Origin of the sequence: Streptomyces vinaceus, from assembly GCF_008704935.1 — a bacterium.
Taxonomy (GTDB): Bacteria; Actinomycetota; Actinomycetes; order Streptomycetales; family Streptomycetaceae; genus Streptomyces; species Streptomyces vinaceus.
In genome coordinates, this window is the sequence record NZ_CP023692.1 from 3,025,396 (window position 1) to 3,083,066 (window position 57,671).

The window sequence follows — 57,671 nt, forward strand, 5'->3', positions numbered from 1 at the left end:
CGTTGGCGTTCACCGGGACCTTGGCGAGCTTCTCCGGGGTCTCCTCGGCGACCTGCTCGATGTCCATGCCGCCCGCGACCGAGGCCATGGCCAGGAAGGTGCGGTTGGTGCGGTCCAGCAGGTACGAGACGTAGTACTCCTCAAGGATCTCGGGAGCGGTCTCGGCGATCATCACCTTGTGGACCGTGTGGCCCTTGATGTCCATGCCCAGGATGTCCGTCGCGCGGGCGACGGCCTCGTCCGGGGTGGCGGCGAGCTTGACGCCGCCGGCCTTGCCGCGGCCACCGACCTTCACCTGCGCCTTGACGACCGACTTGCCGCCCAGCCGCTCGGTGGCCTCGCGAGCCGCCTCAGGCGTGTCGATGACTTCACCGGCCAGCACCGGTACACCGTGCTTGGCGAAGAGGTCCCTCGCCTGGTACTCGAACAGGTCCACGCGCGTCCGTCCCTTGTCTTCAAAGATTCGCAGTGATTCGCGGTTGTCTGCGTGGGCGTGCCGCGGAGGGCAACGTGACGGCGCTGTCACTAGGGAGGCGCACACGGTGACCGTGGACGCGGCATGTCCGTCCCGCAGGTTATCCCCGTGGGACGTGGGTCCCTAAATCGCAGATCACACCTGAGCGGTGATACCTGTCACAGATCCCCTCACGGTTGAGCTGGATATTCGTGCGATCCGCCAGGCCCGGCGGCGGGCTGCGGGGAGCGATCGCGGGCCCGCCGCGGGAGGGATCGCGCCCCCTCCCCGGCGCGGTGCGCGGGACGCGGCGGGAGGAGGTCGCGGGTCGGCCGGCGGGCGCTCAGGGGAGGGGCAGGGGACGCTTCTCCAGGGCCGCGGCCATCACCTCCGGGAACAGGTCGGGGGTGCAGGCGAAGGCCGGGACCCCAAGCGCCGCAAGGGCTGTGGCGTGCTCGCGGTCGTAGGCGGGGGCTCCCTCGTCGGACAGGGCGAGCAGGGCGACGAACTCGGTGCCGGATGCCTTCATCGCCGCGACGCGGCCCAGCATCTCGTCGCGTATGCCGCCCTCGTAGAGATCACTGATGAGGACGACGACCGTGTCGGCGGGACGGGTGATCTTGGACTGGCAGTAGGCGAGGGCGCGGTTGATGTCGGTGCCGCCACCGAGCTGCGTACCGAAGAGAACGTCCACCGGATCCGTCAGCTGATCTGTCAGGTCCACGACGGCGGTGTCGAAGACGACGAGCCGGGTCGCGATCGTCCGCATGGAGGCGAGCACCGCGCCGAAGACGGAGGCGTGGACGACGGAGGCCGCCATCGAGCCGGACTGGTCGACGCAGAGGATCACCTCCTTCTTCACCGCCTGCGCGGCGCGCCCGTATCCGACGAGCCGTTCGGGAACTACGGTGCGCTGCTCCGGAAGGTAGTTCTTCAGATTCGCCCGGATGGTCCGGTTCCAGTCGATGTCCGCGTGGCGGGGGCGGCTGGTGCGGGCGGAGCGGTCGAGGGCGCCGGTGAGGGTGGCCCGGGTGCGGGACGCGAGCCGTGCCTCCAGCCGCTCGACCACCGTGCGGACGACGGCGCGGGCCGTTTCGCGGGTGGTCTCGGGCATGGCCTTGTGGAGGGAGAGGAGGGTCCCGACGAGGTGGACGTCGGGCTCCACGGCCTCCAGCATCTCCGGCTCCAGGAGGAGGGAGGCGAGGCCGAGCCGCTCGATGGCGTCCCGCTGCATGATCTGGACGACGGAGCCGGGGAAGTACGTACGGATGTCCCCGAGCCAGCGGGCCACGTGTGGCGCGGAGCCGCCGAGCCCCGCACTCCGCTCCCCGCCCTTCGGCTCCCTCCCGCTCCTCCCGTTCCCCCCGTCCCTCCCGTAGAGCGCCGAGAGCGCGGCGTCCATCGCGGCGTCCCGCCCGGTCAGGGCGCGGCCGGTCCCGTCCTCCTCCCCGCCGAGCACCATCCGCCACCTGCGCAGCCGCTCCTGCGCGAGGGCGTCGCCCGCCGCCGCGTTCCCCGTACCCGTCATCTCCCCGTCCCTTTCCCCTGTTCGGTCCTTCCCCGGCCGGCCGCTCCGGTCCCCCGCGGCCGTCATGCCGGCGGGCCGGCGAGGAGGAGGCCGAGGACCGGCAGGACCGCGTCCGCGCGGGACGGGTCCAGTGCGGGCGCGAAGCCCGCGGGAGCGCCCCCCAGGGCCGGCTTGGGCGAACGGCCCCGGCGCACCAGCTCGCCCAGGCTCCGCCTGACGCCCGGCTCGTAGGCACCGAACGTCCGGCGCAGCAGCGGCAGTACGTCCGTGAAGGCGCTCTCCGGGACCCCGGTCAGCCAGGTGTCGATCAGTCCCAGGAGCCGCTCGTCGTGCACCAGGAGCGTGCCGTCCTGCGCGAAGCCCTCGATCCAGCCCGCCGCGTCGGGCGGCGCCGCCGCCGGGGACAGGGCCAGACCCATCAGCCGTGCCGTCTCCTCGGCCGCCAGGCGTCCCTCGTCCAGCAGCAGCCGGGCCGCCCGGCCCCGGATCAGCCCCGGCACCCGGTCCCGGCCCGCCAGCGCCCCCAGCACCGCGGACCAGCGCTCCCGCAGCCCCTCCTCGTCCAGGAGTCCGATCGCCCCGTGCACGGCGTCCACATGCCCGCGCAGCTCCGCCGCCGCCTGCGCGTCCAGGCCCGCCGCGCACGCCGGCGGCAGCGCCACGCAGATCCGCTCCGCGAGCCCGCCCGCGACCGTGGCCAGCGCGGACGCGTCCGTCCCGCGTACGTCCCCGTAGCGCAGCGAACGGGCCAGCGCGGGCAGGGCCTTGGCGAGCCGCCCCACATCGGTGTCCAGTGCCGCCCGGTCGGCGAGGGCCCGCAGTACGGCGGGCAGGGCCTGCGGCAGCCCGGCCAGCAGGCACCGCTCGGCCAGCGCCGTCACCTCGCCGAGCTCCCGCGCCCCCGCCGCCTCCGCCTCGGCCTTCGCGGTGGCGGCCGCCACGACCGTCGTGCCCCAGATCCCGGCCTCGGCGACCCGCACCGACAGCTCCGGCTCCCAGCGCAGCCGCCACGTCTCGCGGAAGGTCCCCGTACTCCCCCGCGAGGCGGCCGGGGTGCCCCAGCCGATGCCGAGCAGCCGCAGCCGGTGCAGCAGCAGCGACTTCGCCGCGTCCGTGTCCTTGCGCAGGTCGAGCTCCAGCTCTCGCTGCCGGGCCTCGGCCTTCAGCCGCAGCGAGCGCTGCTGCCGGGTCAGGTCCCGCTGCAGGGGCACCACGGGCGCCCCGTCGGGGACTTCGCCGAGCACGTCGCCGATGACGAGGCGGTCCTCGACCAGCGCGAGCGGTACGTCGGAGCCGTCGCACATCACGGCCCTGACCGCCTCCAGGGTCTCCGTCAGCCCGGCCAGCGGTCTGCCCCGCATCGCGGCCAGCGTCCCGGCCAGCCGGACCGCCTCGATGACGTGCGCCGAGGAGACCTGCCGGTCCTCCTCCCGGAGCAGCCCGGCGACCTTGGTCAGCCACCGCTCCACCGGCCGGTCCCGCGCCGCGAACAGATGCGCGTACCAGCCGGGCGAGGAGATGCCCGCTCCGTACCCGCCGGCCCGGGCGAGCCGGCGGTGGGTCCAGGGGACCCAGGCCGTCTCCACCTTGGTCCTGGGCAGCCCGGTCAGCAGCGCCTTGTCCGCGGCGGCCGTGGTCCGCGCGCCCAGCGCCGGTACGTGCCAGGCCCCGCACACCACGGCGCAGCCGTCGCCGAACTCCCGGCGGGCGGCCCGCATCCGCTGCCGCATGTACGCCTCGCGCACCCCGTCCCGGGCGTGGCCGCCGTCCCCGTACGCCTCGCGCAGGGCCCCCATGGCCTCCGCGAGCGCCTCGAACGCGGCGAGCGGATCCGCCGCCCCGTCCCCGCGGTGCTCGACCACGTCCTCCCACCAGCGCTCGGGGTCGTCGTAGCCGGCGGTCTCGGCCAGCACCGCGAGAGGATCCAGGCGTACGGAGCCGGCCTCCTCGGAGCCGGCCTCGTCGCGGTCGGCGCCGGACCGCGCCGCCAGCGTGTGCGCCGCCGGGAGGTCGATGAAGCGGACCGGAACCGGCACCTCCTGCTCCTGGGCCCAGCGGATGGCGACCCACTCCGGCGAGAACGCGGCCAGCGGCCAGAACGCGGCCCGGCCCGGATCGTCGGCGGCGTGCGCGAGCAGGGCCACGGGCGGCCGCATCCCGGGATCGGCGGCCAGCGGCAGCAGCGCGTCCCCCTCCGGCGGGCCCTCGATCAGCACGGCCGCCGGGCGGGCCGCGTCCAGGGCGGCCCGCACGGCGCGGGCCGAGCCCGGGCCGTGGTGCCGTACACCCAGCAGCAGCGGCCCCCGCCGCGCGGCGGGCGGCGCGCTCATGCCGTCACCTCCCGGCAGGCGCGGTAGAAGTCCTTCCACCCGTCCCGCTCGCGGACCACGGCCTCCAGGTACTCCTGCCAGACGACCTGGTCGGCCGCCGGGTCCCGGACCACGGCGCCGAGGATCCCGGCGGCCACGTCGGAGGGGCGCAGGACGCCGTCCCCGAAGTGGGCGGCCAGCGCGAGGCCTCCGGTGACCACCGATATGGCCTCGGCGGTGGACAACGTGCCGCTCGGCGACTTCACCTTCGTCCGGCCGTCGGCGGTGACCCCGTCGCGCAGCTCGCGGAAGACGGTGACGACGCGGCGGATCTCCTCCAGCCCCTCGGGCACGGCCGGCAGGTCGAGGGAGCGGCCCATCTGGTCGACGCGGCGGGCGACGATGTCGACCTCGGCGTCGGCGGTCGCGGGCAGCGGCAGCACGACGGTGTTGAAGCGGCGGCGCAGCGCGCTGGAGAGCTCGTTGACCCCGCGGTCGCGGTCGTTGGCGGTGGCGATGAGGTTGAAGCCGCGGACGGCCTGCACCTCCTGGCCGAGCTCCGGTATCGGCAGCGTCTTCTCGGACAGGATGGTGATGAGGCCGTCCTGGACGTCGGGCGGGATGCGGGTGAGCTCCTCGACGCGGGCGACCCGGCCCTCGGCCATGGCGCGCATGACGGGGCTCGGTACGAGGGCTTCGCGGCCGGGCCCGTGGGCGAGGAGGCGGGCGTAGTTCCAGCCGTACCGGATCGCCTCCTCGGGGGTGCCGGCGGTGCCCTGGACGAGGAGGGTGGAGTCCCCGCTGACGGCGGCGGCCAGATGCTCGGACACCCAGGTCTTGGCGGTGCCGGGGACGCCGAGCAGGAGCAGGGCGCGGTCGGTGGCGAGGGTGGTGACGGCGACCTCGACGATGCGGCGCGGGCCGACGTACTTGGGCGTGATGACGCTGCCGTCGGCGAGCGTGCCGCCGAGGAGGTAGGTCGCGACGGCCCACGGGGAGAGCTTCCAACGCGTGGGGCGGGGCCTGTCGTCGGCCGCCGCGAGGACTTTCAGTTCCTCCGCGAACGCGTCCTCGGCATGCGGTCGCAGCGCGCCTGCGCCCTGGCCGTTCCCGGGCATGGTCATGGTCCCCCTCCAATGCTCGCCAGCCGTTCCCGACTGCTGGAACAACCGTGCACCACGCCACTGACAACGCCCTTCGATCTCAACGTCGTTGCAGGTCAGAGCGATTGTCAGTGGGGGTCTCTACGGTGGGACACATGACTGAGCACAGGGTCCGCCCGACGGCGGAACAGGTACTGACTCTGGCTCCTGACGAAGCGTCACGCAAGGCGGGGGCCAAGCTGGGCGGGGCGGGTCCATGGTCACAGACCGGAGATTCCGCTTCCGGTTTGGTGTGGGGGTTGTGCAAGGGCAGCGGCAGCACGCCGTACCGGACCGTCGTGGACGTGCGGGGCCCGGCGTACTCGTGCTCCTGCCCGAGCCGGAAGTTCCCGTGCAAGCACGCGCTCGGGCTGCTGCTGCTCTGGTCGGCGGAGGGGTTCGGCGAGGCCGGCGAGGCGCCGCCCTGGGCGGCCCAGTGGTCGGCGCAGCGGGCGGCCAGAGCGGCGGCCAAGGGGGCGGACGTGCCGGGTGGGCCGGCGGACGAGGAGGGGGCGAAGCGCCGGGCCCAGCGGAGGGCGGCCCGGATCGGTGCGGGGGTCGGCGAGCTGGAGCAGCGGCTGGAGGACGTGCTGCGCGGCGGCCTGGCCGGCCAGCAACAGGCCGGGTACGGGCCCTGGGAGGAGACCGCCGCCCGGATGGTCGACGCGCAGGCGCCGGGACTGGCCGCGCGGGTCCGGGAGTTGGGGACGATACCCAGTTGCGGTCCCGGATGGCCCGCCCGGATGCTGGAGGAGGGCGCGCTGCTGCACCTGCTGAACCGGGGCTGGCTCGGTCTGGCAGGTCTGCCGCAGCCGCTCGCCGCGACGGTCCGGACCAGGGTGGGGTTCCCGGACACGGCCGCGGAGGGGGAGGTCGTACGGGACCGCTGGCTGGTGCTGGCCCAGTACGACTCGGTGTCACCGGACGGCAGGCTCACCACCCGCCGGACGTGGCTGCGGGGGCTGGGGAGCGGGCGCCCGGCCCTGGTACTGGACTTCGGACCGCCGGGGCGGCCTCCGGCCCTGTCCCTGCCCGTGGGGCTGGTGGTGGAGTCGGAAGCCCGCTTCCGGCCCGGCACGGCGGGGCTGCGCGCGGATCTCGGGGAGAGGTCCGCGGCGGCCGCACCGGGCCGGGTCCCGGCCGGGGTGGGTACGGGGGCGGCACTGGAGGCGTACGGGGCGGCGCTGCGGGAGGACCCGTGGCTCGACGCGTGGCCCGTGGTGCTGGGCCCGGTGATCCCGATACCGGGGGAACGGGGCTGGCAACTGGCCGACGCGGAGGGCACCTCCGCGCTGCCGGTCACTGCGGGCACCGCCGACAGCGGGTCGCGGTCCGGCCTGTGGCAGCTGGCCGCCCTCTCGGGCGGCGGCCCGGTCACGGTGTTCGGCGAATGCGGACACCGCGGGTTCACTCCGTTGACGGCGTGGCATCCGGGCTGCCCGGAACCGGTCGCCCTGGGGTGACCGGCCGGGGATGACGGGGCCAGGGGCCCCGTAGGGGAGGGAGCGTTGGCGCGGGGGCGCTGACGTGCACGAACGATGAAGCCGGGGGGCTTTTGTGAACGACAACCACGCAAGCTGAAAGGCCGGTCGACGGGATACGAAAGCGGCTCCGGTCCCGCGGAGGGGGCGGGACCGGAGCACTGCACGACAAGAGGGAGGGGCACGGTGACCACGACGGGAACGAAGGCCGAGGACGTGACCGCGGGCCTCGGTGACGGGGACTGGGAGGAGCTGGTCGGGGTCGCGCTGCTGGGGACCGACCGGCGGAAGGCCAGTCCGGGGGCGCTGCTGGACGCGGCCGCGGTGCAGACCGTACGGCGGCGGGCCGGGCTGCGGCCCACCGAGGCGGGGCCGCGGCCGGATCCCGCGCCGCGGGATCCGCGGCCGGCTCCGCCCGAGGCCGCCCGGCGCCGGCTCGCGCAGCTGCTGGCCGGCCGGACCGGCGCGGGCAGCGGCGGCGGGCGGCGCGGGGCCGCCCCGGATCTGACGGAGCTGCTGCCGCAGTGGCTGGCCGCCGCCGGCCGGCACGGGTACCGGGCGCCGCACGCGCTGGTGCCCGCGCTGCTGGACGCGGCCCGGGCCCGTACGGACCTGCGCGCCCCCGCCCTGGCCCTGGCCGGGGCGCGGGGGCTCTGGCTGGCCCGGCTGAATCCGGACTGGCGGTTCGCCCTGCGCGGCGGAGCGGGTGGCGCCGGGGAACTGCCCGACCCGCAGGACCGGGCCGGGGTGGAACGGCTGTGGCAGGAGGGGCTGTTCGCGGAGCGCGTGGCCCTCCTGGGCCTCGTACGCGCGCACGAACCGGCGGCTGCCGTACGGCTGCTGTCGACGACCTGGGCCACCGAACGGGCCGAGGACCGGCTGATGTTCCTCGACTCGCTGCGGGTGGGGCTCGCGGGCGGGGACGAGCCGTTCCTGGAAGCGGCCCTGGGCGACCGGAGCCGCAACGTGCGGGCGACGGCGGCCGAGTTGCTCTCGGCGCTGCCGGAGTCGGCGCTGGCCGGGCGGATGGCGGAGCGCGCCCTGGCGTGCGTGGGTCCGCAGGGGGTGACTCCGCCCGCCGCGTGCGACGCGGGGATGCTCCGCGACGGGGTGGTCGAGCGGCCGCCCGCCGGACGGGGGGAACGGGCCTGGTGGCTGGGCCAGCTGGTGGAGGCGGCGCCGCTGTCCTGCTGGCGGGAGCGGTTCGGAGGGCTCGGCCCGGCCCAGATCGTGGCGCTTCCGGTGGCCGGGGGCGAGAGCTGGCGGGAGGAGCTGCACGCGGCGTGGTGCCGGGCGGCGGTGCGCCAGCGTGATCCGCGGTGGTCGAAGGCGCTGCTCGGCGAGGCGTCCGCGCCTCCGGCCACGGCCCCCGGCACGGCTTCGCTCGCGGAGCGGGCGAAGCTCCTGTCGGTCCTGCCGGAGGGGGAACGGGCGCAGTGGGTCGCGGAGTTCATACGGGCCCACGGCCTGTCGGAGGCCTTCCAGCTGCTCGGGGTGTGCGTGGTCCCGTGGGCCGGGACGCTGGGCCGGGCGGTGGTGGACGCGCTGGACGCCGCGCGGGAGGCGGGCAGCTACCCGTGGAGCTTCAGCGGGGTGATGGGCCTGGCCGAGCGCTGCCTGGACCCCGCGGAGGCGGAGCGGCTGGAGGCGGTCGTGGCGCGGGGCTGCGGATTCGCCGACCCCGCGGAGGCCTCTTCCGGGGCGGCCGCGTACTGGGCCGAGGCCTTCCAGCGCCTGGTCGCCACCCTGCGTCTGCGCGCCGCGATGCTGTCGGAACTGGCCCCGGCCTGAGCGCCGTCAGCGTCCGCGGGGCCGCTCCGCCGGAGCCGGCCCGACGGTGGCCGGACGCCACCGCCGAGGGGAGCCGCCGGAGCTACTGGCGGACGTGGGCGCGGACCCAGTCGACGATCGAGGTGGTCGTGGCGCCCGGGGTGAAGATCTCGGCGACGCCCTTGGCCTTCAGCGGGGCGATGTCGTCCTCCGGGATGATGCCGCCGCCGAAGACCTTGATGTCCTCCGCCTCGCGCTCCTTGAGGAGTTCCAGCACACGCGCGAACAGCGTGTTGTGGGCACCCGAGAGGATCGAGAGGCCGATCGCGTCGGCGTCTTCCTGGATCGCGGTGTCCACGATCTGCTCGGGGGTCTGGTGGAGGCCCGTGTAGATGACCTCCATGCCGGCGTCCCGCAGCGCACGCGCGATCACCTTGGCCCCGCGGTCGTGGCCGTCGAGACCCGGCTTGGCCACCACCACACGGATCGGACCGGTCACACCCATCGCACTGCCTCCCGAGTGAACGAACGTTAAGTACAGCATCGCGCACACCCCCGTTTCACGGTCAACCACGAGGGGGAAATCACACGTGGGACGGCGTTGTTTCACCGCCAGGGGAGCCGCACCGGGGGCGCCGCGTCACCGTACCGACAGCCGCACGGCACGGTGGCGCGGCCGGCCGCAGTCCGCAGGACCGTTCCGCGCGCAGTCCGCTGACGCAGTCCCGGAGGGCTGAGGGGGGCCGTCGATGGGGGTGTCCATACCCGTACCCGTTTCCGGGGCCGCGCTGCGGGCGGGCGTGCTGGAGGCGGTGGTCTTCGGCGGCCACCTGCTGCTCTACCCGACCGGCATCCGGTCCGAGAAACCCGCCGGGACAGGCGGCAAGGACCTCGGGCGGCCGCCCGTGCTCCTGCTGCACGGGTTCAGCGACAACCGGTCCGTCTTCGTCCTGTTGCGCCGCACCCTCGCCGCCGACGGCCGGCGGCACGTGGAGACGTACAACTACTCCCCTTTCACCGTCGACCTGCGCGTCACCGCCCGCCACCTCGCCCGGCGCGTCGAGGAACTGTGCGAGCGCACCGGGCAGGAGCGGGTGGACCTGGTCGGGCACAGCCTGGGCGGTCTGGTCGGGCGGTACTACGTCCAGTGCCTGGGCGGCGACGCCCGCGTCCGCACGCTCGTCACGCTGGGCAGCCCGCATTCCGGTACGCGGGTCGCCCCCTTCATGGACGCCCACCCGCTGGTGCGGCAGATACGCCCCGGCTCCGCGGTGATCGCCGAGCTGCGCGCGCCCGCGCCCGGCTGCGGGACCCGATGCGTCGCGTTCTGGAGCGAGTTCGACGAGCTGATGGACCCGACCGAGACGGCCCGTATCGAGCACCCGGACCTTCACGCGGAGAACGTGCAGGTCACCGGTATCGGACACCTCGCCCTGGCCGCGCATCCCGCCGTCATGGCGGCGGTCCGGCGCACGCTCGACGGCCCCGCTCCGGCCGCCCTCCCGAGCCTCGGGGACACCGCGTCCGTCGCGTGAACACCAATCCACCGGAACTCGAACGGATTTCGAACTCAGGGCCAAGGCTCGGCCTTGCCACGACCGAAAGACGGCCGAATGCCCGGTTCCGCAAAGCTCGAAACCCCTGGAAGATTGTCGTTGCCAGTAACCGCCGGGTACAGTCACGCCACTGCTCTCCCCAAGGAACCTCCCGTTCCCTGGCCACCCAGGCCCCCACTGCCGAGGCGAAAGAGAAGTTGGTGAACGACCGCCCCTCGTCGGGCCTGTACCCCGATTCCGGGTACGACGGCCTTTCCAACACCACTTTCGCTGGTGACTCGGCCTACGTTTCCTACGAAACGCAGGGTCAGGGGTACGACTACGCCTCGACCTACCCCTCGTACGAGACCGGCGCCTACGACACCACCGCCTGGTCCGCGCAAGGCGGTTACGCGCAGGACGGCGACTACCTGTCGACGATCCCCGCCCAGGGCGGCGTCCCCCAGGACGCCGGGACCGGGCAGTGGGACGCGAACGCGTGGAACCAGCAGAGCGGCGCCACCGACTTCCAGGCCGCCGCCACCGCCCCCGGCTACGAGCAGACCGGGCAGTGGGCGATGCCGGGTTACGGCACCACCGGCACCGAGACCGGCGCGTACGACGCCACCGCCTGGAACACGGTCCCGCAGCACGAACAGCAGACCCAGACCTTCTCGTACGACCACCAGCAGTACGAGTACCAGCAGCCGCAGCAAGAGACTGCCTACGCCTACCAGGCGCCGGCCGCCGACGGCTACAGCGAGACCGCGGTCTTCGAAGTCCTCGACACCGAGGGCGCCGACACCACCGATGGCGCCGGGAACGGCGGGAGCGCCGAGAGCGCCCCGTCGGACTTCGCCTACGACCTCGACCTCGACCTCGGTCACGACCACGACCTCGCCGCCGCAGCCGTGCACGACCTGCCCACCCAGGCCATGCCCGTCACCCCGGACACCGCGTCGGCGCCCCGCGCCTCGCGCCGCGCCGGCGGCAAGACGAAGTCGGCCTCCACGGCGGCCGCCACCTCCAGGCGCCGCACCCCGGCGAAGCGTTCCGCCCTGCTGACCGTGGCCGTTCCCTCCGCGTGCGTGATGGGCGTCGCCGGCGTCGCGGCCGCCTCCGTCGGCGGACTCACCTCCGCGGACAAGCCCGCCGAGGACACCACCACGATGGCCGCGCCCGACCCGGCCTCGGTGAAGCCCGTCGCGGCGAACAGCAAGCTCGACACCCAGCTCACGGCGCTCAGTGCCGACGCGGGCGACTTCGCGGACCGCGCGAGCCGCACGCAGGAGCGCATCGACCTGCGCCAGCGCCAGGAGGACGAGAAGAAGCGGAAGGCGGAGGAGGAGGCGGCCAAGGAAGCGGCCCGCCCCAAGTTCGCGATCCCGGTCGAACAGCATGGCCTCAGCGCCAGCTTCGGCCAGGCCGGCGGCATGTGGATGTCCGTGCACACCGGCATCGACTTCCCGGTCTCGTACGGCACCCCGGTCATGGCCGCCACCGACGGCATCGTGCGCACGCAGTGGAACAGCGCGTACGGAAACATGGCCATAGTGACCTCGCCCGACGGCACGGAGACCTGGTACTGCCACCTCAGCAGCACCAAGATCCGGTCCGGCAAGGTCAAGGCGGGCGACGTCATCGCCTACTCCGGCAACTCCGGCAACTCCACCGGCCCGCACCTGCACTTCGAGGTCCGGCCCGGCGGCGGCGCGGCGATCGACCCGCTGCCGTGGCTCCGCAGCCACGGTCTGGACCCGACCTAGGCCGAGACGGCACGCGGCCCGGGACCCGACAGCGGTCCCCGGGCCCGGCCGCCCTCCGCCCTGCCCAGCCCCCCGTTACAGCTTCTGCACCGGCGCGTAGCGCAGCAGCAGCCGCTTCGGCTTGTCGTCCCCGAAGTCCACGGTGGCCTGCGCGTCCGCACCGGCGCCCCTGACCTCCATGACCGTGCCCAGCCCGAACTGGTCGTGCGTGACCCGGTCCCCGACCGCCAGCGCGATGACCGGCTTGTCGGCCGCCCGGCGCGTCGCGAACCCGGACGGGCCCGACTTCGTACGCGACGAGGACAGGAAGGCCTCCGGGGAGGTCCCGAACGTGGCCTTGCCGCCGCCCGATCCGGAGGATCCGTACCCCGAGCCCGAACTGCGCATCGGGCCCGCGGGCTTCTGCGCCGCGCCCGTCCGCTTCCACTGCAGGTACTCGGCCGGGATCTCCTCCAGGAACCGGGAGGGCGGGTTGTACGAGGGGGTGCCCCAGGCACTGCGCATGCTGGAGCGCGTCAGGTACAGCCGCTCGCGCGCCCGCGTGATGCCGACGTACGCGAGGCGGCGCTCCTCCTCCAGTTCCTTGGTCTGGCCCAGGGCCCGCATGTGCGGGAAGACCCCGTCCTCCATGCCGGTCAGGAAGACCACCGGGAATTCGAGGCCCTTGGCGGTGTGCAGGGTCATCAGCGTGATGACGCCCGAACCGTCCTCGTCCTCGTCGGGGATCTGGTCGGAGTCGGCGACGAGCGCGACCTGCTCCAGGAACTCCGCGAGCGTGCCCGGGTTGTCCTCACCACGGGCCTGCTCGAACTCCAGGGCCACGGCAGCGAGTTCCTGGAGGTTCTCGATGCGCGTCTCGTCCTGCGGGTCGGTCGAGGCCTGGAGCTCGGCCAGGTAGCCCGTACGCTCCAGCACCGCCTCCAGTACGACGGCCGGGCCGGCGCCGGAGTCGACGATGGTCCGCAGCTCCTCCATCAGCACGTTGAAGCGCTTGACGGCGTTGGTCGAGCGGGCGGCCATGCCGAACGCCTCGTCCACGCGGCGCAGCGCCTGCGGGAAGGTGATCTTCTCGCGCATCGCGAGGGCGTCGATCATCGCTTCGGCACGCTCGCCGATACCGCGCTTGGGCACGTTCAGGATGCGGCGGAGCGGGACGTTGTCCTCGGGGTTCGCGAGCACGCGCAGGTACGCGAGGACGTCGCGGACCTCCTTGCGCTCGTAGAAGCGGACGCCGCCGACGACCTTGTACGGGAGCCCGACGCGGATGAAGATCTCCTCGAACACGCGCGACTGCGCGTTCGTCCGGTAGAAGATCGCGACGTCGCCCGCCTTGGCGTCCCCCGCGTCCGTCAGCCGGTCGATCTCGTCGGCGACGAACTGCGCCTCGTCGTGCTCGGTGTCCGCGACGTAGCCGGTGATGACGGCGCCGGTGCCGGCCTGCGTCCACAGGTTCTTGGCGCGGCGGTTCTCGTTGCGCTCGATGACCGCGTTGGCGGCGGACAGGATCGTCTGCGTGGAGCGGTAGTTCTGCTCCAGCAGGATCGTCGTCGCGTCCTTGTAGTCCTCCTCGAACTGGAGGATGTTGCGGATGGTCGCGCCGCGGAAGGCGTAGATCGACTGGTCGGCGTCACCGACCACGCAGAGCTCGGCCGGCGGCAGGTCCGGGTAGCCGGTGCCCACGAGCTCGCGCACCAGCGTGTACTGGGCGTGGTTGGTGTCCTGGTACTCGTCCACCAGCACGTGCCGGAAGCGCCGCCTGTAGTGCTCGGCGACGTCCGGGAACGCCTGGAGCAGGTGGACGGTCGTCATGATGATGTCGTCGAAGTCGAGGGCGTTGGCCTCGCGCAGCCGCCCCTGGTACATCGCGTACGCCTGGGCGAGCGTCTTCTCGAATCCGTCGGCGGCCTGCCCGGCGAAGGCGTCCTCGTCGATCAGCTCGTTCTTCAGGTTCGAGATCTTGGCGTTGAAGGCCTTGGGCGGGAACTTCTTCGGGTCCAGGTCCAGGTCGCGGCAGACGAGCGCCATCAGGCGCTTCGAGTCGGCCGCGTCGTAGATCGAGAAGGACGAGGTGAAACCGAGGCGCTTGGACTCGCGGCGCAGGATGCGCACGCACGCGCTGTGGAAGGTGGACACCCACATGGCGTGGGCGCGCGGGCCGACCAGGCCCTCGACGCGCTCCTTCATCTCTCCGGCGGCCTTGTTGGTGAAGGTGATCGCCAGGATCTGGCCGGGGTGGACGTGGCGCGCGGCCAGCAGGTGGCCGATGCGATGGGTCAGCACCCGGGTCTTGCCGGAGCCGGCGCCGGCCACGATGAGCAGTGGGGAGCCGGCGTGCACGACGGCCGCCGCCTGCTGCTCGTTCAGCCCGTCCAGGAGGGCCGCCGGGTCGATGACGGGCCTGGGGGCGCCGTCCCGGTAGTAGGCGTCACCGCGCCCCTCGCCGCCGCCGGCGATGTCGAACCGGCCCCCGAAGAGGTCGTCCGCACCTTCCTCCGGCGCGGGGTGGTCCTCGGGCGGCGGAGGGACCTCGTCGGAGGGGGAGAGGTCCGCCAGGAAACTGTCGTCAAAGAGGCTGCTCATCGCTTTCCGAGTCTAGAGGTCGGGACCGACACGCCAGTACGAGTTCCAGGAGACCGGGGAAGCGCGCTTCCAGATCCTCGCGGCGCAGTGCGAGGTAGAGCCTGCGGCCCTGCGGGCGCTGGCAGATCACCCCGCCCTCGCGGAGCGTCTTGAGGTGGTGCGTGACGCTGGATCGAGGCAGGTCAGGCACCACCTCGCCGCAGAACGTCCGCTCGCCCGAGGCCAGCTTGCGGACGATGTCGAGGCGGACGGGGTGCCCCAGGGCCGCGAGCACCTCGGCCAGGTCGAGGTCCTCGGCGCGGGGGTGGGTCGGCTCGGCGGCGGCAGGCATGGCCTCACTGTACGCAGATCTCGTACGGAGGGCGCCAGACCGTTCGAAGATCTCGTACCGTCAAGCCACGGGGTGGCCGCGAACCTGGTGGGAGCGGCCGCAGGGACGTGGCCGTCGAGGAGCCGACCCCCTTCAGGGGCCGACCGGGAGCCCCCGTACGCTCGGCGCCATGGACGTACTCATCAGTGTCTTCGTGGGCCTGCACATCATCGGCATCGCCTCGCTCCTGGGCGGCTTCCTCACGCAGATGAAGGCGATGGGCGCGGGCACCGCGCGCTTCGTGCCCGCGATGCTCCACGGCGCGCTGACGATGCTCGTCACCGGCGTCCTGCTGGTCGGCTTCCGCGAGATGGACGGCGGCCACGTCAACAACATCAAGATCGGCGTGAAGCTCGCCGTCCTCTTCGTGATCCTCGCACTCGTCTACGTGAAGCGGGACGAGGAGCACGTGGACAAGGCGCTGTTCGGCGCGGTCGGCGCGCTGACCGTGATCAATATCTTCATCGCCGTCCTCTGGCACTGATCCCGGCCCGGCGCCACAACCGCCACATCCGGTCACGTCAGGTCACGTCGGAGCACTTGCGATCATCTCGTCATCCGACCGTTACCTTCCGGTCTAGCGTCCTCCTCCAAGCACCGAGCTCCCGAGCGAGGAAGGACGTGAGGCCCTCGTGGCCAGTCACCGAAAGCCCAGGCAGCGCCCGCTCCATCCGCTCTCCCGCGGAACCGTGCGGACCGCAGCGACGCTCGCCCTCGCGGGCGCTGCCACCGCGACCGCCTTCGAAGGCACCTCCCAGGCCGATCCCCAGCAGACGCCCTCCCAGGTGAAGGCGGAGGTGGACCGGCTCTACGAGGAGGCCGAGGAGAGCGCCGAGCGGTACAACGGGGCGAAGGAGAAGGCCGACGAGGCCCAGCGCGCGCTCGACGCGCTGCGCGACGAGACCGCCCGCAAGACCGACCGGCTGAACACCGCCCGCCGGGCGCTCGGTTCCCTGGCCGCCGGCCAGTACCGCACCGGCGGCCTGGGGCCGGCCATGCGGCTGGCGCTGGCCGCCGACCCGCAGGAGTACCTGGACCAGGCCTCGTTCCTCACCCGGACCGGCGACCGCAGCGCCGCCGAGGTGGCCTCCGTACGACGACAGCTCGACGAGGTCGGGCAGCTCAGGGACCGGGCCAACGGCCGCCTCGCCGACCTGCGCGCCCGCGAGGGCGAACTCGCCGGGTACAAGGCCGCGGTCGAGGCCAAGCTCGACACCGCGAAGCGGCTGCTGGCCAAGCTCACCGCAGAGGAGCGGGCCGCGTACGAGGCCGGGGCGGGTGGCGCGGCCCCGGCCGGTGCGCCGTCCGCGGCCCCGCCCGCGCCCGTGGACGGCTCGCGCGCGGCCCGCGCGGTGGCGTTCGCGTACGGGGCGATCGGCAAGCCGTACGTGTGGGGCGCGACGGGGCCGGGTTCGTTCGACTGCTCCGGCCTGACCCAGGCGGCCTGGCGCTCGGCCGGGGTCTCCCTCCCCCGGACCACCTACACCCAGATCAACGCCGGGCAGCGGGTCTCGCGCGATCAGCTGGCCCCCGGTGACCTGGTGTTCTTCTATTCCGGGGTCACCCACGTCGGCCTGTACATCGGCAACGGCCAGATGATCCACGCCCCGCGCCCCGGGTCGACGGTCCGCGTGGCCCCGATCGATTCGATGCCGTGGGCGGGCGCCTCCCGCCCGGCGTGAGGAGCCTCCCGCCCGGCGTGAGGAGCCCTTCGGGCGCCCGCCCCTAGGGCGCCTTGACCTGCGTGCTCAGCCAGCCGAAGGCCGTCGGGAGCTGCTTCGACCACGAATCGAGGTTGTGCCCGCCGGTGACCTTCTCCGCGTGCACCGCGGTCGGGCTCTGCGCGATGGCCTTGAGGTCCGTACCGGACAGGTAGCCGTCCTGCTCGGCGCCGGACATCCACAGCGAGACCGCCGGCGGCGCGGGGGCGGCCTTGAGCAGGGCCTTCAGGTTGTGGGTGCGCCGCATCTCCGGGTCCTTGGCGACGAGCGAGGTGGGCTCCTGGCCCGGGTCGTTGTAACCGGAGAGGGAGACGGCGGCGCTGTAGCGGTCGGGGTGCAGGATCGCCAGCTTGGCGGCGCAGTACGCGCCCGCCGAGTAGCCGGCCACGCCCCAGGTGCGGGCCTCGTCGGAGGCCCGGAAGTTGTCGGTGACCATCTTGCGGACGTCGACGCTGAACCAGCTGTCCGCGTTGACCTTGCCCGGGATGTTCGCGCATCCGGTGTCGCCGTTGCCCAGCAGCATCGCGCGCGGCGAGACCAGGATGAACGGCTGCACCTTGCCGCTCTTCATCAGCGGCTCCAGCACCTCGGCCGCCTTGAGCCCCTGGAACCAGGACTTGCCCGTCCCCGGTATGCCCGGGATCAGCTCGACCACCGGGAACTTCTTGTTCTTGAACGCCGGGTCGTCGTACTGCGGCGGGAGCCACACCATGACGTCGCCCTTGACCCCGGAGATCTTGCCGTCGAGCTCGGTCTTCTTGACCCGGCCGCCGAGGCCGTCGACCGGCTGGAACTCCTGGAGCACCTTCGGCTCGGACTTGACCTCCGCGGCCTTCTTGCCGCCGAGCCCGTCCGCGCCGAGGTCGGGGGCGGCCGTGACGTACTTGCCGGTCCCCAGCAGGTCACCCCAGGACGCGTAGAAGTTCTCCTCCCGGTTCACCGAGATGAACACCAGCGCGACGGCGGTGACCTGGGCGAACACCACCATCAGGGCCCGGGTCGACACGCGTACGACGGCGGGGCCGCGCACCTTGCTCCACACGGCCAGCGGCAGGAGAACGGCGATCGCCGTGAGGGCGATCGCCGTCGCGAACAGGGGAAACCCCGTCAAGCTCATCACGCCACCCAAGAGGGCGCCGGGTCGCCACCCGGTTGCCCCCGGCCGCTGCGGCGTCGGTCACACCCGCGTCACACCCGCCTCACGGCGTACGCGCACGTCACACCAGGCGGCGGGCCGTCGCCCAGCGGGTCAGCTCGTGCCGGTTGGAGAGCTGCAGCTTCCTGAGCACCGCCGAGACGTGCGATTCCACGGTCTTCACGGAGATGAAGAGCTGCTTGGCGATCTCCTTGTACGCGTACCCCCGCGCGATCAGCCGCAGCACCTCGCGCTCGCGCTGGGTGAGGCGGTCCAGGTCCTCGTCGACCGGCGGTGCGTCCGTCGAGGCGAAGGCGTCGAGCACGAAGCCCGCCAGGCGCGGGGAGAACACCGCGTCGCCCTCCTGCACCCGGAAGACCGAGTTCACCAGGTCGGTCCCGGTGATGGTCTTGGTGACGTACCCGCGCGCGCCGCCCCGGATGACCCCGATGACGTCCTCGGCGGCGTCCGACACCGACAGCGCCAGGAACCGCACCGGGTTCTCGGCGGCCGCCATCAGCGGAGCGCAGCGCCGCAGCACCTCGACCCCGCCGCCGCCGGGCAGGTGCACGTCGAGCAGGACCACCTCGGGCCGGGTGGCGGTGATGACGGTGACGGCCTGGTCCACATCGGCCGCCTCGCCGACGACCTCGACCCCGGTCCGGGCGGTCTCGCCGATCTCGGCCTGCACTCCCGTGCGGAACATCCGGTGGTCGTCGACGAGCACCACCCGCACGTGCCTGCCCACCGGCGCGGCGCCGGTCGTCTCCTCGGTCATGCTGCGTTCGCCGCCCTCTCCATCTCCAGCTCGACTTCCGTGCCGCCGTCGGGCGCGGACCGCAGCCGTGCGGTCCCGCCGTTGCGCTGCATCCGGCCGATGATCGATTCTCGTACGCCCATGCGGTCGTCCGGTACCGCGTCGATGTCGAAGCCCGGTCCCCTGTCCCGTACGGACACGAACACGGTCTGCCCCTCCACCTCGGCGTACACCTGCACCGGCCCCCCGTCGCCACCGTACTTGGCGGCGTTGACCATCGCCTCGCGCGCGGCCTGGATCTGTGCGCCGAGCCTCTCGTCGAGCGGGCAGTCGCCCACGACGACGACCTCGATCGGGACCCCGTGGTGGTCCTCCACGTCGGCGGCCGTCTTCTTGACCGCCTCCGCGAGGGTGGTGGGCTCCTCGGCCTCGTCCTTGCCGGTGCCCTCCGGCTTGTACAGCCAGTTCCGCAGCTCGCGCTCCTGCGCGCGGGCCAGGCGGCGGACCTCGCCGACGTCCTCCGCGTTGCGCTGGATCAGGGTCAGGGTGTGCAGCACCGAGTCGTGGACGTGGGCGGCGACCTCGGCGCGCTCCTGGGCGCGGATGCGCATCAGGCGCTCCTCGGAGAGGTCCTGGGTCATCCGGATCAGCCAGGGTCCGGCGAGCAGGGCTATGCCGACGAGGACGGCGAGGGCGGCGGTCAGCACGTTGCCGAGCTGCGCCGCCGAGCCGCGTACGACGATGAAGACGGTCAGGCCGACGCCGACCAGGGCGACCCCGGCGAACCCGCGGGCGATCTGGAGCAGTCGCGCGTTGCGCCCGGCGGCGGCGCCCCAGTGGGCGCGGCGGGCGTTGTCCGCCTGGCGCCAGACGAGGACCACGCCGGCGCCGACCAGCAGCGTCGGCCACACGTACCGGCCGGAGGTGCCGCCGAGCTGGACCTTGGAGATGAAGATGCCGGCGCCGATGCACAGGGCGATGAGGGCGGTGATCTGCCCCCGGTCGGGTTTGCGCAGGCGGCGGGTGCCGTCGGGGAGGGTCTCGAAGAAGGAGCGGTGGCCGGTGCGGCCGCCGACCCCCAGCGGTACGAACACCCAGAACGCGGCGTAGAGCAGCACGCCCAGCCCGTCGCCCCACATGAACAGGCCGAGGAACGCGAGCCGGACCCAGACGACCGGCAGCCCGAGGTGCCCGGCGAGACCGCGCGCGACACCGCCGAGCATCCGGCCGTCGGCGCTGCGGTAGAGCTTGCGCTGCGGCGGGTCGTCGGCGTCCGTCGGGTGCGGGGGACGGGGGGCGGTGGAGACGGGCATGCCATTGATGGTCACACGCGGGCGGCGTACGGGACATCAGGGCGGCCCCCCAGTTCTGTCGGGGGGATATCAGGGTTGTGCCAGGGTCGGACCCGGTGCCGCGCGGGGCGGCGGGTTGTCACCATGGAGCCATGACCAAGCACGACTCCCCGCCTTCGCCGGCCGGTGCCACCGCGGCGCCGCCGCCCGGTGACCGGTCCGCCGACCGGTCCGCAGACCGCGCCGCCGAGCGGCCGCCGCTGCGCCGCAGCAAGCGCGACAAGGTCCTCGCGGGCGTGTGCGGGGGCCTCGGCCGGTACTTCGACCTGGACCCGGTGATCTTCCGGATCGTGCTCGGCGTCCTCGCGGTCACCGGCGGGGTGGGCCTGATCTTCTACGGCTTCGCCTGGCTGCTGCTGCCGGTGGAGGGCGCGGAGGACAGCGAGGCGAAGAAGCTGCTGACCGGCCGGGTCGAGGGCGCCACCCTGGCCGCCGTGTTCGCGGCCCTGGTCGGCTGTGCGCTGTTCCTGTCGATGCTGGACAACGGCGGGCTGGCCGTGTTCTCCGTCCTGGTCATCCTGGCCCTCGGCGGGGCCGGGTACTGGTCGCAGCGCCGCCGCAAGACCGCGGCCCCCGAGGCCGAGCCGCAGGCGGCGCACCGTCCTGCCCCCGCCCCGCCGGAGACCCAGGCGCCGCCCGTGCCCGGCAGCCCCTCCTGGTGGCGGGATCCGCTGGTCAAGGACGGCACCACCGGCCCGGTGGGATCCAGCGGTTACCTGTGGGGGCCCGACGACTCCGCCGACGCCAACGCCGCCCGGAACATCGGGGAGGGCCGGGCCGAGGACCCCGGGCGGGCCGCGGCCCCCAGGGTCCCGCGCGGGGGCATCGGCGGCCGGGTGTTCGTCCTGGCCCTGCTGGGCGGGGGCGCCGCCACCGCGGCGGTCTGGCAGGGCAGCACCCTCTCGCACGCGTTGCAGATCGGTCTGGCCTCGGCGCTCGCCGTGTTCGGGCTGGGTCTCGCGGTCAGCTCGGTCAAGGGCCGCACCGGCTTCGGCACGATCCTGCTGGCGATGATCACGGCCGGGCTGCTGGCCGGCGCCTCCGCCCTGCCGCGCGAGATCGGCACCGACTGGAAGTCCGTGCAATGGCGGCCGGCCGCGGTGGCGGACGTCAGACCCGTCTACGCGGCGGGCACCGGGCTGGCCACACTGGACCTGAGCCGGCTGGACGTGCCGAAGGGCACGACCCTGTCCGTGCGCGCCTCCGTGGAGGCGGGCCGGCTCAAGGTGATCGTGCCCCGCGAGGTCACCGCGCAGGCCGACGTGTCGGTGAAGCTGGGCGACATCCACCTGCCCGGGGAGACCAGCCAGGACGTACGCGTCAAGAGCGGCGGGGAGACCCAGCAGGCGACCTTGAAGCCCGCCGCCGGCACCGAGGCCGGGGGAACCATCGAGCTGGACCTGAGCGCAGATTTCGGACAGGTGGAGGTGGCCCGTGCCGCGTCATGAGTTCCAGCCCGGACGGCTGCTGGCCGGCCTGATCCTGGTGGCGGCGGGCGTGCTGTACCTGCTCGACGCGACCGGGGAGGCGGATCTGCCCTGGTTCCTGGTCATCCCGATGACCATGGGCGGGCTGTGCCTGGCCGCGCTGGTGGGGATCGTGACCTACGCGATCCGGCGGGACCGGCGCGACCGGGTCCGCGCACCGCGCGACCGGATCAGCGAGTCCAGCGAGAGATAGGGCGCTCCGGCCAGGATCATCGGGATCCAGGCCATCAGGTAGACCAGGTCGTTCCCGTAGTAGTACGGGCTGACCTGCCAGGACACCGTGAGCCACAGGCTGAGCGAGATCAGCGCTCCGCCGGTGGCCGCGATCCGGGTCAGCAGGCCGGCCAGGGTCCCCAGGCCCACCAGGAGTTCGCCCACGGCCAGCGCCGTCCCGAATCCGACGGGTGAGTGCAGCGCCCAGTCCACCAGCGCGGGGATCGCGGAGGTGTCGCGCACTCCGTGCATCTGTTCGCCGATGGAGCCGGCACCGGAGGCGGACAGGAACGCGGGGTCGGTCAGCTTGTCGAGGCCCGCGTAGACGAAGGTCACGCCGAGGAAGATCCGCAGGGGCAGCAGGGCGTACCGGGCGGCCCGCTCCCGCAGCCCGCCGCGGCCGGAGGGACCAGTGGGACCGGAGGCGCCGGAGGAGTCGGCGGAAGGGACGTCAGTTCGGGTCACGTCCCATGTGTACCCCGCTTCACTCGGCCACGTCGATGGTGCAGCGGTTGGATTCCACTCCGGCGGCCGTCACCACCTGTACCTCGATGCGCCCGGGTTCCACTTCCGCCGGGACCGGCACCGTCAGCGCGGAGTCCGAGGGGTTGGTGAACCCGCCCGCGACCGGCACCAGCGGCACGTGCACGTGCACCGCCCCGACCCGGACGACCAGCCGGGCCAGCATTTCCGGGGTCTGCGCCCCGGGCGGTACGAAGCCCACCCCGCGGATCTCGATGTCGTCGCCCGGCCGGATGGCCGCGTCGAGGTCGCCCGGCTCCCGTCTGCGCACCACCGACAGGATCAGCGGACGGGTCACTTCCGCGTACTTCGCCGCGAGGTACACCGCCGCCGACAGGGCCACCAGCAGGGCCAGCGCCCACGGCAGCCGCGGCAGCCGGTCCGGGAACCGGGCCATCGACACCGCCGCGAAGGCCAGCACCACCGTGGAGACCAGCACGTACTGGGCGTCCGGGAAGCTGCCGCGGCCCGCGTCGTCCGTGAGCAGGTCCACCCCGCGCGGCCGGTCCGCCGGCAGCTTCTGCATCCTCTGGCCCATGATCCGTACGGTGACCACCCGGCGCACCAGCACCGCCACGGCCGAGGTCAGCGCGACCACGGCCAGCAGCGGCAGCGCCCGCCCGAGCGCGAGGCCCGCGTACAGGGCCTGGCGCTGCGGACCCGGCGGCGAGGCCGCCAGCCGCAGCGCGGGAAGGAGCGCGGCGAACGCCGTCAGCACCACCCAGGCGCTCGGCACCGCCTTCGAGGTGGACAGCCGGTTGTCCTCGCCGACCAGCGGGGCGAGCAGCCCGCCGCGCACGGACTGGGCGCGGGCGGCGACCGTGAGCAGCCCGGCCAGGGCCACCGCGGCCAGCAGCCCGGCGGTGCGGGCCGTGGACCAGCCGGTGCCGAGCGCGGTGCCGACCTGTACCAGCAGCAGCACTCCGGCGGCGATCCACACGGCGAGCACGGCCCGCCGCGAGAACAGGTAGAGCCAGGAGTTGCCGGCCTCGCGGCCCCGGTCGGCGACCGTGCGGGCGGACAGGGTCAGCTCGTCGGAGACCCACTGCCGGGAGGCGCCGGCGGAGCGGGCCACGGCGGCCGGCAGCCCCTGGCCCGCCGCGAACTCGTCCCGCTTCTCGGTGAACGCGGCGACGGCGCGCCGGTGGCCCTCGCGTGAGCAGTCGTCGCAGGCGCAGGCGGCGGTATGGGTACCTCGGGACATCTCTTGGACAGCCACGTGCGTGCCGCCTCTCTGAACTACGGTGCAATGCCAGCGAATTGTGCACCACTGCGGCAGTGTTCCGGATTGCGCACGATGTCAGAGCAGGTGATTAACCGTTCATGATGTTGACGTCACCCACCCGGCCCAGTGTTTTCAGGGCGCGACGCCCTGCCAGAGGGGCTGGTAGCTGACCCAGGCGGCGAGATCCGTGCCGAAACGCTCCCGCGCGGCGAGCGCGCCGCGGTGGTCGATGGCCACCGGTTTCCCGGCGGCCCGCGCGATCAGCTGCACCTGCGCCGCGCGCTCCGCCGCGATGAACCACCAGGCCGCCGCGTCCACGGAGTCACCGACCGTCAGCAGCCCGCGGTTGCGCAGGATCAGCGCCTTGTACGGGCCCAGGGCGCGGGCGACGCGCCCGCTGTCCTGCGGCCCCGCGAACCCGTCGAGGAGCGCGTGGTCCTCGTAGAAGGCGCAGGCCTCCTCGCTGATCGGGGCGAGCAGTTCACCGAGGGCGGCCAGCGCCCTGCCGTACGGGGCGTGCGCGTGCACCACCGCCACCGCGTCGGGGCGGGCCCGGTGCACGGCGGCGTGCACGGCGAAGGCCAGCTCGTTGACCCGGTGCCCGCCCCTGCGCACGCGCCCGTCACCGTCGACGAGCAGCAGGTCTTCGGCGCCGAGTGAGGACAGGGCCCGCCCGAACGGGTTCACCCAGTGGCAGTCCGCGAACTCCGGGTCCCGCACGGTGATGTGCCCGGCGACCCCGTCCTCGTACCCGAGGCGGCCGAAGAGCCGCAGCGCCCCGGCGAGCCGCTCCTTGCGGTACGCGCGCTCCTCGGCCGGGTCCGCGTGGACGGGCGGCAGCGCGAACCGCAGCCGGTCCACCGGCACGGGCGCGGGCGGGGACACCGGGGCAGGCGCGGACACCGGCGCGGGCGCGGACACCGGAGCGCGCTTCGGCTCGGGTACGGGTGCGGGTGCGGGCTGATCCGGCATGGCCCCCTCCTTCGGCTCGCCGCGCAAGGTACCGGCGACCGCCCCAAGTGGCCATACACGCGGCGAAGCCGCCGCTCCCCAGGGGGAACGGCGGCTTCGGCCACACGCGTACGGACGGTGGGGACTACTCCCACTCGATGGTGCCCGGGGGCTTGCTCGTGCAGTCGAGGACGACGCGGTTCACGTCCGGCACCTCGTTGGTGATGCGGGTGGAGATCCGCGCGAGCACCTCGTACGGCATGCGCGTCCAGTCCGCGGTCATCGCGTCCTCGGAGGAGACGGGGCGCAGCACGATCGGGTGGCCGTACGTGCGGCCGTCGCCCTGGACGCCGACGCTGCGGACGTCCGCCAGCAGGACGACCGGGCACTGCCAGATCTCGCGGTCCAGGCCGGCCGCCGTCAGCTCGTGGCGGGCGATGGCGTCGGCCTCGCGCAGCAGGTCCAGGCGCTCCTTGGTGACCTCGCCGACGATGCGGATGCCCAGGCCGGGGCCGGGGAAGGGCTGGCGCTGGACGATCTCCTCGGGGAGGCCGAGCTCCTGGCCGACCATCCGGACCTCGTCCTTGAACAGCTGGCGCAGCGGCTCGACGAGCTCGAACTCGATGTCGTCGGGCAGGCCGCCCACGTTGTGGTGGGACTTGATGTTGGCGGTACCGGTGCCGCCGCCGGACTCGACGACGTCCGGGTACAGGGTGCCCTGGACCAGGAAGGCGACCGCGGGGCCGTCCTCCTGGAGGATCTCCAGCTGGGCCTGCTCGAAGACGCGGATGAACTCGCGACCGATGATCTTGCGCTTGGTCTCCGGGTCGGAGACGCCGGCCAGCGCGGTCAGGAAGCGCTCCTGGGCGTCGACGACCTTCAGCTGCACGCCGGTGGCCGCGACGAAGTCCTTCTCGACCTGCTCGGTCTCGCCCTTGCGCATGAGGCCGTGGTCCACGTACACGCAGGTCAGCTGGGAGCCGATGGCCTTCTGGACGAGGGCCGCGGCGACCGCGGAGTCCACGCCGCCGGACAGGCCGCAGATGGCGCGCTTGTCGCCGACCTGCTCGCGGATGGCCGCGATCTGCTCCTCGACGATGTTGCCCGTGGTCCAGGTGGGCTCCAGGCCGGCGCCGCGGTAGAGGAAGTGCTCCAGCACCTGCTGGCCGTGCGTGGAGTGCATCACCTCGGGGTGGTACTGCACGCCGTACAGCTTCTTCTCGTCGTTCTCGAAGGCCGCGACCGGGACGACGTTCGTCGACGCGGTGACGGTGAAGCCCTCGGGGGCGGCGGAGCACGCGTCGCCGTGGGACATCCACACCGACTGGTTCTCGGGGGTGCCCTCGAAGAGGGTGGAGCCGGCCTTGGAGACGGCGAGCGGCGTACGGCCGTACTCGCGGGCGCCGGTGTTGTCGACGGTGCCGCCGAGGGTGGTCGCCATCAGCTGGAAGCCGTAGCACATGCCGAAGACGGGGACGCCGGACCCGAAGAGGGCGGGGGCGTCGTCCAGGCGCGGGGCACCCTCCTCGTACACGGAGGACGGGCCGCCGGAGAGGATGATCGCCTTCGGGTCCTTGGCGAGCATCTCGGCCACCGGCATCGTGCTGGGGACGATCTCGCTGTAGACCCGTGCCTCGCGGACGCGGCGGGCGATGAGCTGGGCGTACTGGGCGCCGAAGTCGACGACGAGAACCGTGTCCGGGGCGCTGTCGTGGGCGGCGGAGGGTGCTTCTGGCACGGGGCGGCCTTCCGGCGGAAGAGGGTGGCTGTTTTGTCGATTCTACCGGTGGCGCCGCCCGCCCCTTTGTCGCACCGTCCGAGGCCCACGTCTCACGATCCGGGCCGGGTTGGCCCGGGCGGGGGCCGCGGGCCATAATCCTGTCCATGCGCAAGCAGCTGAGCTTCCTCTTTACCTATGGCACCGGCCGGTCCGGTCGCCATGGGTCCGCGTGATGCTCGCTTGAGCCGCTGACTTCCCAGAGCGCCCCGGTCCGACAGGACCGGGGCGCTCTGGCGTTTCCGCTCCTGTCGCCGCAATCCACAGGAGTAAGAACATGACCGTGACCACCACCCCCGCGCAGCTGATCGCCGACTCCCGCGAGCGGATCGACGCCATCGACGACCGGATCATCGGGCTCATCCAGGAGCGGATGGCCGTCTCGACCGTCATCCAGGAGGCCCGGATCGCCTCGGGCGGCCGGCGGGTGCACCTCTCGCGCGAGATGGAGGTGCTGGCGCACTGGAGCGACGCGCTCGGCAAGCCGGGGACCACCCTCGCGATGACCCTGCTGGAGCTGTGCCGGGGCCGGGTCTGACCCCCGTTCCGCGTCCGGGCCGCCTTACGCGTGTTCGTCACTCGTCCGGACCGTGACCGGCCCCGGCGGCCTTCGTTGGTGTGGATGGCCGCGTCCGCCAGGCGCGGGACCGCAGCACCACGCGTGGCTCTTCGGGAGCGATGAGACGTACGGCCCGTCGGGAGGTGCGTCGTGGGACCTCGCTCCTTCGCGTGACCGGACGGCAGGGGACAGCAGCCCGGTCACCCCAAGAAGGACGGCCGGCCCGGGGGACGCCCCGGGCCGGCCGTTCTGCGCGTTCGCGCTTCGCGCTGTCGCGCCTCTTACGGTGTTCCCGCCGCTTACGCGTGCCCGCCCGAACGGCGGCGCACCCCCACGTACAGTGCGCCGCCGACGGCGACGGCGCCCAGCGCACCCAGCGCGACCGGGCCGACGGAGCTGCCGGTCGAGGCCAGGTTGCCGCCCGCGGCGCCGGCGGCGGACGTGCTCGGCGAGGCCGAGGCCGAGGCGGACGCCGAAGCCGAGGCGGAGGCCGACGGGGACGCGGAGGCCGAGCCGGACGGGCTCGGGCTCGTACCGCCCTTGACCTCGACCGCGAACACGGCCTGGGCGTTGGCCGCGACCGGGTCGAAGGAGAGCGGCTTGGTGCCGCCCGCGGCCGGTTCGCCGACGGTGACCGAGCCCTTGGCCTCGGCCACGGCCTTCTCGATCTTCATCGAGAACCGGCCGGTGTACGTACCCCCGAGGTCCGCGAAGATCCCGCCGTCGCAGAAGTAGCGCGGCGCGCCGAGCTGGTCCGTACGGTCGCTGCCGTCCGCGTTGACCGCGCGGCAGTTGCGGGGGACGTCCGTGACCCGCACTCCGGCGGGCACCACGATGTCGGTACGGGCCACGCTCTCGCCCGAGCGCAGGTGGCTGATCACGGCCGGGCCCTTGTTGCGGAAGCCGAGCTCGGCGACGACCGTGTCGCCGACCTTGCCGGCGGGCGAGGCGGTGACCGCCTCGAAGTCGGCCCGGGCGCCCTTCGCGGTGAATTCGAGGCTGCGCTGGTTGTCACCGGGGTTGAGGTCGGTGTTCTCGGCGTGGCCGGCGACCGCGGCGGAGCCCGTGACCGGCACCGCGGCCGAGGCCTTGACCAGCTTCAGCTGCTTGCCGGTGGCCGGCCCGCCCTCGTGCGCGTCCTTGACCTGCGCCGGGTCGGGGACGACCGCGTACCGCAGCCGGTCCTGGTAGGCCCGCTCCGTGGTCTTGAGGTGCAGCGGGGAGTCGGGGGCGAGCTGGTAGGACTCGCCCGGCAGGAACTCGCCCTCGACGAGGCAGACCGTGGTCGCGCCCATGCCGCCGTGGTCCTGTACCCGGCAGTTGTCGTACGTCTGCGCGGGCTCCAGGCCCGCCGAGGCGTCCAGCTCCAGCGCGACCGACCTGGCGGGCAGCGTGCCCCGGTTCGCGAAGGCCAGCGGGAGGTCCTGCCGTTCGCCGGCCGTCACCTCGGAGCGCAGGCCCAGCGCGCCCATGTACAGGTCGGGGCCGCCGACGGTCAGCTTGGTGGTGACCGGCGTGACGCTCGCTCCCGCCACCCGGCCGGTGACCGCGATCTCACCGCTCGCGCCGTTCCTGGTGTCCTTGGCGGCGGAGACGAGCAGGTCGAAGCCGTTGGCGTCACCCGACTCGGCGCCGGCCTTCAGGCCCTGCTGCGTGCAGACGATCGAGGTGGCGCTCGTCGTGCAGTTCGGCCTGGGCCTGGCCGGGTCCAGCCTGACGGAGGCCACCCCGGCGGCCTTGGTCAGGTCGACGGTGACGGTGAACTCGCCCGTGAAGCCGTTCCCGGGTCCCACGTAGGCCAGTTCGTAGTGGAGGCTGCGCTCCTTCGGGGAGCCCGTGTCCGGGTACGGCTGGAGCACCAGGGCGGAGGGGCCGATGAGCGGGAAGGCCGGTTCCGCGGCGAGCGCGGGGGCGGCCGCGCCGAGGCTCAGCGCCGCCAAGCCCGAAGCGGCCAAAAGGGAGATGCGCTTGTCCATGAAGATCGAGACCGACGAGCGGGGGCCCCGGTTGCCCCCTTCGAGGGGTGACGGGCATCACATGCAACCATCCTGACTGATCACCCGTCACTTATGTACGCGGCGGCGGGTTCTGCGCTCGGAGGGGGAGCGCAGAACCCGCCCCGCGACACGGGTCAGACCTTCTTCGGAACCTCCGGCACCGGCAGCAGCAACGGCAGCCGCAACGCGCCGAAGGCCTCCTTCGGGACCGCCGGACGGACCGGTTCCACCGCCGCCAGACGGGTGTAGGCCGCCCCCTGCTCCGGCCTCGGGTCCCGCTCGCCCTTGTTCGGCCAGTACGCCATCGCCCGCTCCGCCTGCGCCGTGATCGTCAGTGACGGGTTGACCCCGAGGTTCGCGGAGACCGCCGAGCCGTCCACCACCGAGATGCCCGGGTGCCCGTACAGCCGGTGGTACGGGTCCACCACGCCCTCCCGCGCCGAGGCGCCGATCGGGCAGCCGCCGAGGAAGTGCGCGGTCAGCGGGGTGCCCATCAGCTCGCCGATGTTGCTGCCGGGGAAGCCGTTGATCTCCTCGGCCAGCAGGGTCGCCGCCTGGGTGGCCTCCTTGATCTGCACCGGGTTCGGGGCGCCGTGCCCCTGGCGGGCGGTGAGCAGCCCCTTCCCGAGACCGCCGGGCTTGCGGTACGTCGTCAGCGAGTTGTCCAGCGACTGCATGACGAGCCCGATGATCGTCCGCTCCGACCAGCGCCGGTTGGACAGCGAGCGCGCCAGCTGCACCGGGTGCCGGGCGGTGCGGGCGAACCAGGCCCGGACGCGGTGCTTGCCGTACGGCACCTGGAGGACGGTCATGAACCCCATGGCGTTGGAGCCCTTGCCGTAGCGGACGGGCTCGATGTGGGTGTCGGCGTCGGGGTGCACGGACGAGGTGATCGCGACGCCGCGGGTGAAGTCCGCGCGCCGCCGCGCGCCGGGGCCGTCACCGTGGCGCCTGCGGTAGCGGCGGTCGTCGGTCTGCGCGCCGACCAGCCCCTCGGAGTTGGTCCGGGTCAGCTCGCCGAGCCGGTCCGAGATCCGCGGGAGCAGGCCGCCGTCCTTCATCGTGTGCAGCAGGGTCTGGGTCCCGTACGTGCCCGCCGCGACGACCACGTACCGGGCGCGCAGCTCTTTGGCCACGCCGCGGCGGCGCGCGTCGGTGGGGACGGTGCGGATGCGGTACCCGCCGCCGGGGTGCTCGGCGAGGGCGGTGACGGTGGTCATCGGGTGGATGACGGCTCCGGCGCGCTCGGCGAGGTGGAGGTAGTTCTCGTTCAGGGTGTTCTTCGCGCCGTGGCGGCAGCCGGTCATGCACTCGCCGCATTCGGTGCAGGCCTTGCGGGAGGGGCCGACGCCGCCGAAGTAGGGGTCGGGGACCTCCTCGCCGGGGCGGACCGTACGGGCGCCGTCGCCACCGCCGCCGTCCGCCTCGTTCCCGCCGTTTCCGCCGTTTCCGCCGTCCGCGTCCGCGCCGTCGCCGAAGAAGACGCCGACCGGGGCCATGTGGAAGGAGTCTCCGACGCCCATCTTCTCGGCGGCGGCCTTCAGGTGGACGTCGGAGGGGGTCATCGTGGGGTTCAGCCGTACGCCGAGCATCCGCTTGGCCTGGTCGTAGTACGGGGCGAGTTCCTCGCGCCAGTCGGTGATCGACGCCCACTGCCGGTCCTCGAAGAACGCGGTGGGCGGCACGTACAGGGTGTTGGCGTAGTTGAGCGAGCCGCCGCCCACCCCGGCGCCCGCGAGCACCATCACGTTGCCGAGCAGGTGGATCCGCTGGATGCCGTACAGCCCGAGGGCCGGCGCCCACAGGTAGTTGCGCAGGTCCCAGCTGTTCTTCGGCAGGCTCTCGCGGGTGAAGCGGCGTCCCGCCTCCAGGACGCCGACCCGGTAGCCCTTCTCTGTCAGCCGCAGCGCCGAGACCGATCCCCCGAAGCCCGACCCGATGACGATGACGTCGTAGTCGTACGCGTTCTCGCTGCCGTACTCGTCGGTGTTGTCCGACACTGCGGTGCCTCCCGAGCAGTGGTGCCTAACGGAATCGGAGCGTCTTCATGACCTTGAGGCTGCGGGTCATGAACGCCGCGTACTTCTCGTCGTCCATGCCCAGCGAGGGCGCCATCGGCAGCAGCCGCTGGTGGGCGACGGTCTGGGCCTCGGTGTACTTGAGGATGCCCTCGGAGCCGTGCCGGCGGCCGAGGCCGGAGTCCTTCATGCCGCCCATCGGGGCCTGGGCGCTGCCGTAGGCGGGCGCGTACCCCTCGTTGATGTTGACCGTGCCGGTGCGCAGGCGGGCGGCGACGGCGTGGCCGCGACGGGCGTCCTTGGTCCAGACGCTGGAGTTGAGCCCGTACGCGGTGGAGTTGGCCTGCGCGATCGCCTCGTCCTCGTCGGTGAACCGGTAGATCGAGACGACCGGGCCGAACGTCTCCTCGCCGCAGACCGCCATCGGCGCCTCGACCCCGTCGAGGATGGTGGGCTCGTAGAAGAGCGGGCCGATGTCGGGGCGGGCGGTGCCGCCTGCGACCAGGGTGGCGCCCTTGGCCACGGCCTCGTCCACGTGCCGCCGCACGGTCTCCAGCTGGCGCTCGCCCACCAGCGAGCCCATGTCGGCGCCGTACGCGAGGGAGGCGCCGAGCCGCATGGCCTTCGTCCGGGCGGCGAAGCGCTCGACGAACGCGTCGGCGACCGAGGCGTGGACGTACAGCCGCTCGATGGAGATGCACAGCTGGCCGGCGGAGGAGAAGCAGGCGCGGACGGCGCCCGCGGCGGCCTTCTCGACGTCGGCGTCGGCGAGGACGAGCATGGCGTTCTTGCCGCCGAGTTCGAGCGTGACGCCGACCAGCCGGGCGGCCGCGCCCTGGGCGACCTCGCGGCCGGTACGGGTGGATCCGGTGAAGGAGACGTAGTCCGCGTGCCGGACCACTTCGGGGCCGACGACCGGTCCCTCGCCGAGGACGACCTGGAAGACCTCGGCGGGCAGTCCGGCCTCGATCAGCAGGTCACGGGCCCACAGGGCGGTCAGCGCGGTCTCGGTGTCGGGCTTCATGACGAGGGCGTTGCCCGCCACGAAGGCGGGCAGCGCGTCGCCGACGGAGAGTTCGAGGGGGTAGTTCCAGGGGGCGATCTGGCCGACGACCCCGCGCGGCTGGCGCAGCTCGGTGACCTTGGTGAGGGTGGGGATGGCGCCCGTGTGGCCCTTGGGGCGCAGGTACGAGGGGGCCTTCCTGCCGTAGTGGCGGGCGGCGACGGCGACCGCCTGGACCTCCTCGTGGGCGTGCAGGCGGGCCTTGCCGGTCTCCAGCTGGATGAGGTCGAGCACCTCGGCCTGGCGGGCCAGCACCAGGTCGTGGAAGCGGAGCAGTACGGCGGCCCGCTCGCGGACGGGCACGGCGGCCCAGGCGCCCTGGGCGGCGCGGGCCCGCTCGAAGGCCTCGGCTACGTCCTCGGGGGTGGCCTCGGGCAGGTCCGCCAGCTTGGCCCCGGTGAACGGGGTGTGGTTGGCGGTCCGGCCGGAGCCGATCACTGCGCGGGTGAGCCGGGCGACCAGGTCGGGGGTCACCACGTCGGCGGCGGTACGGGCACCGGCCGGGGCGGGGGCGACCGGATTGGTGGGCTGCGGTGCGCTGCGGAGGGGGGCCGGGGCCTGCGAGTCCGTCATGGCGGTGAGCGTATTCCGCCCGGGGGGCTTTGGGTACCCGTCGGTAACCGGATTTTGCCATTTCTGCCAGCGATCGCTGGCAGGATGACGGGATCAGGGCTTCGCGGGCGGCTTCCAGCCGCTGAGCACGACGTCGAACTGCTGCTCGGTCGTGGCCCAGTCGGAGACCGGGCTGGAGATGTACACCGCGTACTCCGTGCCGTCCGGGGCGACGTACATCTGCTCCTTGGCCCGGCGCGGACCCGGGTGGGTCTGCTTCTCCGTCCAGGTGAAGTCCCAGAGCGCGGCCCGGGTGCTGTCCCGGAAGGTGTTCTGGTTGAGCCGCACCTTCTTGTAGTCCGTCCGCTTCTGGACCTGCTTCTCCAGGTCGAGCAGGTGCGCGTACGGGTCCTGGTAGTCCGGGGTGGGGTCGGAGGCGATCCGGATGAAGTGCTTCCCGTCGTCCGGGGTGTAGTCGATCTGGTCGCCGTTCGCCTTGCGCGTCCAGCCTTCGGGGACGAACAGCGTGAAGCCGGCCAGCGGGTCGACGACCTCGGTGTAGCCAGCGGGCGGGGCGTCCTCGTCGACACCGTCCTGCCGGTCGGGGGCGCTCGCGTTCTTGTCGGTGGCGCCGTCGCCCGCGTCCTCCGCGGTGAACTTCAGGACGCCGAAGACGGCGCCGCCGCCGACCAGCGCCGCCACGAGGGCCACGACGGCCGCCCGCTTGATCCAGCCGCCCGCCGGCTCGGCCGCGGGACGGGGCTGCTCGGGCAGGGCCGCGGTACGGACCTGGTCGGGGGCCGGGACCGGCGCGGGCGCCGCCTCCGGCGCCGTTTCCTCGGCGGCGTCGGCGAGTTCCTCCGACGTCACCGCGCGCGTGGGTACGTACGCCTGCGCCGCCTTGGGATGGCGGCCCTCCATGGCCTCGATCAGCATCCGCTCGGTCTCCTGCGCCGAGGGCCGCTCGCCGGGGTCCTTGCGCAGCAGGGCCGTGATGACCGGGCCCAGGGCGCCGGCCTGGCGCAGCGCCGGCGGCTCGTCGTTGACGACGGCCTGGAGGCTGGAGATGGGCGAGGTGCGGCGGAAGGGCGAGCGCGCCTCGACCGCCGTGTACAGGGTCGCGCCCAGCGACCACAGGTCGGAGGAGGTGCCGGGGGTGCCGCCGGTGACCCGTTCCGGGGCCAGGTAGTCGATGGAGCCGACGATCTCGCCGGTCCGCGTGATGGAGGAGTCGCCCTCGATCGCGGCGATCCCGAAGTCCGTGAGCAGGACCCGGCCGTCCTTGGCGAGCAGCACGTTGCCGGGCTTGACGTCCCGGTGCAGGACGCCGACCGCGTGCGCCGCGCGCAGGGCGCCCAGGACGTGCAGACCGATGCGGGCCGCCTCGGCGGGCTCGATCCGGCCGGCCGCCTTGGCCGCGTCCGCGAGGGAGGGCCCGTCGATGTACTCCATGACGATCCAGGGCCGGTCGTCGTGCTCCAGTACGTCGTGGACCACCACGACCGCCGGATGCTGGATCCGGGCCGCGGCCCGGGCCTCCTTCTGGGTCCGGGCGTGCAGCACCTCCCGGTCGGCCTGGGCCACGTACAGACCCGCCGTCAGTTCCTTGACGGCGACGGTCCTGTGCAGCAGCTCGTCATGGGCGCGCCACACCTTGCCCATGCCGCCGCTGCCGATGGGCTCCACGAGCCGGTACCGGCCTGCGAGCACCGCACCCGCACCTGTCTGCTGTTCCACGAAACCCCGCCACTCTGTGCACTTCGGGCCAGATTACGGAGCGCTCGGGGCTCCCGGTACCGTGAAGGCTCGGTTCCGGCTGCACTGTGACGCAATCGCCGTACTGAGCCCCCGTCAGCCGGCCTCAACCGCCCGATTTATAACTCCCCGTGGCCTTTTCGAAGACCTCGGTGACCTTGCCCTCACCGTCCTGCGGACCGGTGACCATGACGACGTGGTAGCTGCCTCCGAGCGCGACGACGAAATTGCGGGCGACGACGCTGCGCCCGTTGCCGTCGATCCAGGTGTACCGGCCGGTGACGCGGAGCTGGTTGCCGACCTTGGTGGTCTTGACGTCGCCGCCGCTGGCCCACGTGGAGGACCGGTACGGGGCCAGCTCCGGTTCCTTGTCCTTCTGGTACGTCGCCGGGTCGGGGTTCCCCTCGACCTTGTCCCGGCCGGGGACGACGGTCAGGACGTACTCCCCGTCGGTGTAGCGCACCTGTCCGGCCTCGTTCATCCCGCGCCGCTCCCAGCCGTTGGGGACGGCGACCTCGAAGTGCTCGGGGTCCTGCTGGGTGGTGTAGCCGGGCGGGGCGGGGGCGGGGGCGGCGGGGGTCTGGCCGGCCGAGGGCTTCGGCGACTCCTTCGACGACTCCTTCGGCGGCGCCGGGGCGGGGGTGGACGCGTCCTGCGTGGGGGTCTTGGCGACGGCCGCGGGCTCCTGCCCGGACTCCCTGGGCAGGAAGAGCAGGGCATAGGCGACGGCCCCGGCGAGCAGGACCAGGACGCCGAGGAGCAGGCTCCGGCCGAGGGAGCGGGGCTTGCGGGAGGCGGCGGGGTTGCGGTGGCGGCCGTGCAGATCACCCCGCCGGCGTACGACGGGCAGCCGTGCGGGGTCCGGCTCCGGCATCGGGAGCGCGGCGAGGCCGCCGTCCGGCTCGGGTGCGGAGCGTACGAGCGAGCGCAGCCAGCCGCGGAGCTCCTCGAAGTCGGGGCGCTCGGTGGGGTCCTGGCGCAGCAGCGACTCCACGATCGGGCGCAGCGGGCCGCACTCCTCGGCGAAGGCCGGGGACTCGGCGCAGACCATGTCGACGAGCTCGGTGACGCTGTCCTCGGGGTACGGGGCGTGCCCTTGGACGGCGCGGTACAGCAGCGCGCCGAGCCCCCAGAGGTCGGTGGCGGGGCCGATGGGCGCGGCCAGCTGCCAGGGCCCGGTGACGGACCCGGCCTGCTCGGGGGCCCACCGCTCGGTGACGGCTCCGACGACGGTCATCCGGGTCAGCCGGGCCCGCTCGGCGCCCAGCCCCCGGAGTCCGCCCCAACCCCCGTCGGCGCCCTGCACCGGCGGCTCGGGCCGGGCGGGTCCCGGGTGGGGGGCCGTGTCCGGGGCCCCGCCGCCCCCGGTGTCCGCCCGGCCGGTCGGGTACGCGCCCGTGTCCGGGGCATCGGAGCCGTCCGGCTCGGGCCGGGCGGGCTCGCCGGACGGCAGGTACGAGGCCATGCTCGGGCCCTCGGCGTCGTACGGCCGGGGCGGGCCGGGCAGCCCGTACGCGTCCGGGCCCTCGGGCCCGGGCTGCGGCCCCTGGCCGGGCCGAGGCACTGCCTGGCCGGGCTGGCCCGGGCGGAGGTAGGCGGTGGGGTCCGGGGCCTCGGCCTGGCGGTAGCCCTCGGGCAGGGCGAGTGGGGCGGGGAGCGCGGCCCGGCCCGGCGCCGGTCCGGGCCGCGGCTCCGGCTCCCGCACCGGCTCCCGTACGGGCTGCGGCTCCTGCACCGGCTCCGCCGACTCGGCCGGCTCCCCCGGCGGAAGCGCGGCCTGCCGACGCGGCGTGGCGCCGTGCCACGGGGCGTTCGCGGCGCTGTCCGGGCCCCCGTACGGGTACGAGTACCCCTGCGGGAGCTTCGACCCCTGCGGCCTCGGCTCCGGCGCGGGCTCGGAGCCGCCCTTGCGCTGCTCGGTGACGCGCGCGGCGGCCGCCTGCGCCCCCGCCCGGTACGCGGCGATGGCCCCGGCCCGGGCGGCGGCCTTGAGGTCGGGCCGCTCCCCCGTGGGCCGGGGGGTGATGTGGTCGGAGTACCGCGGGCCGGTGTCGTACCCGGGCGCCACGAGCGGCGCGTACCCGCCGGAGCCCTGCCCCGCCCCGGGCGGCACCTCCACACCCGGGACCTCACCGGTGCCGGGACCGGCGCCGGCCGCACCCGGGGCCGGCTCCACCGCGAGCTGCGCGCTCCCGGCCCGCGCGCCGCCGAGGCCCGGTGCCGTGCCCCACCCCAGGGGCGCGGCAGGCGGTTCCGGGGCGTCCCACGTCTGCGCATGGGGAGCCGACTCGCGGGGGATCGGGTCGTAGCCGCACAGGGCGTCCTCCGCGGCGCCGGCCGCCAGGCCAGTCAGGACGACCCGGCCGTCATCGCATATCAACACGGTCCGGACCGTGATGTTCCGGTGCGTCCAGCCGTGCGCGTGGAGCACCCGTAAGGCGGTCAGTACGTCCGCCGCGACCTCGGCCGCCCGGTACGGGCTCAGGGGTTCTTCGGCGATCAGGGCGGCCAGCGGACGCGCCGGCACCAACTCGCTGACTATCCAGAGCGAGCCGCCCTCGGCGAACACGTCGAAGACCTGGTCCAGCCGCGGATGGTCCGGTACGGACGCGGCCGCCTGCGCCGCCGCGATCGCCCGGCGCACCGCCGGCAGGTCTCCCGCCGCCCGGCGTCCGGCCGCCACCGCGGGCCGTGTCCCGCCGTCGTCCGGCGTCTCCCCGTCCAGCAGCTCGGCGTCCACGACCTCCGGCAACGGCACCTGCCGTACCAGGACTTCCTGCCCGCTGCGGGTGTCGAAGGCGCGGGTCTCGACCAGCTCGTACGCGTCCGACGGCGGCAGCGGCAGACGGTAGCGGCCGGCCAGGATCCGGCCCGCGTAGTCCTCCACTTCGCCTCCCCCGAGTGCCGGGGCGCACGTCCCCGATGGCCCCACTGCCACGATACGTCGCGCGGGGCGCCCGCGTCCCGAGCCTGCGAAGGCTCGTCACCCGTCAGCGCGTGCCGTCCCGGGAGGAGTCGGACGGGCGGGAGCGGCGGGGAGCGGGGTCAGCCCAGGGGCTGGAAGGTCTGGAAGGCCGTGTTGCGCATCGTCGTGCACTCCGGGCCGTCCCACTGGTCGGCCGGGCAGCTGATCATGATGGCGTAGCCGTTCTTCGCGTCCACCTTGAAGCCGCGGTTGAGGACGCGGACCTTGATGCCCTTCTGTTCCCGCTCGAACTCCCAGTCGGCGACGGTCGGGTAGCCGTTGTACTCCGTGGCGTCGATCCGGACCGTGCGGTAGTTCGTGCTGGAGCTCGCCGTCGCGGCGACCGCCTCGGCCCACGCGGCGCGGGCGTCGCTGCCGGGGCTGGAGGTGTGGTCGACCTGGATGCGCGGGAAACCGCCGTCGCGGCTGTATATCGCGCCGGAGTTCTCCCCGGCTATGCCGGTCACCTTGAAGCCCGACGGCATGGCCATCGAGAAGTGGAACCCCGGGTCCGTCACCTTCGTGTAGCCGTCGGGGAGTCCGGCTCCGGGACCGCCCGTGGCGGAGCCCTGCCCCTGCACCTGTCCCTGACTCTGCTGACCGCCGGGGGACTGCCCCTGGCTCGGCTCGCCACTGGCACCGCCGTTGCCGGCGGCGGTGCCGCCCTTGCCCGAGGTGGCGTTGGCCTCCCCGGTCTTCGGCGAGGAGCCGGGGTTCGGGCTGCCGGAGGCCGTCGTACCCGGGCCGCCCTTGCCCTCTTCCTTCTTCTTGGCCGCCGCGTCGTCACCGCTGAACGCGTAGGCGATGAGCGAACCGATCACGGCGAGCACGACGACCACGCCGGCTATCGCGAGGGCGATGGTGCGGCGGGACATGACGTCGGTGAGCGGCGCCGCGACCGGCGAGGGCCTGCCCGCCTTCGGAGCGGGGGCCGGGGACTCGGCCGCCGAGGCCGCCGACGCCGCCGCGGTCGCCGCGGCGGCGGCCGCGGCCTTGCGGGTCGCCTTCAGCGCCGCGCGGGCCCGGTCGCGCTGCTCGCGCTCCAGCCGCTCGCGCTCCTTCTTCTCCGCCTTCTCGGCGGCCTTCTCGGCGGCGGCCTTGGCCGCGGCCTCCTTGGCGTCGGCGAGCGAGATCTGCCGGGTCTCCTCGACCGCCGGGGCGAGGACGGGGGCGGCCACCGGCTCCGGCGCGTTGACGACGGCGGTGAGCATCGCCCGCGCGCGCTCGTCGTCGAGGCGGCGGGCCGGGTCCTTGGCCAGCAGGCCGTAGATGACCTCGGTCAGCGGGCCCGCGTTCTTGGGCGGTTCCACCGGCTCGGTCATGACGGCGGTGAGGGTGGCGAGCGCGGAGCCCTTGTCGTACGGGGGCACGCCTTCGACGGCCGCGTACAGCAGGCCGCCGAGGGACCACATGTCGGCCGGCGGGCCGGGCTTCTGGCCGCGGGCGCGCTCGGGCGAGATGTACGAGGGGGCGCCGACGAGCATGCCGGTGGAGGTGACGGAGGGGTCGCCCTCGACCTGGGCGATGCCGAAGTCGGTCAGGACGACGCGGCCGGTGCGGGCGATGAGGACGTTGGAGGGCTTCACGTCCCGGTGCAGGATGCCCTGGCCGTGCGCGGCGCGCAGTACGTCGAGGACGGCGAGGCCGACCTCGGCGGCGCGGTGGGGCGTCAGCGGGCCGTTCTCACGGATGAACTCGGCGAGCGAGGGACCCTCGATCAGCTCCATGACGATCCAGGGGCGTCCGTCCTCGTCGACGACGTCGAAGACGGTGACGGCGCCGCCGCTGCGGATCCGGGCAATGGCCTTGGCCTCGCGCAGCGTACGGGTGATGAGGCGGCGCTTCTCGTCCTCGTCGACGCCGGTGCTGAAGCGGAGCTCCTTGACGGCAACCGTACGGCCGAGGGTCTCGTCCTCGGCGCGCCAGACGGTGCCCATGCCGCCCTTGCCGAGGACTTCGCGCAGCCGGTAGCGGCGCGCGAGGAGCCGGCCCTCGTCGTGCCCGCCCTCGGCGGCCTTGGCCGCGGCCGCCTTCACGGCGGCGGCAACGGCATCGGCCTTCTCGACGACGGGGTTCGAGGGACCGGCCTTCTTCTCCTCCGCCGGCGCGGCAGGCTTGCCGAGGTCCGGCTTCGCCGCGACCGGCGCGGCGGACTTGCTCGGATCGGCCTTCGCCGCGACCGACGCGGCAGGCTTCGCGTCCGCCGGCGCACCGTCACCGACGGCGCCCGGGGCCGCACCACCGCCTTCGCCGGCATCCGTCGCGGGCTCGGCGTCCTCGATCGCCGCCGCGTCCGCGCCCGGCGCGGGCTTCGCGGCGCCGGACTCCGGCGCGGGCGAGGCGGCAGGCTTCCCCGTGCCGCGCTTCACCCCCGACGGAACGGCAGGCTCCGCCGCGGGCGGCGCGTCGGTGTTCGCTGCCTCCGGCTCCGCCCCGGCCGCGCTCAGGTCCCGCTTCGCCGCAGGCGACTCGGCACGCGTAGCTTCCTGCTTCGCCGCAGGCGACTCGGTGTGCTCCGGCTTCGACATGCGTCCCCTCTGCGATCGTGCCGCCTGCTGCCCCGGGGATCCCCGGTAACCCGCCCCGGCAGAACCCTCATTGTTCCTCACTCCGCAACGGACGGACGCCCCGGGTCCGCGGTTCCCCCCTCCGCATCCCGGAGTTACAACGGAACGATGTCGGGCGCCCCCAGCCGCGCCGCGTCCGCCGTCTGGTCGTCCGGCTGCCGCTGCGATTCCCGTTCCGCCTGCACCCGCTTCTCGTAGTGTTCCACTTCCTTCTCGATCTGCTGCTTGTCCCACCCGAGTACCGGAGCCATCAGTTCCGCGCACTCGCGCGCCGACCGCGTCCCCCGGTCGAACGTCTCGATCGAGATCCGCGTCCGCCGCGTCAGTACGTCGTCCAGGTGCCGCGCCCCCTCGTGCGAAGCCGCGTAGACGACCTCCGCCCGCAGGTAGTCGTCCGCGCCGCCCAGCGGCTGTCCCAGCCCCGGGTCCGCCGCGATGAGGTCCAGCAGTTCGTCCGTCATCGAGCCGTAGCGGTTCAACAGGTGCTCCACCCGCACCACATGAAGGCCCGTCCGGGCGGCGATCCCGGCCCGCCCGTTCCACAGCGCCCGGTACCCCTCCGCCCCCACCAGCGGCACGTCCTCCGTCACGCACTCCGCCACCCGCTGGTCCAGCCCGTGCACCGCCTCGTCGACCGCGTCCTTCGCCATCACCCGGTACGTCGTGTACTTGCCGCCGGCCACCACCACCAGCCCGGGCACGGGGTGCGCCACCGTGTGCTCGCGCGAGAGCTTGCTCGTCGCGTCCGACTCCCCGGCCAGCAGCGGCCGCAGGCCCGCGTACACCCCCTGCACGTCGTCCCGTGTCAGCGGGACCGCGAGCACCGAGTTCACGTGCTCCAGCAGGTAGTCGATGTCCGCGCTCGATGCCGCCGGATGCGCCTTGTCCAGGTCCCAGTCGGTGTCCGTGGTCCCCACGATCCAGCTGCGGCCCCACGGGATGACGAACAGCACGGACTTCTCCGTGCGCAGGATCAGCCCCGTCGAGGAGTGGATCCGGTCCTTCGGTACGACCAGATGGATGCCCTTCGACGCCCGGACGTGGAACTGTCCCCGCTCCCCGATCAGCGCCTGCGTGTCGTCCGTCCACACCCCGGTCGCGTTCACGATCTGGCGGGCGCGGATCTCGTACTCCCCGCCGCCCTCCACGTCCCGCACGCGCGCCCCGACGACCCGCTCGCCCTCGCGCAGGAAGTCGACCACCCTCGCCCGGTTGGCGCACTGCGCCCCGTACGCCGCCGCCGTGCGCACCAGCGTCGCCACGTACCGCGCGTCGTCCATCTGGGCGTCGTAGTACTGCAGGGCCCCCACCAGCGCGTCCTTGCGCAGCGCGGGCGCGACCCGCAGCGCGCGCTTGCGGGAGAGGTGCCGGTGCACCGGCAGCCCCCGCCCGTGCCCGCTGGAGACCGACATCGCGTCGTACAGCGCGACGCCCGATCCGGCGTAGAGCCGCTCCCAGCCCTTGTGCTGGAGCGGGTACAGGAACGGCACGGGCTTCACCAGGTGCGGGGCCAGCCGCTCCAGCAGCAGGCCGCGCTCCTTGAGGGCCTCCCTCACGAGGGCGAAGTCGAGCATCTCCAGATAGCGCAGGCCGCCGTGGATGAGCTTGCTCGACCGGCTGGAGGTGCCGGACGCCCAGTCCCTGGCCTCCACCAGCCCCGTCGTGAGGCCTCTGGTCGCGGCGTCGAGCGCGGTGCCCGCGCCGACCACGCCCGCGCCCACCACCAGCACGTCCAGTTCCCGCTCGGCCATCCGGGCGAGCGCCTCTTCGCGCTGGACCGGCCCCAGTGTCGCTGTCCTCACGGCTGCCTCCCGTTGGTGCGGGTCGTCCCTGCTCGGTGCGGGTGACCCCGCTCACATCCCCCGCTCACGATTCTGACCCGCCACACCGACATCAGCCACCGCCTGTGGACAACACAACGGCGTCCATCACCCCGTAATACGACACATCGGTCATATATACGCCTAGTCTGACATCGCGCCAGCTCCACACTCCACCTGCACGGTCCACAGGGCTTGCGCACCCAGCCCCCTCATGCATGTCAGGGAAGGGACGGCACCCCATGCCCGCAGATCTCGCCGTCATCGGACTCGGCCACCTCGGCCTCCCGTTGGCCCAGGCGGCCGTCGCCGCCGGAATCGAGACGGTCGGCTACGACAGCGGTCCGGCGACAGCCGCAGCCACAGGACCCGCCGGAGTCACGAGCCCCACCGGGACCACGGCCACCAGCACCGACTCCACCCTCACCGCCGCCGAGATCCGCCGCATGTCGGCCGCCGGCTTCCGGATCACCGACAACCCCGCCGAACTCGGCCGGGTCCGCACCGCCGTCATCTGCGCCCCCACCCAACTCGGCGCCGACCGCGCGCTCGACCTCTCGGCGGTCGGCGACGCGGGCCGTACGCTCGCGGCCCGGCTGCGCCCGCACACCACCGTCATCCTCGAATCCGCCGCCCACCCCGGCGTCACCGAGGACTACCTGCGCCCCATCCTGGAGTCCGGCTCCGGACTGCGCGCCGGCCGGGACTTCCACCTGGCCTACTCCCCCAGCCGCCTCGACCCCGGCAACCGCACGCACGGCATCGCCAACACCCCCAAGGTGATCGGCGGCCTCACCCCCGCCTGCACCGAGTCCGCGCACGCCTTCTACGCGCGCCTGACCGAGAAGGTGGTCCGGGCGCGCGGCCTGCGCGAGGCGGAGACGGTCCAGCTGCTCGAAACGAACTACCGGCACGTCAACATCGCCCTCATGAACGAGATGGCGGTGCTCTGCCACGACCTCGGCGTCGACCTCTGGGACGTCATCCGCTGCGCCGAGACCAAGCCGTACGGGTTCCAGGCCTTCCGGCCCGGTCCCGGAGTCGGCGGCCGCAGCGTCCCCCTCGACCCCAACTACCTCCCCCACACCACCCGCACCCCGGGCCACCCCCTGCGCATGGTCGGCCTGGCGCAGGAGATCAACGCCCGGATGCCGCAATACGTCATCCAGCGCTCCGCCACCCTGCTGAACGAGCACGGGAAATCGGCCCGCGGCGCCCGCGTCCTCCTGCTCGGCGTGACGTACAAGCCCGACCTCGCCGACCAGGAGGGCTCGCCGGCCCGCGAGATCGCCAGCCGCCTGCTCGACCTCGGGGCGCTGGTCAGCTACCACGACCCGTACGTCGCCGGATGGCGCGTCAGGGACAGGCCGGTGCCGCGTGCCGAATCGCTGTACGAGGCCGCCGCGAACGCCGATCTGACGATCCTGCTCCAGCACCACCGCACGTACGACCTCCAGGGCCTCGCGGTGAAGGCCCAGTTGCTGCTCGACACCCGCGGGGCCAGCCCGGCGGGGGCGGCGCACCGGCTCTGATCCATGAACCGGCACATCCAGCCGCCCGCGCCCGCGCCCGGGTCCGGCGCCGCCGAAGCCGGCGCCGGACCGGCGATCCCGGCCGCCGGGCCCGTCGCGTACCCCGCCGAGCCCGCCCGCTCCGGCAACATCGGCCTGGGCATCGCCGCGGCCGTGGTCGCCGCCCTGGTCGCGGCCGCCGCGTACGGCGGGATCATGAACGCGATCGACCGCCAGGTCGGCTACGCGGCGGTCGGCGTCGGCCTGCTGATCGGCTTCGCCGCCGGAAAGCTCGGCGGCAAGAACCCGGTGCTCCCCGTGGTCGCCGCGCTCCTCTCCCTCGGCGCCGTCTACCTCGGCCAGCTGTTCTTCATCGCCCTGGCCCTGGCCGACTACGGCAACGTCGGGCTCGGCGAGGTCCTCGACAAGGCGGGCGTCGGCGGCCTGAACGACATCTGGCAGGAGGGCGCGGACGCGATGGACTACGTCTTCCTCGCCATCGGCGGCTTCGCGGCCTTCGGCGCCGCGAAGAAGGCCGGCGACTGAGGCTCGGCCCGAACGGCCGACGCCGGCCCGGCCCTGCGGCCGCCCGGCGTCGCCGTCCTGCCCGCGCACCGCGCTGAGCAGGCACGATGAAGATCAAACCCTGTTGGAGGCCTGACCCCCGACCATATGATCCACCGCGTGTCCGCTCATCCTCCGCTCGGCCGGCCCGTATTCGAGCCCGCCGACCGCATCCCCGCCCTCACCGCCCTGCGCGGCCATGTCCACAGCCAGAACTGGGACGCCGTCGCCGCCTCCTTCGCCGCGCTCACCGACGAGGACGACCGCGCCCTCGCCTGCCGAGTCGTCGCCGAACAGCAGAACGCCGAGCCGTTCCTCAACGAGGCCCTGGCCCGTGATCCGCGTGACCCGCTCGCCCGGACCCTGCTCGCCGACCGGCTGATCCAGATCGGCTGGGGCATCCGCTCCGGGTACCGCGCCCACCACGTGTCGCGGGAGCAGTTCCAGCAGTTCCACGCCTTCCTGCGGCGCGCCGAGATCCTGCTCATCGACGTCTGCGCCGAATACCCGGACCACGCCCTCGGCTGGTACCTGCGCGTCATCACCTCGCGCGGCCTCCAACTGGGCCTGGGCGAGACACGGCGCCGGTACGAGCGGCTCGCCGAGCACCACCCGCACCACTACTCCGGGCAGCAGCAGCTGCTCCAGCAGATCTGCCCCAAGTGGGGCGGCACCTGGGAGGCCGCGCACGGCTTCGCCGAGGAGTGTGCGAAGGCGGCGCCGGCGGGCGGTCCGAGCGGCGCACTGGTCGCCATCGCCCAGATGGAGCAGTACCTGGAGACGCGGGAGAAGGAGGGCGACCGGGCCGCAGGAACGTATCTCCAGACCCCGGCCGCCCACCGGGCCCTCGTCGAGGCCGCCGAACGCTCGGTCCTGCACCCCGACGCCGACCCCGACGCCTACCAGCTCGTCGGCGCGCACAGCGCCTTCGCCGCCGCCCACTGCGCGGCCGGCCGCCACGCCGAGGCCGCTCCGCACTTCCGCGCGCTCGGCGACCGTGCGAGCGAGTTCCCGTGGGGCTACATCGGCGGCTACGACCACGAGACCGAGTTCGTCCGCCACCGCAAGACCGCCCTGGCGAAGGGCTGAGGGACACCATGACCATGGACGACACCGTTTCCACGACCGACTCCGACACCACCTCCACGACCGGCACCACCTCCACGACCGACGCCGACGGCATCACCGAAACCACCGTGGACGGCATCCGCACCGTCCACGCCCCCCGCTCGGGACTCCTCAGCGCCGGGCTCCTGTTCCGCGTCGGACGCGCCGACGAGACCCTCGCCACCAGCGGTATCACCCATCTGGTGGAGCACCTCGCCCTGCACCGGCACGGCCTCGGCGACCTGCACTACAACGGGGCCACCGCCGCCACGTACACCCACTTCCACGTCACCGGCACCGCCGCCGACGTGGTCGAGTACCTCAACGGCGTGTGCGCGGCGCTGCGCGACCTGCCGATGGACCGGCTGGAGACCGAGAAGGAGATCCTGCGCACGGAGGCCGCCGGCAAGAGCCACGGCCCGGGCCACGCGGCCACCCTCTGGCGCTACGGCTCCCGCTCGTACGGGCTCACCGGCTACGGCGAGGCCGGACTGCACCGGCTGACCGCGGACGAAGTCCGCGCATGGGCGCAGACTCGGTTCACCGCCGAGAACGCCGTTCTGTGGATCACCGGCGACTCCGTCCCCGAGGGCCTGGACCTCAAGCTCCCCGCCGGCGCGTGGCACCCGGCCCCGGAGGCCTCCTCCGCGCTGCCCGTCACCCCCGCCTGGTACCGGGGCGACGAGGGCGGGGTCGTGCTGACCGCCGTGGTGCCCCGCTCCACCGAGGCCGGGCTGTTCGCCGAGGTCCTGGGCAAGGAACTGTTCCGCGAGCTCCGGCAGAAGAGCGGCTACTCGTACACCGCGACCGCCGACTACTCCCCCCGCGACACCGATTCGGCGACCGTCAGCGCGTACGCCGACGCCCTCCCGCAGAAGCAGGACGCGCTGGTCGGCGCCTTCGTCGACGTCTTCGCGAAACTCCGGGCCGGCCGCATCGACCAGGCCGACCTGGACGCCGTACGGACCTCCGCGCTCGCGCAGTTCGACGTGCCGGAGCTCGCGGCCTGCATGCTTCCCGGGCACGCCATGAACCTGTTGCTGCGCCACCGCAACCTCACCGCCGCCGAGGCGCGGGCCGAGATCGAGGCGGTCACCGTCGCCGATCTCCACCGGGTCGCGCGTGCCGTGTGGGACGACGCCCTGATGCAGGTGCCCGGCCGGGGCGTGGACTGGGCGGGGCTGACGGCCGCGCCCACCGAGTCCCCCGGGGTCGTCACCGGACGGCGCTACTCCGCCGTGGAGGAGGGCACCGGCGCCCTGCTCCTCGGGAGGGACGGCATCAGCCTCACGTCGCCGCGGGGCCAGGTCACCATCCGCTACGCCGACTGCACGCTGATGCAGGTGTACCCGGACGGCGCCCGCCACCTGGTGGGCGGCGACGGCTTCACCCTCGCCGCCGAGCCGACCCTGTTCCACGTCACGGCGGCCGAACTCTCCGCGCTGGACCGCGTGGTCCCGGCCGCCTCCGTGATCCGCATGCCGCCGCGCGATCCGGACCGGATCCCGCAGCCGCGCAAGACCACGCCGAGGCCCGCACCCGGCACGGCCCGGCACACCTGGTTCACCGTACTGCTGTGGGTCCTCGGCATCCCCGCGGTGCTGGTGGGCGGCTTCACCGCACTGCTCGCCTACGTGGCGTTCCGGACCGCCGACGACGGGGCCATTCCCGCCGAGGACGCGCGCTTCCTGTTCGCGTGCCTGATCCTCTCGGCGGTGTTCGTGATCCCGTGGGGCCTCCTCGTGCGCCGCCGCAAGCAGGGCCTGAACTGAACCGGACGCCGCAGGGCCGGCTCCCCCGTCCGGGGAGCCGGCCCTGCGCGTGCGTACGGCGTACCGGTCAGCGGCTGTGCTGCGAGTCCGCGATCGTGACCTCGACCCGCTGGAACTCCTTGAGCTCGCTGTAGCCCGTGGTGGCCATCGAGCGGCGCAGCGCGCCGAAGAGGTTCATGGAGCCGTCCGGGGTGTGCGACGGGCCGGTGAGGATCTCCTCGGTGGTGCCGACCGTGCCCAGGTCGACCTTCTTGCCGCGCGGCACGTCCTCGTGGACGGCCTCCATGCCCCAGTGGTGGCCCTTGCCGGGCGCGTCGGTGGCACGGGCCAGCGGGGAGCCCATCATCACGGCGTCGGCGCCGCAGGCGACGGCCTTGGGCAGGTCGCCGGACCAGCCCACGCCGCCGTCGGCGATGACGTGCACGTAGCGGCCGCCGGACTCGTCCATGTAGTCGCGGCGGGCCGCGGCCACGTCCGCGACGGCGGTGGCCATCGGGACCTGGATGCCGAGCACGTTGCGCGTGGTGTGCGCGGCGCCCCCGCCGAAGCCGACCAGGACGCCGGCCGCGCCGGTGCGCATCAGGTGCAGGGCCGCGGTGTACGTGGCGCAGCCGCCGACGATGACCGGGACGTCGAGCTCGTAGATGAACTGCTTCAGGTTCAGCGGCTCGGCGGCGCCCGAGACGTGCTCGGCCGACACGGTGGTGCCGCGGATCACGAAGATGTCCACGCCCGCCTCGACGACGGCCTTGGAGAACTCGGCGGTGCGCTGCGGGGAGAGCGCGGCGGCGGTGACGACGCCGGAGTCGCGGACCTCCTTGATGCGCTGCCGGATCAGGTCCGCCTGGATCGGGGCGGAGTAGATCTCCTGGAGACGGCGGGTGGCGGACTCCTCGTCCAGCCCCGTGATCTCGTCGAGCAGCGGCTGCGGGTCCTCGTAGCGGGTCCACAGGCCTTCGAGGTTCAGCACGCCGAGGCCGCCGAGCTCGCCGATGCGGATGGCGGTCTGCGGGGAGACGACCGAGTCCATGGGGGCGGCGAGGAACGGGAGCTCGAAGCGGTAGGCGTCGATCTGCCAGGCGATCGAGACCTCCTTCGGGTCCCGCGTACGCCGGCTCGGGACGATGGCGATGTCGTCGAACGCGTACGCCCTGCGGCCGCGCTTGCCGCGCCCGATCTCGATCTCAGTCACGTGTGGTGGCCTTTCCTCTGGGTCTGCCCGTCCAGTATCCCCGAACCCCGGCGCCCCGCGTTCCGGTGACCGCTGGACGGACGCCACGCGAAGGGGGCGGGCCCGGATGGACCCGCCCCCTGCGTGGCGCTGTGGGCTCAGCCCTTGCGGCTGTAGTTCGGCGCCTCGACCGTCATCTGGATGTCGTGCGGGTGGCTCTCCTTGAGGCCCGCCGAGGTGATGCGGACGAAGCGGCCGCGGTCCTGGAGCTCCGGCACCGTACGGCCGCCGACGTAGAACATCGACTGGCGCAGGCCGCCGACGAGCTGGTGCACGACCGCGGAGAGCGGGCCGCGGTAGGGGACCTGGCCCTCGATGCCCTCGGGGATGAGCTTGTCGTCGCCGCCCACGCCCTCCTGGAAGTAGCGGTCCTTGGAGAAGGAGCGCTGGTCGCCGCGGGACTGCATCGCGCCGAGCGAGCCCATGCCGCGGTACGACTTGAACTGCTTGCCGTTGATGAAGAGCAGCTCGCCCGGGGACTCCTCGCAGCCCGCGAGCAGCGAGCCGAGCATCACCGTGTCGGCGCCCGCGACGAGCGCCTTGGCGATGTCGCCGGAGTACTGGAGGCCGCCGTCGCCGATGACCGGGACGCCGGCCGCCTTCGCGGCGAGAGAGGCCTCGTAGATGGCGGTGACCTGAGGGACGCCGATGCCGGCCACGACGCGGGTGGTGCAGATGGAGCCGGGGCCCACGCCGACCTTGATGCCGTCGCAGCCGGCGTCGATCAGGGCCTGGGCGCCGTCGCGCGTGGCGACGTTGCCGCCGATGACGTCGACGGAGGAGTTCGACTTGATCTTGGCGACCATGTCGCCGACCAGGCGGGAGTGGCCGTGGGCGGTGTCGACGACGATGAAGTCGGCCCCGGCCTCGATCAGCGCCTGGGCGCGGTCGTACGCGTCGCCGGCGACGCCGACGGCGGCGCCCACCAGGAGGCGGCCGTCCTTGTCCTTGGCGGCGTTCGGGTACTTCTCGGCCTTGACGAAGTCCTTGACCGTGATGAGGCCCTTGAGGATGCCCGCGTCGTCGACCAGCGGCAGCTTCTCGATCTTGTGGCGGCGCAGGAGCTCCATGGCGTCCACGCCGGAGATGCCGACCTTGCCCGTGACCAGCGGCATCGGGGTCATGACCTCGCGCACCTGGCGGCTGCGGTCCGACTCGAAGGCCATGTCGCGGTTGGTGACGATGCCGAGCAGCTTGCCCGCGGAGTCGGTGACCGGGACGCCGGAGATGCGGAACTTCGCGCAGAGCTGGTCGGCCTCGCCGAGCGTCGCGTCCGGGTGCACGGTGATCGGGTCGGTGACCATGCCGGACTCGGAGCGCTTGACCAGGTCGACCTGGTTGGCCTGGTCGGCGATCGACAGGTTGCGGTGCAGTACGCCGACGCCGCCCTGGCGGGCCATCGCGATGGCCATGCGGGCCTCGGTGACCTTGTCCATGGCGGCGGACAGGAGCGGGACGTTCACGCGGACGTTGCGCGAGATGAGGGAGGAGGTGTCGATCTCGTCCGGGGCCATGTCCGACGCGCCCGGCAGCAGCAGCACGTCGTCGTAGGTCAGTCCGAGCGTGGCGAATTTGTCGGGTACTCCGTCGGCGGTCATGACACCTTCCCAAATGGTCTTGCTCAGCGCGGATGTCCATGCTAACGGGATCCCGACGCGTCTCATTCCACGACCAAGGTCATGCGGCAGTTTCGTCTGTTCCTACGAAGATACGGGAGATCCGCCCCGCACCCTTCCTACTGTTCGGCGAGCGCGCGCAGCCGGCTGAGCGCGCGGTGCTGCGCCACCCGCACCGCACCCGGGGACATCCCGAGCATCTGCCCGGTCTCCTCGGCCGTCAGACCGACCGCCACCCGCAGGACGAGGAGCTCGCGCTGGTTCTCCGGAAGGTTGGCCAGCAGCTTCTTGGCCCAGGCCGCGTCGCTGCTCAGCAGCGCCCGCTCCTCCGGGCCCAGCGAGTCGTCCGGCCGCTCCGGCATCTCGTCGGAGGGCACGGCCGTACTGCCCGGATGCCGCATGGCGGCACGCTGGAGATCGGCGACCTTGTGCGCGGCGATGGCGAAGACGAAGGCTTCGAAGGGGCGGCCGGTGTCCCGGTAGCGCGGCAGCGCCATCAGGACGGCGACGCACACCTCCTGCGCGAGGTCCTCCACGAAGTGGCGGGCGTCGCCCGGCAGCCGCGAGAGCCGGGTTCTGCAGTAGCGGATGGCCAGCGGGTGCACGAAGGCGAGCAGATCGTGCGTCGCCTGCTCGTCCCCCTCGACCGCCCTGCGTACGAGCGCGCTGACGGCCCCGGCGCTGCCGCCTTTGGCGGCGCCGGTGGAGCCTGTGGCCGTGGGTGACCCCTGGGCCTCGTCGTCGCGCATCAATCCATGGTGCCTTGGCGCCGGAGCATTCGCGCCGCCACGGCCCGTGTTGTGCGTCGAAGCGTTATGAGCGGGTGCGCCTGAGCTCGTCACTGCGCCCTCCCCTCCCGCTCGACCGGATACTCCCCGAGGCCCCATCCCAGAAAATGCGCCACACCTCAAGCATGCGGCATCGCGCGCGAAGCGACACGCCCCCCGATTGTGCCCCGCCCCTCCCCGGGTGCGCACCGGGTACGGCGGGACGGGAACGGACGGGCGCACGACGCCCGGGCGGCGGGTGCGGGACGGGCCGCGCGGGGACGGCCGGGGACGGCCGGAGGCCACCGAGGGCGGCCGGGGGACGACCGGAACCGGGGCGGCGCCGGCCGGCCGGGGCGGGCGTACGGGACGCCGCGCGGCCGGGCGCGCGGCGCGCCGCCCCGCCCGCCGGTGGCGGACGGGACCGCTCTCAGCGTCCGGACTGCGGGCTCGCGGTCAGCGGACCAGGCCCCAGCGGAACCCGAGCGCCACGGCGTGCGCCCGGTCCGAGGCGCCCAGCTTCTTGAACAGCCGGCGGGCGTGCGTCTTGACCGTGTCCTCGGAGAGGAAGAGCTCGCGCCCGATCTCCGCGTTGGACCGGCCGTGGCTCATGCCCTCCAGCACCTGGATCTCGCGCGCGGTGAGCGTGGGCGCGGCGCCCATCTCGGCCGAGCGGAGCCGGCGCGGGGCCAGTCGCCAGGTCGGGTCGGCGAGCGCCTGGGTGACCGTGGCCCGCAGTTCGGCGCGCGAGGCGTCCTTGTGCAGATAGCCCCGGGCGCCGGCGGCGACCGCGAGGGCCACCCCGTCCAGGTCCTCGGCGACCGTCAGCATGATGATGCGGGCGCCCGGATCGGCCGAGAGCAGCCGGCGCACCGTCTCCACACCGCCCAGCCCCGGCATCCGTACGTCCATCAGAATCAGATCGGAGCGGTCGGCACCCCAGCGGCGGAGGACTTCCTCGCCGTTGGCAGCCGTCGTCACACGCTCGACGCCGGGCACGGTGGCAACCGCGCGACGGAGCGCCTCTCGGGCAAGCGGGGAGTCGTCGCAGACGAGGACGGAAGTCATGACCGCCCTCCGCAGCTGCTGATGCGCGTCACCTTGAGCCTCCAGGCTGGTACGTATCGTCACCTGTGCGGTCGATGCTCTCGGACACCTGTCCGGGAACTTCTTCGTTCAACCGCCTTCGCACTCTCAACGATGGTCACTCGAAAGAGTTACGGGTCGGACGGACACCTTCGGCACTCTACGTGAGGAAGCGAATACGACACGGGTGCCACTCTCCGCGTGTCGTCCATCTGGAGCTATGCCCTATTTGGCGGCTTTTCTTCCGTTTGGCACGTGTCTGAGGCTAGATTCCCAATGAGTCATATTTACATCTACTACGACAGTAGGTGTGGAGACTTGGACCGTATCCGTCTCAGTACCGGCACCAAGAGGACTACCCATGGCAGATTTCTCCCGCCTCCCCGGACCGAACGCCGACCTCTGGGACTGGCAGCTGCTGGCAGCCTGCCGAGGAGTCGACAGCTCCCTCTTCTTCCACCCGGAAGGCGAGCGGGGCGCGGCCAGGAGTGCGCGCGAGGCCTCGGCTAAAGAGGTCTGCATGAGATGCCCGGTGCGCTCGGAATGCGCCGCGCACGCACTGGCCGTCCGCGAGCCCTACGGGGTGTGGGGCGGCCTCACCGAAGACGAGCGTGAAGAGCTGATGGGACGCGCACGCCATCGCCTGATCCCCGCGTCGAGCACGATCGGACCCCTGCCGCCGCACTGACCCGAAGTTCGCCGAAACGTACGAAGGAACGTTTCTTCAGGCTGCACGCGGACCGGGACCGGCCCGCAACGTCACGCGGTTGGCCGTACCGCCGTACGGTCAGCGCGTGGCGGCCCGCGCGGCGGCCCGCTCCAGTTCGGCCAGGGTCGCCGCCACGGCGGGTACGCGCGCGAGGTCGGGCAGGGTCAGCGCCACGACCTCCCGCTCCACCGCGGGCTCCACGGCCACCGCGCTCACGCCCTTGGCCCGGACGGACTCCACCGCCAGTTCGGGCAGTACGGCGACGCCCAGACCGGCGCCCACCAGGCCGACCACGGCCGGGTAGTCGTCGGTCGCGAAGTCGATGCGCGGGGTGAACCCCGCCCCCTCGCACACCTCCACCAGATGGCGGCGGCAGCGCGGGCAGCCGGCGATCCAGGGCTCGTCGGCCAGTTCGGCCATGCCCACCCGCTCGGCCCCCGCCAGCCGGTGCCCGTCCGGCACCAGCCCGACCAGGCGGTCCGTGAGCAGCGGCCGCACCACGAGGTCCTCCCACTCGCCCCCGTCGGCCGGGCCGGCCGCCGCGGGCGGCACCGAGCCGTACCGGAAGGCCAGCGCCAGATCGCAGTCGCCCTCGCGCAGCATCTCCACCGACCGCGGCGGCTCCGCCTCGACCAGCGAGATCCGGGTACCGGGGTGCTCGGCGCGCATCGCGGCCAGCGCGGTCGGCACCAGGGTGGAGCTGCCGCTGGGGAAGGACACCAGCCGGACCCGGCCCGCGCGCAGCCCGGCGATGGCGGCGACCTCCTCCTCGGCGGCGGTCAGCCCGGCGAGGATCCCGGCGGCGTGCCGGACCAGGGCCGTACCGGCCTGGGTCAGCCGCATCTCGCGGCCGGCGCGGACGAGCAGCGGGGTGCCGGCCGACTGCTCCAGCGCCTTCATCTGCTGGGAGACGGCCGGCTGGGTGCAGCCGAGCTCCCGGGCGGCGGCGGAGAAGGACCCGGTGCCGGCGACGGCGCGCAGTACCCGGAGATGACGTGCCTCGATCATCCTTCGAGCATAAGCCCACCTTTGGGCGCAGCGTGAATATGCTCGTGCTCCTTTGAGCGAGCTCGGCTACCGTGACTCCATGCCCCCCTCTACTTCCGGCGCCCCCGGCGCCCCCTCGGCCCCCCTGCGCGTCGTCTCGGTGAACCTCGGCCGGGCGGCGGTCGTCGACCACACCGACGCGAAGGGCGGGCTGACCGGCATCGGCAAGAAGCCCGTCCCCGGCCCGGTCCACGTGTCCGCCCCCGGGCCCAAGGGCGTCGGCGCCAGCGGCCTCACCGGGGACGCCGTCTGCGACCTGCGCCACCACGGCGGGGACCACCAGGCCGTCTACGCCTACGCGCGCGAGGACCTCGACTGGTGGGAGGGCGAGCTGGACCGCGAACTGCCGCCCGGGCTCTTCGGCGAGAACCTCACCACCTCCGGCATGGACCTGACGGGCGCACGGCTCGGCGAGCGCTGGCGGGTCGGCTCGGGCGGGCTCGTCCTCGAAGTGGCCTCGGCCCGGATCCCGTGCCGCACCTTCCAGGGCGCCCTCGGCGAGCGGGGCTGGGTCAAGCGCTTCACGGCGGCCGCGCGGCCGGGCGCGTACCTGCGCGTGGTCCAGGAGGGCCCCGTCTCCCCCGGGGACCGCGTGGAGGTCGTGCACCGGCCGGACCACGACGTGACGGTGGAGCTCTGGTTCCGCGCGTTCACCACCGACCGGTCGCTGCTCCCGCGCACGCGGGAGGCGGGCGCGGCGATGGCCCCGCAGTGGCACGAGATGGCCCTGGCCCACGCGGAGAAGTACGGGCAGTAGGGCGGGAGCAGGGGGTTTTCGTAGCCGGAAGTAGCGGTTCCGCAGCGGGAAGCGACGGTGCGCGGCGCCGGTGATCACGAAGGGGTACCGCCCGGCGGGCTCCTCTTGAGCTGTCGCCGGAGGCGGCTAGGTTGCGCCTATGACGACTGCGTTGATTACGGGATCCACGGCGGGCATCGGCTCCGCGTTCGCCCGGCGGCTCGCCGCCCAGGGGCACAACCTCGTACTGGTGGCCAGGGATACGAAGCGCCTCGGCGAGCAGGCCACCGAGCTGCACGACCGGCACGGCATCGAGGCCGAGGTACTGACCGCCGACCTGTCCACCGACGAGGGCATCGCCGCCGTGGAGCGCCGCCTGGGCGACCGTACGCACCCGGTGGACCTGCTGGTCAACAACGCGGGCTTCGGCAACAAGGGCCGCTACCTCGAAGTCTCCATGGCCGACGAGCTCACCATGCTCAAGGTGCACGTCGAGGCGGTCCTGCGGCTGACCTCGGCGGCCACCGAGTCGATGCGCTCGCGGGGCCGGGGCGGCGTCGTCAACGTGGCCTCGGTGGCGGCGTTCGTACCGCGCGGGACGTACGGGGCGAGCAAGGCCTGGGTCGTGCAGTTCACGCAGGGCGCGGCGCGGGACCTGTCCGGATCGGGCGTACGGCTGATGGCGCTGTGCCCGGGCTTCGTGCGCACCGAGTTCCACCAGCGGGCCGGCATGGGTACGGACAACATCCCCAACTGGATGTGGCTGGACGCGGACAAGCTGGTGGCGGCGGCCCTGGACGACCTGGCGCGCGGCAAGACCGTCTCGGTCCCGGACCCGCGGTACAAGGCGCTGATGGGCCTGGTGAAGCTGACCCCGCGCGGGCTGCTGGGCGGGGTCTCCTCGCGTACGGGCCGGAAGTACGGCCCGCAGTAGTCCGAGTGGGGCGCGGGCAGGCCGGCCCGAAACCGGCTGAACGGGTGAAATCTCCCTAAACTGGACGTGTCCCTTCCAGCGCGGGAGTGCGCCATGACATTCGTACAAATAGTCGATTACGAGACCAGCAGGCCCGAGGCCGTCAACGAGGTCATCGACCGGTACCTGGCGAAGACGAAGGGCAAGCGCACCGTGTCCCACTCGGTGGTGGGCCGGGACCGGGAGTCCGACACCCACTTCCTCGACATCGTCGAATTCCCGTCGTACGAAGCGGCCATGAAGAACTCTCACCTCCCGGAGACGGACACGATGTTCCAGGAGATGATGGCCCTCTGCGACGGGATGCCCCGGTTCACCAACCTGGACGTCGTACGCGACGAGCACCTCAACACGCTGCTCGCGAACCGCATGTTCGAAGAGGTCGCCGTGAAGGGCGACATGTCGGTCGTGGACGAGATCTTCGCGGCGGACTACCGGGACCACGACATCAGCCGGCCCGAGGTCAAGGTCGGCCGCGACGGCATCCGCGAGGACGTGCAGGCGTGGCGCAGCGCCTTCGACTTCACCTTCACGCGGGACGCCCAGACGGCGCAGGACGACCACGTCACCACGTTGTGGACCTGGAACGGCAAGCACAAGGGCGAGTTCATGGGCATCGCCCCGACCGGCAAGGACTGCACGATGACCGGCACGACGGTCTTCCGCTGCGAGGACGCGATGATCAAGGAAGGCTGGTGGCACTACGACGCCATGCGCCTGATGAGGGAACTCGGCGCGATGTGACGGCGCCGCACCCACGGGGAAGGCCCCGTTCCGCAGATGCGGAACGGGGCCTTCTCGGCGTGGGGCTCGATCAGTGGCTGTGGCCGTGACCGTGGCCGTGACCGGCGTCGCCCTCTTCCTCGGCCGGCTTCTCGACGACCAGGGTCTCGGTCGTGAGCAGCAGGGAGGCGATGGAAGCGGCGTTCTCCAGCGCGGAGCGGGTGACCTTGACCGGGTCGATGACGCCGGCCTTGACCAGGTCGCCGTACTCGCCGGTGGCGGCGTTGAAGCCCTGGCCCTTGTCGAGCTCGGCGACCTTCGAGGTGATGACGTAGCCCTCAAGGCCGGCGTTCTCGGCGATCCAGCGCAGCGGCTCGACGGCGGCGCGGCGGACGACCGCGACACCCGTGCCCTCGTCGCCGGTCAGACCGAGGTTGTTCTCCAGGACCTTGACGGCGTGGACGAGCGCGGAGCCACCGCCGGAGACGATGCCCTCCTCGACCGCGGCGCGGGTCGCCGAGATGGCGTCCTCAAGGCGGTGCTTCTTCTCCTTGAGCTCCACCTCGGTGGCGGCGCCGACCTTGATGACGCAGACGCCGCCGGCCAGCTTGGCCAGGCGCTCCTGCAGCTTCTCGCGGTCCCAGTCCGAGTCCGTGGACTCGATCTCGGCCTTGATCTGGTTGACGCGGCCGAGGACCTCGTCGGCGCTGCCGCCGCCGTCGACGATCGTGGTGTCGTCCTTGGAGATGGTCACGCGGCGCGCGGAACCGAGTACGTCCAGACCGGCCTGGTCGAGCTTGAGGCCGACCTCCTCGGCGATGACGGTGGCACCGGTGAGGGTGGCCATGTCCTGGAGCATCGCCTTGCGGCGGTCACCGAAGCCGGGCGCCTTGACGGCGACGGCGTTGAAGGTGCCGCGGATCTTGTTGACGACGAGGGTGGAGAGCGCCTCGCCCTCGACGTCCTCGGCGATGATCAGGAGCGGCTTGGAGGCGCCGGCCTGGATGACCTTCTCCAGCAGCGGCAGGAGGTCCTGGATCGAGGAGATCTTGCCCTGGTTGATCAGGATGTACGGGTCGTCGAGGACGGCCTCCATACGCTCCTGGTCGGTCACCATGTACGGGGAGAGGTAGCCCTTGTCGAAGGCCATGCCCTCGGTGAACTCCAGCTCCAGGCCGAAGGCGTTGGACTCCTCGACGGTGATGACACCGTCCTTGCCGACCTTGTCCATCGCCTCGGCGATGAGCTCGCCGACCTGCTGGTCCTGCGCGGAGAGCGCGGCCACGGCGGCGATGTCGGACTTGTCCTCGATCGGGCGGGCGGTCGCGAGGAGCTCCTCGGACACGGCCTTGACCGCGGCGTCGATGCCCTTCTTGAGGGCGGCCGGGGAGGCGCCGGCGGCGACGTTGCGCAGACCCTCGCGGACCAGCGCCTGGGCCAGCACGGTGGCGGTGGTGGTGCCGTCACCCGCGATGTCGTTGGTCTTGGTCGCCACCTCCTTCACGAGCTGCGCGCCCAGGTTCTCGTACGGGTCGTCCAGCTCGACCTCGCGAGCGATGGTGACACCGTCGTTGGTGATGGTGGGGGCGCCGAACTTCTTGTCGATGACGACGTTGCGGCCCTTGGGGCCGATCGTCACCTTCACCGTGTCGGCCAGCTTGTTGACGCCGCGCTCGAGGGCGCGACGGGCGTCCTCGTCGAACTTCAGGATCTTCGCCATGGGAGCGGTTCAGCCCTCTCGAAAACTCGGGTTTAACGAACTGCGCCCCTTGCCGCCCGGCAATCAGCGGGGTGACCAGGGGCGCAGCTCAAAGCAATGCTTCGGTGAACTACTTCTCGATGATCGCGAGCACGTCGCGAGCCGAGAGGACGAGGTACTCCTCGCCGCTGTACTTCACTTCGGTGCCGCCGTACTTGCTGTACAGCACGATGTCGCCGACGCTGACGTCCAGCGGGAGACGCTGGCCGTCCTCGAAGCGGCCCGGGCCCACGGCGAGGACGACGCCCTCCTGGGGCTTCTCCTTCGCGGTGTCCGGGATGACCAGGCCGGAAGCCGTGGTCTGCTCGGCGTCGAGCGGCTGGACCACGATGCGGTCCTCAAGCGGCTTGATGGCAACCTTGGAGCTGGTGGTCGTCACGATCCGACCTCCCCCTTCGGAGATCTCACGGGGCTAACTGTCTGGGTGGCGACCAGGTGGATCCGTCGTCGCGGGTGCCGGACCTGCCCGTCGCTGTGTTGGCACTCACCGGTGGCGAGTGCCAGGTGCGAGACTATTCCGGTGATTAGCACTCGGTCAAGCGGAGTGCCAACACGCTCCCCCGGGTCGTCCGGATCGGGGGTCTCCCCCGGCCTCCCCCACGCCCCGCCCGAGGCCGGGCCCGGGGGCCACGGACGGGCGGTATGTGACAGTTGGGGTCGTGCGCATTCTCGTGGTCGAAGACGAAGAGGGCCTCGCCG

Annotated in this window: 46 protein-coding genes (2 of these 46 only partly in view); 18 read left to right on the plus strand and 28 right to left on the minus strand. The window is 73.0% G+C overall.

Annotated elements, in window-relative coordinates:
* The 4 genes from sucC to CP980_RS13320 form a co-directional block, all read right to left on the minus strand.
* Positions 1-436, minus strand: partial view of an ADP-forming succinate--CoA ligase subunit beta gene (gene sucC / locus CP980_RS13305; RefSeq protein ID WP_132759795.1) — the 5' portion only. It extends 743 nt beyond the left edge of the window; the window shows 436 of its 1,179 coding nt (coding positions 1-436); the start codon lies at positions 434-436; the stop codon falls past the left edge of the window.
* A 361-nt stretch (positions 437-797) separates the two neighbouring features.
* Positions 798-1,982, minus strand: a complete 1,185-nt coding sequence (locus CP980_RS13310; RefSeq protein ID WP_150528251.1) for a VWA domain-containing protein — start codon at positions 1,980-1,982, stop codon at positions 798-800.
* A 62-nt stretch (positions 1,983-2,044) separates the two neighbouring features.
* A complete protein-coding gene (locus CP980_RS13315; protein WP_150528252.1) occupies positions 2,045-4,312 on the minus strand; it encodes a DUF5682 family protein in 2,268 nt (755 codons plus the stop codon).
* Positions 4,309-5,415 carry an ATP-binding protein gene (locus CP980_RS13320; protein ID WP_132759792.1) on the minus strand — a complete coding sequence of 369 codons (1,107 nt, stop codon included), beginning with the start codon at positions 5,413-5,415 and terminating at the stop codon, positions 4,309-4,311. Before CP980_RS13320 ends, CP980_RS13315 begins: the two co-directional genes overlap by 4 nt.
* Before the next feature lie 134 nt (positions 5,416-5,549).
* On the opposite strand from CP980_RS13320, the gene CP980_RS13325 reads away from it, so the two are divergent.
* Complete coding sequence (locus CP980_RS13325; RefSeq protein ID WP_150528253.1) at positions 5,550-6,896, plus strand: SWIM zinc finger family protein; 1,347 nt, start codon at positions 5,550-5,552, stop codon at positions 6,894-6,896.
* 204 nt (positions 6,897-7,100) lie between these two features.
* A complete protein-coding gene (locus CP980_RS13330; protein ID WP_373312930.1) occupies positions 7,101-8,705 on the plus strand; it encodes a DUF5691 domain-containing protein in 1,605 nt (534 codons plus the stop codon).
* 82 nt (positions 8,706-8,787) lie between these two features.
* Here CP980_RS13330 and icmB read toward each other — a convergent pair whose 3' ends face one another.
* A complete protein-coding gene (icmB, locus tag CP980_RS13335; RefSeq protein WP_048478446.1) occupies positions 8,788-9,189 on the minus strand; it encodes a coenzyme B12-dependent isobutyryl CoA mutase small subunit in 402 nt (133 codons plus the stop codon).
* 244 nt (positions 9,190-9,433) lie between these two features.
* Here icmB and CP980_RS13340 point away from each other — a divergent pair, with 244 nt between their 5' ends.
* Both CP980_RS13340 and CP980_RS13345 read left to right on the plus strand, forming a co-directional pair.
* Positions 9,434-10,219, plus strand: coding sequence for an esterase/lipase family protein (locus CP980_RS13340; RefSeq protein WP_132759789.1), 786 nt, complete (start codon positions 9,434-9,436; stop codon positions 10,217-10,219).
* A gap of 221 nt (positions 10,220-10,440) precedes the next feature.
* Positions 10,441-11,985, plus strand: coding sequence for a M23 family metallopeptidase (locus tag CP980_RS13345; RefSeq protein WP_150528255.1), 1,545 nt, complete (start codon positions 10,441-10,443; stop codon positions 11,983-11,985).
* Positions 11,986-12,060: 75 nt separating this feature from the next.
* On the opposite strand, the gene pcrA is transcribed toward CP980_RS13345, so the two are convergent.
* Together pcrA and CP980_RS13355 are read right to left on the minus strand one after the other, a co-directional pair.
* Complete coding sequence (pcrA, locus tag CP980_RS13350; protein WP_150528256.1) at positions 12,061-14,565, minus strand: DNA helicase PcrA; 2,505 nt, start codon at positions 14,563-14,565, stop codon at positions 12,061-12,063.
* Positions 14,549-14,896 (minus strand): ArsR/SmtB family transcription factor, encoded by a 348-nt coding sequence (locus CP980_RS13355; protein ID WP_132759786.1) that lies wholly within the window; start codon positions 14,894-14,896, stop codon positions 14,549-14,551. Before CP980_RS13355 ends, pcrA begins: the two co-directional genes overlap by 17 nt.
* A 169-nt stretch (positions 14,897-15,065) precedes the next feature.
* Between CP980_RS13355 and CP980_RS13360 the strand changes: the two genes are divergently transcribed.
* Both CP980_RS13360 and CP980_RS13365 read left to right on the plus strand, forming a co-directional pair.
* The gene (locus CP980_RS13360; RefSeq protein WP_132759785.1) at positions 15,066-15,419 is read left to right on the plus strand and encodes a hypothetical protein; all 354 of its coding nucleotides are present in this window, start codon (positions 15,066-15,068) and stop codon (positions 15,417-15,419) included.
* A gap of 148 nt (positions 15,420-15,567) precedes the next feature.
* Positions 15,568-16,617 carry a C40 family peptidase gene (locus CP980_RS13365; protein ID WP_150528257.1) on the plus strand — a complete coding sequence of 350 codons (1,050 nt, stop codon included), beginning with the start codon at positions 15,568-15,570 and terminating at the stop codon, positions 16,615-16,617.
* Positions 16,618-16,660: 43 nt separating this feature from the next.
* On the opposite strand, the gene CP980_RS13370 is transcribed toward CP980_RS13365, so the two are convergent.
* The 3 genes from CP980_RS13370 to CP980_RS13380 all read right to left on the minus strand — a co-directional run bounded on the left by CP980_RS13370 (position 16,661) and on the right by CP980_RS13380 (position 19,861).
* Positions 16,661-17,773: an alpha/beta hydrolase gene (locus CP980_RS13370; protein ID WP_229907160.1), complete on the minus strand. Its 1,113-nt coding sequence runs from the start codon at positions 17,771-17,773 to the stop codon at positions 16,661-16,663.
* 100 nt (positions 17,774-17,873) lie between these two features.
* Positions 17,874-18,569, minus strand: a complete 696-nt coding sequence (locus CP980_RS13375; RefSeq protein ID WP_099889884.1) for a LuxR C-terminal-related transcriptional regulator — start codon at positions 18,567-18,569, stop codon at positions 17,874-17,876.
* Positions 18,566-19,861 carry an ATP-binding protein gene (locus tag CP980_RS13380; protein ID WP_132759782.1) on the minus strand — a complete coding sequence of 432 codons (1,296 nt, stop codon included), beginning with the start codon at positions 19,859-19,861 and terminating at the stop codon, positions 18,566-18,568. The genes CP980_RS13375 and CP980_RS13380 overlap by 4 nt, the downstream gene beginning before the upstream one ends.
* A gap of 131 nt (positions 19,862-19,992) precedes the next feature.
* Between CP980_RS13380 and CP980_RS13385 the strand changes: the two genes are divergently transcribed.
* On the plus strand, positions 19,993-21,348 hold the full coding sequence (locus CP980_RS13385) for a PspC domain-containing protein (protein WP_150528258.1): 1,356 nt from the start codon (positions 19,993-19,995) through the stop codon (positions 21,346-21,348).
* Positions 21,335-21,580 carry a hypothetical protein gene (locus CP980_RS13390; protein WP_165937393.1) on the plus strand — a complete coding sequence of 82 codons (246 nt, stop codon included), beginning with the start codon at positions 21,335-21,337 and terminating at the stop codon, positions 21,578-21,580. The genes CP980_RS13385 and CP980_RS13390 overlap by 14 nt, the downstream gene beginning before the upstream one ends.
* Here CP980_RS13390 and CP980_RS13395 read toward each other — a convergent pair.
* The 4 genes from CP980_RS13395 to guaA all read right to left on the minus strand — a co-directional run bounded on the left by CP980_RS13395 (position 21,505) and on the right by guaA (position 26,036).
* Positions 21,505-22,065 (minus strand): TQO small subunit DoxD, encoded by a 561-nt coding sequence (locus tag CP980_RS13395; RefSeq protein WP_165937392.1) that lies wholly within the window; start codon positions 22,063-22,065, stop codon positions 21,505-21,507. The two genes, CP980_RS13390 and CP980_RS13395, sit on opposite strands and share 76 nt — an antisense overlap.
* 19 nt (positions 22,066-22,084) lie before the next feature.
* The gene (locus CP980_RS13400; protein WP_189998910.1) at positions 22,085-23,341 is read right to left on the minus strand and encodes a hypothetical protein; all 1,257 of its coding nucleotides are present in this window, start codon (positions 23,339-23,341) and stop codon (positions 22,085-22,087) included.
* A gap of 138 nt (positions 23,342-23,479) precedes the next feature.
* Positions 23,480-24,250, minus strand: a complete 771-nt coding sequence (locus tag CP980_RS13405; protein WP_373312932.1) for a class II aldolase/adducin family protein — start codon at positions 24,248-24,250, stop codon at positions 23,480-23,482.
* A 193-nt stretch (positions 24,251-24,443) separates the two neighbouring features.
* A complete protein-coding gene (gene guaA, locus CP980_RS13410) occupies positions 24,444-26,036 on the minus strand; it encodes a glutamine-hydrolyzing GMP synthase (protein ID WP_099889889.1) in 1,593 nt (530 codons plus the stop codon).
* A gap of 316 nt (positions 26,037-26,352) precedes the next feature.
* Here guaA and CP980_RS13415 point away from each other — a divergent pair, with 316 nt between their 5' ends.
* A complete protein-coding gene (locus CP980_RS13415; protein ID WP_099889890.1) occupies positions 26,353-26,613 on the plus strand; it encodes a chorismate mutase in 261 nt (86 codons plus the stop codon).
* A 320-nt stretch (positions 26,614-26,933) separates the two neighbouring features.
* On the opposite strand, the gene CP980_RS35100 is transcribed toward CP980_RS13415, so the two are convergent.
* The 7 genes from CP980_RS35100 to CP980_RS13450 form a co-directional block, all read right to left on the minus strand.
* A complete protein-coding gene (locus CP980_RS35100; RefSeq protein ID WP_167535829.1) occupies positions 26,934-28,610 on the minus strand; it encodes a peptidase in 1,677 nt (558 codons plus the stop codon).
* A gap of 155 nt (positions 28,611-28,765) precedes the next feature.
* Entirely contained in the window at positions 28,766-30,631 is a 1,866-nt protein-coding gene (locus CP980_RS13425) for a GMC oxidoreductase (protein WP_150528260.1), read from the minus strand.
* A 25-nt stretch (positions 30,632-30,656) separates the two neighbouring features.
* Complete coding sequence (locus CP980_RS13430; protein ID WP_150528261.1) at positions 30,657-32,285, minus strand: succinic semialdehyde dehydrogenase; 1,629 nt, start codon at positions 32,283-32,285, stop codon at positions 30,657-30,659.
* Positions 32,286-32,378: 93 nt separating this feature from the next.
* The gene (locus tag CP980_RS13435; RefSeq protein WP_150528262.1) at positions 32,379-34,001 is read right to left on the minus strand and encodes a serine/threonine-protein kinase; all 1,623 of its coding nucleotides are present in this window, start codon (positions 33,999-34,001) and stop codon (positions 32,379-32,381) included.
* 124 nt (positions 34,002-34,125) lie between these two features.
* Positions 34,126-36,906: a protein kinase gene (locus tag CP980_RS13440; protein WP_150528263.1), complete on the minus strand. Its 2,781-nt coding sequence runs from the start codon at positions 36,904-36,906 to the stop codon at positions 34,126-34,128.
* A 158-nt stretch (positions 36,907-37,064) separates the two neighbouring features.
* Positions 37,065-39,512: a serine/threonine-protein kinase gene (locus tag CP980_RS13445; RefSeq protein WP_150528264.1), complete on the minus strand. Its 2,448-nt coding sequence runs from the start codon at positions 39,510-39,512 to the stop codon at positions 37,065-37,067.
* Positions 39,513-39,646: 134 nt separating this feature from the next.
* Positions 39,647-41,353: a glycerol-3-phosphate dehydrogenase/oxidase gene (locus CP980_RS13450; RefSeq protein ID WP_132759772.1), complete on the minus strand. Its 1,707-nt coding sequence runs from the start codon at positions 41,351-41,353 to the stop codon at positions 39,647-39,649.
* A gap of 260 nt (positions 41,354-41,613) precedes the next feature.
* On the opposite strand from CP980_RS13450, the gene CP980_RS13455 reads away from it, so the two are divergent.
* The 4 genes from CP980_RS13455 to CP980_RS13470 all read left to right on the plus strand — a co-directional run bounded on the left by CP980_RS13455 (position 41,614) and on the right by CP980_RS13470 (position 46,325).
* The gene (locus CP980_RS13455; RefSeq protein WP_150528265.1) at positions 41,614-42,903 is read left to right on the plus strand and encodes a nucleotide sugar dehydrogenase; all 1,290 of its coding nucleotides are present in this window, start codon (positions 41,614-41,616) and stop codon (positions 42,901-42,903) included.
* A gap of 3 nt (positions 42,904-42,906) precedes the next feature.
* Complete coding sequence (locus tag CP980_RS13460) at positions 42,907-43,428, plus strand: hypothetical protein (RefSeq protein ID WP_150528266.1); 522 nt, start codon at positions 42,907-42,909, stop codon at positions 43,426-43,428.
* 138 nt (positions 43,429-43,566) lie between these two features.
* Complete coding sequence (locus CP980_RS13465) at positions 43,567-44,535, plus strand: hypothetical protein (RefSeq protein ID WP_150528267.1); 969 nt, start codon at positions 43,567-43,569, stop codon at positions 44,533-44,535.
* A gap of 14 nt (positions 44,536-44,549) precedes the next feature.
* Positions 44,550-46,325, plus strand: coding sequence for a M16 family metallopeptidase (locus CP980_RS13470; RefSeq protein ID WP_150528268.1), 1,776 nt, complete (start codon positions 44,550-44,552; stop codon positions 46,323-46,325).
* A 67-nt stretch (positions 46,326-46,392) separates the two neighbouring features.
* On the opposite strand, the gene CP980_RS13475 is transcribed toward CP980_RS13470, so the two are convergent.
* From CP980_RS13475 to CP980_RS13490, 4 genes are all read right to left on the minus strand, one after another.
* The gene (locus tag CP980_RS13475; RefSeq protein ID WP_099889901.1) at positions 46,393-47,517 is read right to left on the minus strand and encodes a GuaB3 family IMP dehydrogenase-related protein; all 1,125 of its coding nucleotides are present in this window, start codon (positions 47,515-47,517) and stop codon (positions 46,393-46,395) included.
* Between the two features lie 137 nt (positions 47,518-47,654).
* Positions 47,655-49,154 (minus strand): IMP dehydrogenase, encoded by a 1,500-nt coding sequence (gene guaB, locus CP980_RS13480; protein WP_099889902.1) that lies wholly within the window; start codon positions 49,152-49,154, stop codon positions 47,655-47,657.
* A gap of 137 nt (positions 49,155-49,291) precedes the next feature.
* Positions 49,292-49,921, minus strand: a complete 630-nt coding sequence (locus CP980_RS13485; RefSeq protein WP_099889903.1) for a sigma-70 family RNA polymerase sigma factor — start codon at positions 49,919-49,921, stop codon at positions 49,292-49,294.
* Between the two features lie 474 nt (positions 49,922-50,395).
* Positions 50,396-51,007, minus strand: coding sequence for a response regulator transcription factor (locus CP980_RS13490; protein WP_003948568.1), 612 nt, complete (start codon positions 51,005-51,007; stop codon positions 50,396-50,398).
* A gap of 379 nt (positions 51,008-51,386) precedes the next feature.
* Between CP980_RS13490 and CP980_RS13495 the strand changes: the two genes are divergently transcribed.
* Positions 51,387-51,713 (plus strand): WhiB family transcriptional regulator, encoded by a 327-nt coding sequence (locus tag CP980_RS13495; protein WP_030864318.1) that lies wholly within the window; start codon positions 51,387-51,389, stop codon positions 51,711-51,713.
* 99 nt (positions 51,714-51,812) lie between these two features.
* On the opposite strand, the gene CP980_RS13500 is transcribed toward CP980_RS13495, so the two are convergent.
* Positions 51,813-52,742: a LysR family transcriptional regulator gene (locus tag CP980_RS13500; protein WP_150528269.1), complete on the minus strand. Its 930-nt coding sequence runs from the start codon at positions 52,740-52,742 to the stop codon at positions 51,813-51,815.
* Between the two features lie 124 nt (positions 52,743-52,866).
* Between CP980_RS13500 and CP980_RS13505 the strand changes: the two genes are divergently transcribed.
* From CP980_RS13505 to CP980_RS13515, 3 genes are all read left to right on the plus strand, one after another.
* Positions 52,867-53,538: an MOSC domain-containing protein gene (locus CP980_RS13505; protein ID WP_132759825.1), complete on the plus strand. Its 672-nt coding sequence runs from the start codon at positions 52,867-52,869 to the stop codon at positions 53,536-53,538.
* 139 nt (positions 53,539-53,677) lie between these two features.
* Positions 53,678-54,451 carry an SDR family NAD(P)-dependent oxidoreductase gene (locus tag CP980_RS13510; RefSeq protein ID WP_099889905.1) on the plus strand — a complete coding sequence of 258 codons (774 nt, stop codon included), beginning with the start codon at positions 53,678-53,680 and terminating at the stop codon, positions 54,449-54,451.
* A gap of 93 nt (positions 54,452-54,544) precedes the next feature.
* Entirely contained in the window at positions 54,545-55,234 is a 690-nt protein-coding gene (locus CP980_RS13515; protein ID WP_150528270.1) for an ester cyclase, read from the plus strand.
* Positions 55,235-55,304: 70 nt separating this feature from the next.
* On the opposite strand, the gene groL is transcribed toward CP980_RS13515, so the two are convergent.
* Both groL and groES read right to left on the minus strand, forming a co-directional pair.
* Positions 55,305-56,933, minus strand: coding sequence for a chaperonin GroEL (gene groL / locus CP980_RS13520; protein WP_132759766.1), 1,629 nt, complete (start codon positions 56,931-56,933; stop codon positions 55,305-55,307).
* A gap of 109 nt (positions 56,934-57,042) precedes the next feature.
* A complete protein-coding gene (groES, locus tag CP980_RS13525; protein ID WP_030154760.1) occupies positions 57,043-57,351 on the minus strand; it encodes a co-chaperone GroES in 309 nt (102 codons plus the stop codon).
* A gap of 280 nt (positions 57,352-57,631) precedes the next feature.
* On the opposite strand from groES, the gene CP980_RS13530 reads away from it, so the two are divergent.
* Positions 57,632-57,671 carry the 5' end (the start) of a response regulator transcription factor gene (locus CP980_RS13530; RefSeq protein WP_150528271.1) on the plus strand. Its footprint extends 647 nt past the window's final position, so 40 of the gene's 687 nt are visible here — the first part of the coding sequence; the start codon lies at positions 57,632-57,634; its stop codon lies beyond the right edge, outside the window.

Bases quoted from the DNA above. Each gene is read 5' to 3' on its own strand.
- CP980_RS13315 (WP_150528252.1), bottom strand. From the start codon at position 4,312: ATGAGCGCGCCGCCCGCCGCGCGGCGGGGGCCGCTGCTGCTGGGTGTA.
- CP980_RS13325 (WP_150528253.1), top strand. From the start codon at position 5,550: ATGACTGAGCACAGGGTCCGCCCGACGGCGGAACAGGTACTGACTCTG.
- CP980_RS13310 (WP_150528251.1), bottom strand. From the start codon at position 1,982: ATGACGGGTACGGGGAACGCGGCGGCGGGCGACGCCCTCGCGCAGGAG.
- CP980_RS13320 (WP_132759792.1), bottom strand. From the start codon at position 5,415: ATGACCATGCCCGGGAACGGCCAGGGCGCAGGCGCGCTGCGACCGCAT.
- CP980_RS13460 (WP_150528266.1), top strand. From the start codon at position 42,907: ATGAACCGGCACATCCAGCCGCCCGCGCCCGCGCCCGGGTCCGGCGCC.
- CP980_RS13355 (WP_132759786.1), bottom strand. From the start codon at position 14,896: ATGCCTGCCGCCGCCGAGCCGACCCACCCCCGCGCCGAGGACCTCGAC.
- CP980_RS35100 (WP_167535829.1), bottom strand. From the start codon at position 28,610: ATGGACAAGCGCATCTCCCTTTTGGCCGCTTCGGGCTTGGCGGCGCTG.
- CP980_RS13515 (WP_150528270.1), top strand. From the start codon at position 54,545: ATGACATTCGTACAAATAGTCGATTACGAGACCAGCAGGCCCGAGGCC.
- CP980_RS13485 (WP_099889903.1), bottom strand. From the start codon at position 49,921: ATGCGCGACGACGAGGCCCAGGGGTCACCCACGGCCACAGGCTCCACC.
- CP980_RS13415 (WP_099889890.1), top strand. From the start codon at position 26,353: ATGACCGTGACCACCACCCCCGCGCAGCTGATCGCCGACTCCCGCGAG.
- CP980_RS13490 (WP_003948568.1), bottom strand. From the start codon at position 51,007: ATGACTTCCGTCCTCGTCTGCGACGACTCCCCGCTTGCCCGAGAGGCG.
- CP980_RS13360 (WP_132759785.1), top strand. From the start codon at position 15,066: ATGGACGTACTCATCAGTGTCTTCGTGGGCCTGCACATCATCGGCATC.
- CP980_RS13445 (WP_150528264.1), bottom strand. From the start codon at position 39,512: ATGTCGAAGCCGGAGCACACCGAGTCGCCTGCGGCGAAGCAGGAAGCT.
- CP980_RS13495 (WP_030864318.1), top strand. From the start codon at position 51,387: ATGGCAGATTTCTCCCGCCTCCCCGGACCGAACGCCGACCTCTGGGAC.
- CP980_RS13510 (WP_099889905.1), top strand. From the start codon at position 53,678: ATGACGACTGCGTTGATTACGGGATCCACGGCGGGCATCGGCTCCGCG.
- CP980_RS13500 (WP_150528269.1), bottom strand. From the start codon at position 52,742: ATGATCGAGGCACGTCATCTCCGGGTACTGCGCGCCGTCGCCGGCACC.
- groL (WP_132759766.1), bottom strand. From the start codon at position 56,933: ATGGCGAAGATCCTGAAGTTCGACGAGGACGCCCGTCGCGCCCTCGAG.
- CP980_RS13455 (WP_150528265.1), top strand. From the start codon at position 41,614: ATGCCCGCAGATCTCGCCGTCATCGGACTCGGCCACCTCGGCCTCCCG.
- CP980_RS13470 (WP_150528268.1), top strand. From the start codon at position 44,550: ATGGACGACACCGTTTCCACGACCGACTCCGACACCACCTCCACGACC.
- guaB (WP_099889902.1), bottom strand. From the start codon at position 49,154: ATGACCGCCGACGGAGTACCCGACAAATTCGCCACGCTCGGACTGACC.
- CP980_RS13380 (WP_132759782.1), bottom strand. From the start codon at position 19,861: ATGCCCGTCTCCACCGCCCCCCGTCCCCCGCACCCGACGGACGCCGAC.
- pcrA (WP_150528256.1), bottom strand. From the start codon at position 14,565: ATGAGCAGCCTCTTTGACGACAGTTTCCTGGCGGACCTCTCCCCCTCC.
- CP980_RS13340 (WP_132759789.1), top strand. From the start codon at position 9,434: ATGGGGGTGTCCATACCCGTACCCGTTTCCGGGGCCGCGCTGCGGGCG.
- icmB (WP_048478446.1), bottom strand. From the start codon at position 9,189: ATGGGTGTGACCGGTCCGATCCGTGTGGTGGTGGCCAAGCCGGGTCTC.
- CP980_RS13430 (WP_150528261.1), bottom strand. From the start codon at position 32,285: ATGACGGACTCGCAGGCCCCGGCCCCCCTCCGCAGCGCACCGCAGCCC.
- CP980_RS13375 (WP_099889884.1), bottom strand. From the start codon at position 18,569: ATGACCGAGGAGACGACCGGCGCCGCGCCGGTGGGCAGGCACGTGCGG.
- CP980_RS13370 (WP_229907160.1), bottom strand. From the start codon at position 17,773: ATGAGCTTGACGGGGTTTCCCCTGTTCGCGACGGCGATCGCCCTCACG.
- CP980_RS13385 (WP_150528258.1), top strand. From the start codon at position 19,993: ATGACCAAGCACGACTCCCCGCCTTCGCCGGCCGGTGCCACCGCGGCG.